The organism is Mesorhizobium sp. B4-1-3 (assembly GCF_006439355.1).
GTDB lineage: Bacteria > Pseudomonadota > Alphaproteobacteria > Rhizobiales > Rhizobiaceae > Mesorhizobium.
The window spans coordinates 393,738-450,639 of the sequence record NZ_VFTG01000001.1; the positions used below are offsets into that span (position 1 = coordinate 393,738).

Below are 56,902 nucleotides of genomic sequence, written 5' to 3' on the forward strand. Positions count from 1 at the left end.
ACTGATAAGTGAAATCCTGGTCCCCTTACGTCCTGTTGGTCGTCATTGCCATAGCGCTCGACCAGTGGATCAAGCAACTGGTCGAGAACGGTCTCGCCTTTCAGGAGAAGGTCGACCTCCTGCCCTTCCTGGCGCTGTTCCGCACCTACAACACCGGCATCGCCTTCTCGATGTTCCAGTCCTTCGGCGATACCGGCCTGGTGATCATCGCCGTGCTGGTCGTCGCCTTCGTGCTCTATCTCGCCACGCGCACGCCGGCCGGCCATGTCGTCGCCCGCATCGGCTTTGCGCTCATCATCGGCGGCGCGCTCGGCAATCTCGTCGACCGCGCCGTCTACGGCCACGTCATCGACTACATCCTGTTCCACACGCCCGTCTGGTCCTTCGCGGTGTTCAACCTCGCCGACGCCTTCATCTCGGTCGGCGCAGCGCTTGTCGTCTTCGACGAGCTGATCGGCTGGCGGCGCGAAGCCAAGTCCCAGGATCTCGGCAATTGACCTGATGCGGTTGAAACCGCAGACTTCCCACCAGCCAGAACCGAGGAGAAAAAATGTCAGATATCTTCAAAGCCATCCTCGTTTCGCGCGATGCGGACAAGAAGCAGTCCGTCGATATCGTCGACCTCACCGAGGCCGACCTGATGGAAGGCGACGTTACCGTCGCCGTCGAGGCGACGACGGTGAACTACAAGGACGGGCTCGCCATCACCGGCAAGGCGCCGGTCGTGCGCCGCTGGCCGCTGGTTCCAGGCATCGATTTCGCCGGCACCGTGATCTCCTCCTCGCATGCCGACTGGCGCAAGGGCGATAAGGTCATCCTCAACGGCTGGGGCGTCGGCGAGACGCATTACGGCGCCTATGCCGGCCGCGCCCGCGTCAAGGGCGACTGGCTGGTGCCGTTGCCCGAGGGCATGAGCGCGCATGATGCCATGGCCGTCGGCACGGCGGGCTACACGGCCATGCTTTCCGTCATGGCGCTGGAGCGTCACGGCATCGCGCCCGACCGCGGTCCGGTGGTGGTGACGGGGGCGGCCGGCGGCGTCGGCTCGGTCGCCATCTCGATCCTGTCCAGCCTTGGCTACCATGTCATCGCCTCGACCGGCCGCAACGCCGAGAGCCCCTATCTGATCGACCTCGGCGCGGCCGAGGTGATCTCGCGCGAGGAGCTCAGCCAGCCGGCGAAGCCGCTCGCCAAGGAACGCTGGGCCGGCGGCGTCGACTCGGTCGGCAGCCATACCCTGGCCAATGTGTTGTCGATGACCTCCTATGGCGGCGCGATCGCCGCTTGCGGCCTGGCCGGCGGCATGGACCTGCCGGGAAGCGTCGCGCCCTTCATCCTGCGCGGCGTCTCGCTGCTCGGCATCGATTCGGTGATGGCGCCGAAGGCGGTCCGCCTGGAGGCATGGCGCCGCATCGGCACCGACCTCGACCTGAAGAAGCTGTCGACATTGTCGCGCACGATCGGTTTCGACGGCATCGTCGCCGCCGCGCGCGACATCGTCGAAGGCAAGATCCGGGGCCGCGTCGTCGTCGATATGTAGCCGGAAGTCGGGGTTTCGCCGGCCCGCAGGCCGGAATCCGCGCGATCGCTAAAATTCGAACGATCCCTCCCAATCTTCCATAATCTCTGTCTGGCATGGTCCGCGCATGGTCGCGGACTCCGACATCAGACAGGACAGCAAAGCCGCAGGCGCTGACAGGCTCATCGCCGATGCGCCGAAGCGGCAGGTGCTTGTCGCGCCGCCGCTGGCTCCCGAATTGCCCGCAGCCAGTCACGAAGGCTTGCCGTTCCTGACGATCGTCGCCATCGCCGTCATGGCGGGGCTCGCCCACCTCACCGGAGCGCCCCTCATCGTGACCGCCGGCCTCGCCGCCGCGGCCCTTGCCGGCCTGGCCATGCATCTGCGCAGCCGCCGCAACGAGCGTCGCACCGCGGCACTTCTCGACGAGACCGCCGCCCGCAGCCGGGCCGAGATGGAGACCCTCGCCGACCGCATGTGGGAGATGCAGGAGAGCGAGGAACGCTTCCGCGGCCTGATCGACGCGCTTGGCGACCTCGTCGTCCATCGCGACCGCGACGGCCATATCGTTTATGCCAACAGCGTCTTTGCCTCGCTTGTCGGCGTCGACGCACGCGACCTTGCCGGCAAGACCTTGTCCGAGCTCGGCATCGATGTCGGCATCGTCCCCGACGCCGCCTTCTCCGATCGTGAATGCCTGAGCTCCACCGATGTCGCGATCCGCACCCCGAACGGACCGCGCTGGTTCTCCTGGATCGAATTGTCGGTGCGCGACAAGGACACCGGCTCCGTCTCGCACCGGGCCATCGCCCGTGACATCACCGCCCGCAAGCGCGCCGAGTCCTCGCTGATCACCGCGCGCGAGCGGGCCGAATATGCGAGCCAAGCCAAGTCGCGCTTCCTCGCCACCGTCAGCCATGAGATCCGCACGCCGATGAACGGCATCATGGGCATGGCGAAGCTGCTTGCCGATACCGACCTTTCGCCCGAGCAGCGCACCTATGTAGGCGCCGTTTCCACCTCGGCCAGCGCGCTGCTCGCGCTCATCGAGGACCTGCTCGACTACTCCAAGATCGAGGCCGGCCGCTTCGAGCCCGAGCCGCAGCCGACCTCGCTGCGCGAAATCGCCGACAACATCATCGAGCTGCTGGCCGCGAAGGCCTTCGCCAAGAACATCGGCCTTGGCTGCCATGTCAAGCCCGACGTGCCGCAGATGATCACCGCCGACCCCGGCCGCGTGCGCCAGGTGCTGCTCAACCTGATCGGCAACGCGGTGAAGTTCACGGACGCGGGCGGCGTGCTTCTCACCGTGGCGCGCGCCCGCACCGAAACCACCGACCGCATCTGCTTCACCGTGGCCGACACCGGCCCGGGCCTGCGCGAAGAGGACATGGAGCGCATTTTCGAGGAGTTCGAGCAGTCCGACGGCACCTCGACCAGGGTGCATGGCGGCGCGGGTCTCGGGCTTGCCATTTCCAAGCGGCTGGCCACCGCGATGGGCGGCACGATCTCGGTCTCGAGCCGGCTCGGCGAAGGCTCCGAATTCGTCCTCGAGCTTCCGGCGGTCGCCGCGACCGAGCCGCCGCCGCATCGCCACAACATACTTGCCGACCGGCGGGCGGTGATCGTGTCGAAAAACGCAACCGAAGCCGATGCCATCGCCCGCACGATCCGTGCGCATGGCGGCATCGTCTCGATCGCGGCGACACCAGGCCAGGCCGCCCCCTTCGCTGTCGGCTGCAACGTGCTCCTCATCGACGCCGCGCTCGAAAGCAGCGACGGCAGGCTGCTCAAGCGGCTGCGCGAGTCGGGCTTTGTCGACTGCGAGGCCGTCACCCTGATCGCGCCGACCGATCGCGGCATGCTTGGCGAATTCCGCGCCAGCGGCTACGCCACCTTCCTCGCCAGACCCGTGCGCGGCGAGACCCTGCTGCGGGTGCTGTTGACCAGCCATGGCTCCACGCTCGTCCAGCCGCGGCCGGAGCCGCGCCAGGCTTCCTCGCGCAAGCGCGATCAGGGCCTGTCGGTGCTGATCGCGGAAGACAATGACATCAACGCCATGCTCGCCCGCGCCACGCTGCTCAAGGCCGGGCATCGCGTCAAGATCGTCGGCAACGGCAAGGCCGCGGTCGATGCCGTTACCGATGCCGGCCTCAAGTTCCGCTTCGATGTGGTGCTGATGGACCTGCACATGCCCGTCATGGACGGACTCGACGCGATCGCCGCCATCCGTCGCCATGAGGAGTCGCTCGCCATGCCACCGATCCCGATCATGGTGCTTTCGGCCGACAGCCAGGAAAAGACCCGGCACGCCGTGCTCGCCCATGGCGCCAGCGGTTTCGTGACCAAGCCGCTCGACCCCGAGGCGCTCGTCCAGGCCGTCGAGGGCCAGGTTGCCGCCTGAGGAAATTTTTGCCCTTTGAACGCCTTGGCTTGCTTGGCTTTCGCAGCCACAAGATAGCCGGTTGAAGGTATTGCCCAGCCGACAAAGTATTGCCCGCCACGTCGTATCACGGTACTGTCACAATCCTGTTGCACCTACACCGTATCCCCGTGCCAAGAGGGATGGCTCGAAGGAGAATCACTCGTGCATACAGTCGTGCCTGAATGTGACACTCGGCCGAATGCCGGCGGCGCCCTGCTCGCCGCCCGTAGCGCCGACGCCGTCGCAAGCGGTGCTCCGCTGGGCCGGATCGGCAACCTCGAAGTGCGGCTCGCCCGCAACGAGGCCGAGATCGCCGCCGCCCAGGAAGTCCGCTATCGGGTATTTTATGACGAGCTTGGCGCGAGGAAGGACCTGTTCCAGGCGCAGGACCGTCGCGATGCCGACCGTTTCGATCCGCTCTGCGATCACCTTCTCGTGTTGGACACGTCCCTTCCCGGTCCCGAGCATCGCCGCATCGTCGGCACCTACCGCCTGTTGCGGCAGGAGATCGCCACGGCCGCCGGCGGCTTCTATTCCGAGGGCGAGTTCGAGCTCACCAAGCTGATCGCGCGGCATCCCGGCCAGCGTTTCCTCGAGCTCGGCCGCTCCTGCGTTCTGCCGGAATACCGCTCCAAGCGCACCATCGAGGCGCTCTGGCAGGGCATCTGGGCCTATATCAACCATTACGGCATCGGCGTGATGACCGGCTGCGCCTCTTTCCATGGCATCGTGCCGGCGGCGCATGCCGAGGCGCTGACCTATCTCGCTCATCATTGCCGCACCAATTCCGCCTGGGATGTACGCGCGGTTCCGGGACGCTACTGCTCCATGGACCTGATGCCGATCGAGGCGGTGAACACCAAGGCGGCGATCGCCGCCATGCCGCCGCTGGTCAAGGGCTACCTGCGCGTCGGCGCCCGCATCGGCGACGGCTGCGTCATCGACCACGAATTCTCGACTGTCGACGTCTTCGTCGTCATGCCAGTCAAGGAGATCGGCGCCCGCTACGTCAACTATTATGGCGGTGAAGGGCAGCGCTTCGCGGCGTGAAATCAGTGAGTAGTGAGTAGATGGCAGCATGCCTCGCACCTCTTGTGACTACTGACTACTCGCTAATCCCCCTCTCACTCATGGAATATCCTCCGGCCTTCGCCCCGGCCGACTCCGATAGGCCGGAAACGACCAGCCGAATCTGAGCGCGCCGCCTCGGACCAGGAACGCAGCCGCAAAGCCGAGCAGGCTGGACGCCAGCGTTGGCAGGCCGGCCAGATCGCCGAGGGTGAAGATGGTGGCGCCGGCAAGGGCGGCGGTGACATAGATCTCGGGTCCGAGCAGCACCGAGGGCTCGCCGGCAAGCAGGTCGCGCAGGATGCCGCCGAAGGTTGCCGTCAGCACGCCCATGACGACCGACACGACGGGAGAGCCGGTGATCGCCAGCCCCTTCGCCGCGCCCATCACCGAGAACGCTGCCAGTCCGATGGCGTCGAGCCAGAGCAGCAGCTTGTAGCGGGATTCGAAGCGGTGAGCGCTGAAGAACACCAGCACCGCGACGACGGCGCAGATCAGCACATAGCCGCTGTTGGCGACCCAGAAAACCGGCAGGTTGAGGATGACGTCGCGCAGCGTGCCGCCACCGATGCCGGTGACGCTGGCCAGGAACAGGAAGCCGATGATGTCGAGTTCTTTGCGCGACGCCGCAAGCGCGCCCGTCGCCGCGAAAACGGCGACACCGGCGTAGTCGAGCAGCGCGATGGGATTCATGGGCGAGCGAGTAGTGAATAGCGAGTAGGGAAATAGCACGAAGCCGCGGATAAATATCAGCTCCTACTCACTACTTCCTATTCGCTACTCCCTCTCACGCATCCTTCTCGGCTTGCTCGTTCACCGGGCCCGGCTCGACCTTCGGCTCGGCGGCCGCCTTCGGGCCGCCCTTGGCGACGCCGACCATCGCCGGCCGCAGCACACGCTCGCCGATCGAATAGCCAGGTTGAACCACTTGGACGACGGTGCCGGCCGGAACCTCCGGATTGGGCACCTCGAACATCGCTTGGTGGAAGTTCGGATCGAATTTCTCGCCTTCGGGCGCGAGTTTCTTCACGCCGTGGCGCTCCAGCGCCGAAAGCATGGCGCGTTCGGTGAGATCGACACCTTCGATCAGCGCCTTGAAGCCGGCGTCGCCGCCGGCCTTCGCCTCGGCTGGGATCGCGTCCAGTGCGCGGCGCAGATTGTCGGACACCGACAGCATGTCGCGCGCGAAATTGGCGACGGCATAGGCGCGGGCGTCCTGCACGTCGCGGGCGGTGCGCCGCCGCAGATTTTCCATCTCGGCCGCCGCGCGCAGCGCACGGTCCTTCAGTTCCTCGTTTTCCTTCAGCAGCCGCACCAGCGCTTCGTAGTCGCCGTCGACACCACCTTCCGCACGCTCGCCGGAAGCCTGGGTGGCTTCCATATCTTCGGGCATGCGTTCGTCTTTTGCCTGGTCGCTCATCGCGTTTTCCGTCATTCGGATTGGTCTGGATTTGCGCCCGATATCGAGGTTTGGAGGGCAAAAATCAAGGGGTAAGCGCGGGTCGAGGATGTCCGGCCATCGTTCGAAGTTAATTCAAATTTTACCCTATCGCGCGGCTTTGCTTGCCCTCGAGTGCCGTTGCGGGAACCATAGACGGGCTGGAGGAGTTTCGAAGCCGACACAGGATTTTGGGACATGAGCGGCAATCACGGCAACAGGCGCGCCGAGCTGGCCAACGATATCAGGCGGCAGGCCGGCAGCGAGGCGACGAAGCGCTTTCTGCGCAGCTTGCCGGCATTTCGCTTGGAAAAGGAGATGCCCCGGCGGCTGAGCGACCTGCTGGACCGCCTCGACGAGGCCGAAGCGGAGAATGCGGGCGACGGCTGGCCTTCGATAGCAGCGCGCCGCAATTGACCCGTCTCAGGCCGCCTTCCGGTCGTCGCGCATCAGCGCTTCGCCGTGGCGAATTTCGGTGCCGAGCACTTTCAGGCATTCGCGCATGAAAGCGGCGAGGCCCGGCCAACCCTTGGCTGAAACCAGATTGCCGTCGACATGCGCGCCGGTCGGGGCAACATCGATATAGGTACCGCCGGCAAGCGTCACTTCCGGTTCGCAATAATGCAGCGCCGCCACTTCCTTGCCGCGCACCACGCCGTCGACCGCGATCAGGATCTGCACGCCGTGACAGATGGTGAAGATCGGCTTGCCGGTCTCATGGAAATGCCTGACAAGCGCCTGAACGCGCTTGTCGATGCGGATATATTCCGGTCCGCGCCCGCCTGCAGCGTAGACCGCGTCGTAATCGGCCGGGTTCACCTCGGCGAAGGTCTTGTTGAGGATGTAGTCGTGGCCAAGCTTTTCCGTATAGGTCTGGTGGCCCTCGAAATCGTGCAATGAGGTCTTGAGCACGTCGCCCGCCTTCTTGTCGGGACATACGACATGGACGGTGTGGCCCACCGCGTGCATGGCCTGTTCAAAGACGAAAATCTCATACTCCTCGCTGAACTCGCCAACGAGCATCAGTATTTTCTTACCGGCCATGCTCTTTCCTCCCTTAGCTGGCTATATTTCGAGGTCCGAAATAATGAACCTATCCTAGGGGCAGGTTAACCGAAGGGGAAGTCTGAATCGCCAATGTGGTCTGACCAGAACGATGCGGTGTCCGTTCCGGGTCTATTCTGAGCCGATCCGACCGCCAAAGTACGCAGCGCTGGTCGGACCAGAACGATACCCTTGCCGCTTGCAATACAGGGTCAGCCGGGGCGCTTGCGCCGCCAGGAATATTTCGGTCCCTTGGGTTCCGCCTCCACGGCCGGCTGATAGTACACCGGTAGGCCGCCGGTCTTGCCTTCCTCCAGGCGCTTCAACAACACCGGATTGGAGACCTCGAATTCGTCGAAGCCAAGTCGCAGCATATGCGGAAGCTGGTCGACCAGCACCTGACCGGTGGCGCGCACGGCGCCCTTGAAATGGTATCGGGCCCGCAGCAATTCGCCCTTGGAGAAGGAGCGGCCGTCATTGAAGGCCGGGAAGGCGAGCGCCACCAGCGACAGTCGATCCAACAGGCCGGCTATCTTGTCGAGGTCGTCGCCGGGCTGCAGCAGCACACCGAGACGCTCCTTGGCTGACTGGCGAACGTCTTCATCCAGCCCGAGGAACGCCTGCAGCGGCAGGATGAAACGGCCGTTGCCAGCCAGCGCCTCGGCGCTTTCGGCGTGCGTCCACTCGTCCTCGCGAAAACCGTCCGGGGTCCAGAGGCGGGTCCCCGCTGTCGTCGATCCAGTCATCAAAAATCCTAAAGTTCCAAAGATTCCAAGGCTGAGATTCAGGTCAGGCCGAGCCGAAATCGTGGCTTCCGAGAACCGGAGCGGAGCGTACTTGAAGTACGCGAGCACCGGAAGCGCAGGAAGTCGCCATTTGCAGACCGGCCTCGCCTGAATTCGGCGTATTCTAAAGCGAGGCGTCAGTCAGCGATTTTTCCAAGCCGGAGAGATGGATGCCGCACTCGGTCTTGGCGTGCCCGGCCCAGCGGCCGCTGCGCGCGTCCTCGCCCGGCTGCACCGGCTGAGTGCAGGGAAAGCAGCCGATCGAGAGATAGCCATAGGCGACCAGCGGATTTTCGCGCAGCACATGCGCGCGCATGTAGTCGGCCTGGTCCGACGTCGTCCAGTGCGCCAGCGGGTTGATGCGGATGCGCGAGCCGACCGCCTCGAAGACGGGCAGTGCCGCGCGCGTCGAGGCCTGGAAGCGCTTGCGCCCGGTCAACCAGGCTCGGAACGGCTCGACGCCGCGCGCCAGCGGCTCGACCTTGCGCACGTTGCAGCAGGCGTCGGTGTCGGTCTCGTGCAGCCGGCCGGTCGGGTCAACGCGGTCGAGCGCAGCCTCCTCCGGTTTGATCACCCTTATATCGGTCAGGCCGAAATCGGCCACCAGCGCATCACGATAGCCGAGCGTCTCCTCGAAATGCTTGCCGGTGTCCAGGAAGATGACAGGCAGTGAACGGTCGATCTCCGAAATCATGTGCAGAAGCACCGCCGAATCCGCGCCGAACGACGACACGGCAGCGACCTCGCCGCGAAACAGATCACGCGCCGCGCGCTCGATGATCTCGATCGGCTTCAGATGGCCGTGCAGCGCGTCGAGCCCCGCCGCTTCCGCAGCGACGCCCGTCTCGACCCTGCCGACGCGGTCAAGCGGCCTTGGTTTCGCCAGCATAGAGCGCCTCCTTGAACGGCGCGGGACCGACACGGCGGTAGGCGTCGATAAAACGTTCGTCGGGATTGAGCCGAAGACCGAGATAGGTGTCGACGATCTGCTCGATGGCATCGGTGATCTCTTCCGAGGAGAAGCCGCGGCCGATGATCTCGCCGATCGAGGTGTTCTCGTCGGCGGAGCCGCCAAGCGTCACCTGGTAGAGCTCGGTACCCTTCTTCTCGACGCCGAGAATGCCGATATGGCCGACATGATGGTGGCCGCAGGCATTGATGCAACCGGAGATCTTTAGCTTCAATTCGCCGATCTCGCGCTGCCGCTCCAGCGAAGCGAAGCGGCGCGAGATTTCCTGCGCCACCGGAATGGAGCGCGCCGTGGCCAGCGAGCAATAATCGAGGCCTGGGCAGGAAATGATGTCGCTGATCAGGTTGGAATTGGCGGTCGCAAGACCGATCTCGACCAGCGCGTCATAGACCGCCTTGAGATCGGCGCGCGCCACATGCGGCAGGATCAGGTTCTGCTCGTGGCTGACGCGCAGCTCGTCGAAGGCGTATTTCTCGGCAATGTCGGCGACCGCTTCCATCTGGCTGTCGGTGACGTCGCCGGGCACCTCGCCGATGCCCTTGAGCGAGATCGTCACCGCGGCATAATCGGGATGGCGATGCGTCACGACATTCTGGCCGAGCCATTCCGAAAAGCTCTTGGAATCGAGCCGCGCTTGCTTGACGAGGGCATCGCCTTCCGGTCGGGCCGACAGCGCCGGCGGCGCGAAATAGGCGTTGATGGCCGCGATATCGGCCTCCGGCAGCTTCAGCTCGGTGTCCTTGAGCTGCCGCCATTCGGCCTCGATCTGCCGCACGATTTCGTCGACGCCGGTCTCATGGACGAGAATCTTGATGCGCGCCTTGAACTTGTTGTCGCGGCGGCCGTAGAGGTTGTACACGCGCAGGATCGCCGTGCAGTAGGACAGCAACTCGGCTTCCGGCAGGAAGTCGCGGATCTTCTTGGCGACCATCGGCGTGCGGCCCAGGCCACCGCCGACATAGACGGCAAAGCCCAGCTCGCCGGCCGAGTTCTTCTTCAGATGCAAACCGATGTCATGCGCCTGGATGGCGGCCCGGTCACGCTCGGCGCCTGTCACCGCGATCTTGAACTTGCGCGGCAGGTACGAAAATTCCGGATGCACCGAGGACCATTGCCGCAGGATTTCCGCATAGGGGCGCGGGTCGGCGACCTCGTCGGCGGCCGCTCCGGCGAAATGGTCGGCGGTGACGTTGCGGATGCAATTGCCGCTGGTCTGGATGCAATGCATCTCGACGCTGGCGAGATCGGCCAGGATCGCCGGAACGTCGGCGAGCGCCGGCCAGTGGAACTGCAGGTTCTGGCGCGTGGTGAAGTGGCCGTAGCCCTTGTCGTATTTGCGCGCGATATGGGCGAGCATGCGCAATTGCCGGCTGTTCAGCGTGCCGTAGGGCACCGCGATGCGCAGCATATAGGCATGCAGTTGCAGGTATACGCCGTTCATCAGCCTGAGCGGCCGGAACTGGTCCTCGGTGATCTCGCCGGCAAGCCGGCGCTTCACCTGGTCGCTGAACTCGGCCACTCTGGCCTGAACGAAATCGTGGTCGAACTCGTCGTAACGGTACATGCTTCGTCTTTCCGGGCGCGTCCGCCCGTTGCCTTGCTTGGATTTAAGCGGCTCGTGCCGCTTGCGGGCCCGCTTGCTTGCCGAGGTCGGGGTGGATGGTCGGGCCCGCAGCGCGGATCTTCTCGCGCAGCCGCACCGGCTCGACCAAGCCATCGACAATGGTTACGTCGATCACATTGACGTCCAGGACTTCATTGTTGGCGGCGGCCGCGGCGCCGATCGCTTCCAGCCGGTCCTCCGCCGCCTTGTCATGCGCGACATCGGCATGACCGACGGTCTCCGCCCAGCCGCCATCGGCGTACCAGACGGCGATGCCGTCGGAGAGCCTGTTCGCGGTCAGTACCTTCATGGTTGAACTCCTTCGGCGACGGCTGAAGCCGTGTCCTCATGCTTATGGGCCGCGAGCGGCTCCGATTGTTCGAAATTGGCGCCGGCGATGGCATCGCCGATGATCGTCATCACCGGACCGGTGAGGTCGGCGCGCTCTTCCAGCGACGGCAGGTCGGCGAGCGTGCCGTGGAAGCGGCGACGATTGCCGAGGCTGGCATTCTCGACGACGGCGACGGCGGTGTCCGGCGACAGCCCGGCTTCGATCAGCCGTCCAGCGACTTCCGCCGCGACCGAACGGCCCATATAGACGGCGACCGTCGCGCCGGAGATGGCAAGCTTTGCCCAGTCCGGCAGCGAGTTGCCCTTGAGGTCGTGGCCGGTGGTGAACACCATCGAGGATGAAACACCGCGCAGCGTCAGCGGCAGTTCGAAATCGGCGGCGGCGGCGAAGGCAGCGGTGACGCCCGGAACCACCTCATAGGCGATCCCGGCCTCGCGCAGCGCCGCCATTTCCTCGCCGGCGCGTCCGAACACCAATGGGTCGCCGGACTTCAGCCGCACCACGCGCTTGCCGGCGCGGCCGAGCTCGATGAGCATCGCATTGATCTCTTCCTGGCTCTTGGAATGGCAGCCCTTGCGCTTTCCCACCGGCAGGCGCTCGGCGTCCCGGCGGCCCATGGCGACGATCGCCTCCGGCACCAGCGCGTCATAGACGATGGCATCTGCCTCCATCAGCAGCCGATGCGCGCGCAAGGTCAGAAGATCCTCCGCGCCCGGGCCGGCGCCGACCAACGCGATATGTCCGCCGACCGGAGCATCCTGGGCCAAAAGCTCGAGCGCCGCGCCATGGGCCGCGGCGAGTTCGCCGGCTTCGATGGCCTTGGCCGGCGCGCCGGCGAAGAAATCGCTCCAGAAGCGGCGGCGGCGATTGCCTTTCGGCAGGCTCTCGGCGGCGGCACGGAACGACGCGGCAAGTGCTGCCAGCCGGCCGAGCGACGGCGACAGCATGCGATCGATGCGCCCGCGCAGCATCTGCGCCAGCACTGGTCCGGCGCCTTCGGTGCCGATGGCGACCGCCACCGGCGCCCGATTGACCAGCGCCGGCGTGAAGAAATCGCAAAGCTCGGGCCGATCTACGGCATTGACCGCAATGCCCAGCCGGCGCGCGTCCTCGGCGACGCGGCGATCGAGCGCCTCGTCGCCACTCGCGGCGAACACCAGTGCCGCACCGTGGAGATGCGCGGCCTCATAGGCGGCGTCGATATGAACGGCGCCGGTCGATGCGATGAAATCCGACAGACCGCCGCCGGCATTGTCGGCAATGATGCGCAGCACCGCGCTCGACTGCGAAAGCAGCCTGGCCTTGACAAGCGCTTCCTCGCCATTGCCGACGATGGCTACGGCCTCGCCGTCGACCCGCATGAAGACGGGAAAGGCATCGAGCTTGGTGTTGGTTGGCGACATGGCGGCGAGCAATACTGAAACAGTTTGGCAGTTTTACGCGGACTGGCCAAAAACCAGAAGGCAAGCACTCGCGCGCCGCCGAACGGCAGGCAATCGCTTTTTCGCAGCCGCGAAGAGCAAGAGAAAAAAATTCTACTTTAAGAATGAGACGGTCAGAGCGGCGTGAGGAATCGCCTTGATCCGACGCAATTTTTAGCACCGCATCGGGAAAGCGGCAAAATAGTTTTTTCTAAATTCTACTAACCTAGTAGATTAAAGCCTTACCGCTCGGGACCAGCCTCGTCTGGCGATTGCAGTCGAGGCGTCACCGCGAGATCGGAACAATCATGCTCCGCGGCTCGTTTGCCTAGCGATCATCCTGTCGATCCGGAGTGCCGTCGATCGACAACAATGCAAGCAAGGAGGAAGGTCATGAGCGTCAAGCTGAAGCACGGATTGTGGGTCGTCGTGGCCGATGGCGAGAAGGCACTCTTCCTGCGCAACCAGGGAGACAGCAAGTTCCCGAATCTGGAAGTGGTGCAGGAAATGGAACAGGAAAACCCCGCAACGCGCGAGCAAGGCAGCGACAAGCCGGGCCGCCAGAGCAACGAGGGTCCCCGCAGCGCCGTCGAAGAAACCGATTGGCACCGTCTCGGCAAGGAGCGCTTCGCTGTCGAGATAGCTGACCGGCTCTACAAGCTTGCGCATCGCGGCGCATTCGACGCGGTTGTGCTGATCGCGCCACCGCAGGTGCTTGGCGAGATGCGCCAGAAACTGCACAAGGAAGTCAGCGAGAGGGTGCAGGCCGAAATCCCCAAGACGCTCACCAACCATACCGTTGCCGACATCGAAACCCTTCTGCAGGCGGCATAAATCCGCGGAAGCAAAGCAGCTTCGGGGTCCCAAAACTCTCTCTTTGTCGGCGGTGCGCCGATTTTCCGGTCGGCGCCCTGCTTCAGCGTCGATTTCTGCGCGACGATGGTTGCATCATCGCCGCTCCCTCAACCATATTGCCGGAGGCGACAGCCTCGGCGAGCGCCCATCCGACATGGTGAATTTCGAAAGGCGCTCCATAGACAATGCCGCATGACACGCCCCTTATCGCCACCATCGTCGCCGGTCTGGGGCTTGCATTCATCTTCGGGGCGTTAGCCAACCGTTTCCGCATCCCGCCACTCGTCGGCTATCTTGTCGCCGGCGTCCTGGTCGGCCCGAACACGCCGGGGTTCGTCGCCGACGCCAGCCTCGCCAACGAGCTCGCGGAGATCGGCGTCATCCTTTTGATGTTCGGCGTCGGCCTGCATTTTTCGCTCAAGGACCTTCTGTCCGTCCGTGCCATCGCCGTGCCGGGCGCGATCGTGCAGATCGGCTTGGCCACCCTGCTTGGCGTCGGGCTCGCCTGGCTGCTCGGCTGGTCGCTGGGCGCCGGCCTGGTCTTCGGCCTGGCGCTTTCGGTCGCCTCGACCGTGGTGCTTTTGCGCGCCATGCAGGAGCGGCGGCTGATCGAGACCGAGCGTGGCCGCATCGCCGTCGGCTGGCTGATCGTCGAGGATCTGGCCATGGTGCTGGCGCTGGTGCTGTTGCCCGCGCTCGCCGGCGTGCTTGGCGGCCAGCCGCAGGTCGAAGACCATGCGAGCTTGCTTTCGCTGCCCGCCAGCTACGGCCTATGGGGCGTGGTCGGCGCAACATTCGCCAAGGTCGCCGCCTTCGTCGTCGTCATGCTGGTGGTCGGCCGCAGGGTCATCCCGTGGATCCTGCATTACGTCGCCCACACCGGCTCCCGGGAATTGTTCCGGCTCTCGGTGCTTGCGATCGCGCTCGGCGTCGCCTTCGGCGCGGCGAAGCTGTTCGGCGTCTCGCTGGCGCTCGGTGCCTTCTTCGCCGGCATGATCATGAGCGAATCCGAGCTCAGCCACCGCGCGGCCGAAGAATCGCTGCCGCTGCGCGACGCCTTCTCGGTGCTGTTCTTCGTCTCGGTCGGCATGCTGTTCGACCCCTTCAGCCTGATCAGCAACGGCCTGCCTATCGTCGCCACCCTGGCCATCATCGTCATCGGCAAGTCGATTGCGGCTTTCGTCATCGTGGTCGCCTTCCGCTATCCGATCGCAACCGCGCTGATGATTTCGGCGAGCCTTGCCCAGATCGGCGAATTCTCCTTCATCCTGGCCGATCTCGGCGTCGGGCTGAAATTGCTGCCCGAACAGGGCCGTGACCTGATCCTGGCCGGCGCAATCCTGTCGATCCTGCTCAATCCGCTGATGTTCCTCCTTGTCGACTGGATGAAGCCCTGGCTGGAAAAGCGCGCCGGCAAGACAGCTACTCCCGAGGAGGCAAAGCCGATCGGCCCGGCGACCGAGCCAGGCCAGGTCGCTTCGGTCCAGGCAACGCCAGGAAAGGAAGACGGCCCGCCGCCCCGGACTGCGCTTGCCGGCCATTCCATCCTGATCGGTTATGGTCGCGTCGGCAGTCTTGTAGGCGCGGCGTTGAAAGAAGCCGCCCTGCCCTTCCTGGTGATAGAGGATGCCGACAAGACGTTAGCCAAGCTGCGCGATGACGGCGTCGAGACCGTCGCGGGCAATGCCGCCAATGCGGATGTCTTCGCGGCCGCCAATCCCGAAGGCGCGAAACGGCTGATCCTCGCCATCCCCAATGCCTTCGAGGCAGGGCAGGTCGTGCTCAGGGCCCGCGCGGCCAATCCGGCGATCAACGTCGTTGCCCGTGCTCATTCCGACGCCGAGGTCGAGCACCTGAAAGGGTTGGGCGCCGACACCGTGATCATGGGCGAGCGCGAGATCGCGCGGGGGATCGTCGAGGTGGTGATCGGCAGAACCGCCGATTCAGCCGGGCCGCCCTCCCTGAGGGTCGATCCGCAGCCCGCTTGACGCGCGTCAGGCGACGAAGGCGGAACTGCCGTTCCGCGCAATATCACCAAGGTATTTCGCCGGTGGCTTGCCCAGCGCCTTCTTGAACATGGTGATGAAGGCGGTGACGGATTGATAGCCGAGATCGCCCGACACCTGCTGCACGCTGGCTCCGGCGGACAGTTCCCTGAGCGCGACGATCAGGTTCAGTTGCTGGCGCCAGCGGCCGAAGCTCAAGCCCGTCTCCTTGACGACAAGACGCGCCAGGCTGCTTTCGCTCAGCGCCACGCGATCCGCCCACTGCGCCAGCGTGCCGCGATCGGCGGGGTCGTCGGCAAGAGCTTCGACGATCCGGCGCAGCCGCGGCTCGGCCGAGATCGGCAGGTGCAAGTGCTGCACAGGCATAAGCGGCAGCTCGGCGAGCAGGACGCCTCCCAGGAAACCGCATCGCGCATCGTCCGGCGCGCACTCCGACAGCTCGATGATTACCTCGCGCAGCAGCGGCGAGATCGAAAGCGTGCAGCATCGATCCGGCAGGTTGGCGGCCCCCGGCTCGATATAGACGAAGAAAATCCGCGCGTTGGCCGTCGCGGTGTTGCTGTGGCGCATGCTGCCGGGAATCCACACGCCGCAATGCGGCGGCACCATCCAGAGCCCGTTCGGAACGCGGCAGGTGACGGCGCCGCCGAGCGCGAAGACCAGTTGCCCCTTGCGATGCCAATGCTCGCGCACCTCGGCCCTGGTCTCGGTGACATCGACGCCAACGGCGATCGCCGGCGCGGCCACCTGATCGACGTCGAAATCCAGCCAGGGCCAGCGGAGTGGCTGTCTCATCCTTGACGTCTTTTGGCGATCATTTGGTCTTATCTCTAAATTTTTCGAACACAAAAGTCGATAGTTTAAGCCCTTCCGTCGTAGCCGATCGCGTCTCCCAGGCGTCAATTTCAAAGGTGGACCTATGCTTGCTCTCACTATCTCTTCCACCAGCCCCAACCGGCTGAAGCTCATCGAGGCCGACGGACCAAACTGCAACCCGAATGAAGCATTGGTGAGAGTTCATTCAACATCATTGAATCGTGGCGAGCTGCGCCTGCTCCCCATCCGCCCCGATGGCTGGATACCCGGCCAGGACATCGTCGGCTTTGTCGAACGCGCGGCGGCCGACGGCTCAGGCCCGGCCGCGGGCATGCGCGTCGCGGCCTTGGTCGACCAGGCCGGCTGGGCCGAACATGTCGCCGTTCCGACCGACCGCCTCGCCGTCATACCCGACGCTGTCAGCTTCGCCTCCGCCGCCACGCTGCCGGTGGCGGGCACGACGGCGCTGAGGACCTTGCGCCATGGCGGAAACCTGGCAGGTCAGCGGGTCCTGATCACCGGCGCAAGCGGCGCGGTCGGCCGCTTCCAGATCCAGATCGCCCGAGAGCAAGGCGCTTCGGTGACAGCGATCGCCTCTGCCCGGCATCACGATGATCTTCGCAACCTGGGCGCCGGGCAGGTCGTGGAGTCCATCGACCTAGCCGAGGGACCCTTTTCGCTGATCACCGAGTCGGTCGGCGGCAAAAGCCTCGCCGCCGCGATCGAGCGCGTCGCCCCGGGCGGAACGATCGTCATGTTCGGCTCGAGCAGCGGCGAGCTCACGCCGATCGGATTCCGTCAGTTCGTTCCGGGCCACGAGGGCGCGAAGCTGCAGACTTTCGCCTACTACACGTCCGGTTCGGCCATCGGCGCCGACATCGCCTGGCTGCTTGACTTGGTTGCGGCCGGCAGGCTGGAAACCCGCGTGGCCATGACCGTGCCGTGGGCGGACATCGGCCAGGCCCTGGACGCGCTCAGACAGCGCAGCTTCAGCGGCAAGGCTGTCCTCACTGTGGCTTGACGTCAGCCGCCGCTCACACGTGCTGGCCGCCATTGATGTGGATTTCCGAGCCGGTCACGTACGACGACTGGCCCGAGCACAGGAAGTAGATGATGTCGGCCACTTCCGACGTGGCGCCCAGCCTTCTCAGCGGGATCGTTTCGACTATTCTGTCCGTGCCGGGCGACAGGATCGCGGTGTCGATCTCGCCTGGCGCGATCGCGTTGACGCGGATGCCGTGCGGGCCGAAGTCATGCGCCATCTCGCGCGTCAGCGAGCCGAGCGCCGCCTTCGATGTTGCATAGGCCGTACCGGCGAACGGATGGACGCGCGTCCCGGCGATCGAGGTGACGTTGACGATCGAGCCCCTGGCGGCGGCCAATTCCTTGAACAGACCTCTCGCCAGCATGATCGGCGCGAAGAAATTGACCTGGAACACGTCGCGCCAGACATGCATCGGCGTGTCGATCGAATTCATCCGGCTGCCGTCCTTCAGCTTCGGCGAGATGCCGGCATTGTTGACCAGCGCATGCAGCTGCCCGCCATGCGCTTCCAGCCGGTGGCGGATTTCCGAAATGGCGATGCCGACATCCTCCTGGTCGGCGAGATCGACCTTGATGTGATCCTCGGGGCCGGCCGGCCATGGGCAGTCCTCGGCAAAGGCCTGGCGCGAACAGGTGATGACCCGCCAGCCTTCGCGCGAAAAGCGCTTCACCGTCGCATGGCCGATCCCCCGGCTGGCGCCGGTGAGCACGATGGTTTTTCTGCTGTCGGTCTCGGCCATGGTTCTATCTCCGGCCGGACATGTAGCCGAAGGCGGCAGCCATTGCGAGAGGCGAAGTGCCGCTTCAGCCCCCGCTCAATATGTCGAGGATCGAGGTCTGCCGCCTTTTCTTCGGTCCGCCGACATCGCCGGGCGGCACCGGATGCCCAACCGAGGCGGTGGTGCCGCCATCGCTCGGCATGCCGAAGCCGTCAGCATCGACCGTCTGGGCCGGACGCGCCTGCCGTGCCGGCGCAGGGGCCTGGGCGGCGGGCGCCGGCTGGCCGACGGCGGCCGGCGGCGCCGCAGGCGGCTGCGAGGCGTCCGCCGACGGGATCTCGTCGGGCACGATCGTATCGGACGGCGTCGACTTCCAGGTGCCGGGCAGCGGCCTGACCGGCACGCCTTCATGCGCGGCCACCATGAATTCATGCCAGGCCTGCGCCGGCAAGGCGCCGCCGGTGACCTTCTTCATCGGGCTGCCGTCGTCATTGCCGAACCATACGCCGGTGGTGAGGTTGGCGGTGTAGCCGACGAACCAGGCATCGCGCGAGTTCTGGCTGGTGCCGGTCTTGCCGGCCGAAGGCCAGTTGAATGCCGCCTTCTTGGCAGTGCCGACCTCGACGGTGCCGGTCATCATCGAGTTCATCATGCCGACGATATCGGCCTTGATGACGCGCGGCGCGCTGCCGGTGGTGCCCTCGTAGAGCACCTTGCCGTTGGCAGTGGTGATGCGCTGGATGAAATGGATGTCCGGCTTGTAGCCGCCATTGGCGAAGGGCACATAGGCCGACGTCAATTCCAGCGGCGTCACCTCCGAGGTGCCGAGCGCGATCGAGGTGTTGGCCTGCAGGTCGGACTGGATGCCCATGCGATGCGCGGCCTCGACCACGGCGTCGGGGCCGACTTCCATGGTGAGCTGTGCCGCCACCGAGTTGAGCGACTTGGCCAGAGCCGTCGCCAGCGTGACCTTGCCGTAATATTTGCCACCGTAATTGTCCGGCGTCCATTTGCCGATCCTGATCGGCGCGTCGTTGCGGATGCTGTCGGGCGTGCGGCCGGCTTCCAGCGCCGCCATGTAGACGAAGGGCTTGAAGGCGGAGCCCGGCTGGCGGCGCGCTTCCGAGGCGCGGTCGAACTGGCTCGTCGAATAATCATAGCCGCCGACCATGGCGCGCACTGCGCCGGAATCGTCGATCGACACCAGCGCGCCTTGGCTGACATTGAGCTTCTTGCCGCTCTCGTCGATCAGCCGGCGGATCGACTGTTCGGCGAGCTTCTGCAGGTTGAGGTCGACGGTGGTGTTGATGACGATGTCGCCGCGCACGTCGCCGATCAGGTCCGGAAGCTCGTCCATCACCGTGTCGGCGACGTAGTTTTCTGAGCCGGTCCAATAGGATGGCGCGCGGGTCGCCGGTGCGCTCAGCGCGGTCTTATATTCCTTGTCGCTGATCTTGCCTGTCTCGCGCATGGCCGCGAGCACGAGCTGCGCCCGCTCCTCGGCCGCCTTCGGGTCGCGCGCCGGCGACAGCTTGGACGGCGCCTTGAGCAGGCCCGCCAGCAACGCCGCTTCCGAAAGCGTGACGTCGCGCGCGCTCTTGCCGAAATAGCGCCGCGAGGCCGCCTCGACACCATAGGCGCCCGAACCGAAATAGACCCGGTTGAGGTACATTTCGAGGATCTGGTCCTTGCTGTGCTTGTGCTCGAGCCAGAGCGCCAGCAGCACTTCCTGCACCTTGCGCTCCAGCGTGCGGTCCGGCGTCAGGAACAGGTTCTTGGCCAGCTGCTGCGTCAGCGTCGAGCCGCCTTGCGAGAAATGCCCGCCGACGAGATTGGTGACAATGGCGCGCGACAGGCCGATCGGGTCGATGCCGAAATGCGAATAGAAGCGCCGGTCCTCGATGGCGACCACGGCCTCGGGGATATAGGGCGACATTTCGTGCAGGCCGACGGCCTCGCCGCCCGACGCGCCGCGATTGGCGATAAGCTGCCCATCGACCGAGACGATCTTGATGTTCGGCGCACGGTCCGGGACCGACCACGTCGTCGCCGCTGGCATCTTGGCGCCGTAATAGACGATGATGCCGGCCGCCGCGATGCCGCCCCATATGCAGAGCACGAAGCACCAGTAGACCAGGCGCGTGGCGATGCCGAGCAGCCCGCGCCGGTTGCGATCGCGGCCGCGACTGCGTGATTTCTTTGCGGATCTGCCCTTTGCAGCGGGTTTGCGGGTGCGCGGCACGACGCGATCCTCCTCGCTCACCGAAAAACCATCGGAGGATTTCGCGCGCGGCGATCCCTCGAAGCTCGGTTCGATGCGACTGTCTCTGCGGTTCGCCATGCGCTCTTGCTGTCTGTCCCCGATGCCGATGGCGTTCGGGTTGAAGACTAGATGCGGCGGTTTAAAGGCGGGTTAAAGCAGGGTTTATGCAGGCTTTTGAAAACCCTTACGATTTTCTGAATCTGGCTGTCTTACCAGCATCGCGCAGGCGGCCTGCAGGATGCCATTGCCGGTAGACGGTTGCTCAAAGACCCGCTGCCTTGGCCAGATAGGGCGCCAGCGCCAGGGCATAGCTTGCCGTGAGATGATGGTTGTCGCGCAGCACGACGATGTTGCCGACCACCGCCGGGCAGCTGTCCTTGCCGCATAGCGCATCGTTCATGTCGACCACGCTCACCCCCGCCACGGACTGAGCGGCGAGCGCGTAGATGTTTTCGCGTTCGACCTCGCTGCGCGGATTGACACATTTGCCCGGATCGGTTCTGAGGCAATCGCGCGGATCGAACAGGCTGAACGGTGTGTTGCGGATGGCGACGACGCGCACGCCCGCGCCGGTGAGTTCGCTCCAGACGCTGCGCAATCCTTCGATCATCGCGTCCTGCGCCACGCCGGTATAGTTGCTCTGGCTAGTGATCACGAGATCGGGCTTCAATTTCGCAATTTCGGCGAGAACCTTCTCCCGCCACAGCGCGCATTGCTCATACGGTTTGCCGTCGTCGAGGATGGTGACCCGGGTCACCGGGCAGGCCGCCTTGGTGAAGGTGACGAGCTTCCATTTTCTGTCCTTGGCTATTTTGTCGACTGCCGGCACCCATTGCGCCGCGTGGGAATCGCCCATTACGACGATGGTCCTCGTCCCCGTCGGGTCCCCGAGCTGGCAACCCGTCGCGTCGATGCTCCTCTGCTCCCGATGGCATTTCATCTTGTAGATGACCGGCACGTCGCTGCCGATCTTGCTCAAGGGGGGCAGCGGCTTGACGCCCTGGGGGACGACGGCGTTCGCCAGCAAGGCCGCGGGTCCCGGATAATTCGGCGTCCCGATCAGGCTGGTGTCGATGGGCTGCCGGTCGACGACATAGACGAGTCCGCCGGCCGCCGCCACGCACAACCCCACCGCCAGCGTGCCGTCGATCAGCGGCCGCCATGCCAGCGACGAGCGCGAATGGCGATAGGGCTGTTCGACGAAGCGGTAGGAGAGACCGGAAACAGCCAGGGTGGCGATGATGATGAGAACGCCATCGACCAGGCCGACCGGGCCGCGCTGCGCCACATAGAATATGATCAGCGGCCAATGCCACAGATAGATCGAATAGGAGCGATCGCCGATATAGCGCAGCGCGGCGGTGTCCAGGCCACGGAAGCGGCCCATGCGCACGCTGCCTGCCGCAATGACCAGAGCCGCGCCGAGCGTCGGCAGCAGCGCCTTGAAGCCTGGAAAATCGGTCGACCTTGAAAACAGCGCCGCCGATGCAAGTGCCGCCAGCATGCCGGCGACAGCCATCGCATTCCTTATATGCGCGCTCGGACGGAACCGATCGAGCGTCAGTGCCAGCAATCCCCCAAGGGCCAGCTCCCAGACCCTGGTGTGGGTGACGAAATAGGCCCATGCAGGATCGGCTCGGGTAAGGGCGACGGAAGCCGCGAGCGAGCCCGCCATGACCACGCCGAGCACGAAGGTGAGCATTTGCACGGGTGAATGTCCGCGGCGCCTGGCCCACCATAGCGCCGCGATCATCAGCACCGGCCAGACGATGTAGAACTGCTCCTCGATCGAAAGCGACCAGAAATGCTGGACGGGGCTCGGCGCGTCCTGGGCGCCAAGATAATCCACGGCCTGCTCGGCAAGCCGCCAGTTCTGCACGTAGAGCGCGCTTGCGATCACCTGCCTGGCGGTTTCTTCCCACCATGCGTCCGACACGAACAGCAGCGTTCCCGCAAGCGTGACCAGGAGCGCGACGACCGCCGCCGGCAACAGCCGCCTGACCCGGCGCGTGTAAAAGCCGATAAGCGAGATGCCGTCTTCGCTGAGCGCCATGCGCGCGAGCAGGCCAGTGATGAGGAAGCCGGAGATGACGAAGAAGATGTCGACCCCGACATAGCCGCCGGGAAGCGCTGCCGGCCAGATGTGGAAGATCACCACAAAGGCTACGGCAAGCCCGCGCAGCCCCTGTATCTCCGGCCGAAATCCCCCCGGCGCAATGTCGTCTCGCAAAGCCAGTCTGGTCCCTCACGGCGCCGGCCTGCCCCGGCCAGCATGGTCAATTCTGCTGGATCGAAATCCCCTTGTCGTCGATCTTGAGCTCGACGCCTTTCGGCTTGGTGTGCTCGCGATAGACATAGATGCCGAGCGCGATGATCACCGCGATCAGCACACCGATGATGAGATAGAGCGTGTTCTGCCTCATTGCGTCCCCTTGGTTCGGTCGAGGCCCGCTTTGAAGCCTGCAGGCGGCCTACTGGTCGTCGTCATCGGAGGCCGGACGCCAGCTCGTCGGATCGACCTTCCTTTGCGTGTCGCTGTCGGTGTAGACCCACCAGCCGCCGTCGCGATACTGGCCGATGGACTCGTTGACGACGCCGTCGCCGTCCTTCCACAGGATGGTGACTTTCGAGCCGTCCTTCGGCGCGCTTTCTATCGGTTTACGCTCTGCCATCTCACTCCCTCCACGAACCGGCCCCCCAATAGACCGGCTCCAACGTCCTTTCGACGCGCCGCCTTCCGTCAGCTATGCGCGAAGATGTCTTCCTCCGCCCAGCCCATCAGGTCGAGCTTGGCGCGCGTCGGCAGGAAACGGAAGCAGGCGTCCGCCTCCTTGGTGCGGTTTTCGCGCGCCAGGCGCGCCGCAAGAACCTCGCGTAGGCGGTGCAGGTAAAGCACGTCGGAGGCGGCATAGTCGAGCTGCTCGGGCGAGAGCGTTTCCGCCGCCCAGTCGGAGGATTGCTGCGCCTTGGACAGGCCGATGCCGAGCAATTCGTTGCAGAGATCCTTCAGCCCATGCCGGTCGGTATAGGTGCGGGTGAGCCGCGACGCGATCTTGGTGCAGAACACCGGCTCCGCCATCACGCCAAAGGCGTGGTAGAGCACGGCGATGTCGAAACGGCCGTAATGGAACAGCTTGGTGATCGCGCGGTTCCTGAGCAGGCTGACAAGGTTCGGCGCCTTCTTCTGGCCGGGTGCGATCTGGATGACGTCGGCGCTGCCGTCGCCGGGCGAGATCTGCACCACGCAGAGCCGGTCGCGATGCGGGTTGAGCCCCAGCGTTTCCGTGTCGATGGCCACTGCCCCCACATTGTAGCGGGTGAGGTCCGGCAGATCGTTCTTATGGAAACGGATATCGGTCATTCTCTTCTCCGGATCGCGGCCGCAATGCCGCGCATCGCTTGGGATGCGCCAGTAGACGGCGGCGCGTTGCGCTGGTCATCCGTCCTCGCCGCGATCCGGAGAAAAATCAACAGAAAGTTGAATCTCACGTCTTGCGTGATTTTCGCCTCAGCGGGTCAGCGCGTCGAGGATCCTCGCCCAGGACCGCTGCCCCTTGTGAAAGGAGGTCAACTCGTATTTCTCGTTCGGCGAATGAATGCGGTCGTCGTCGAGGCCGAAGCCGACCAGCAGCGATTCCATGCCGAGATAGGTCTGGAAGTCGCCGACCACGGGGATCGAGCCGCCGCTACCGATGGTCAGCGCCTGCTTTTCCCATTCGTCGGACAGCGCGTCCTTGGCCTTCGCCAGAAACGGCGAGTCGTAGGAAAGCTGGATCGCCGGCGACCCGCCATGCGGATGGAATTCGACCGAGCAGTCGCCGGGAATGCGCTCGCGCACGAAAGCCTGGAAGGCGGCGCGGATCTTCTTCGGGTCCTGCTTGTGGACAAGCCGGAATGACACTTTCGCCGACGCTTCGGCCGCGATCACCGTCTTGAAGCCTTTGCCGGTGTAGCCGCCGATGATGCCGTTGAACTCGGCCGTTGGCCTTGCCCAGGTCATTTCAAGCACCGAGCGACCTTTCTCGCCGGCCGGAATGGAGAGGCCGACCGGTCCGAGGAAGGTTTCGGCCGTCTCGCCCAGCCCTTCCCAGGACTTGAGCACTTGGCTAGGCGTCTCCTCAACGCCGTCATAGAAGCCCGGAATGGTGACGCGGCCATTCTCGTCATGTACGTCGGCGAGGATCTTGGCCAGGATGCGGATCGGATTGGCGGCCGGGCCGCCATAGAGGCCCGAATGCAGGTCGCGGCTGGCCGCCTTGACCGTAACCTCCTCGCCGACCATGCCGCGCAGCGACACGCAGATCGACGGCGTCTCGCGGTTCCACATGCTGGTATCGCAGACCAGCGCGAAATCCGCCCTCAGCTCGGCGGCGTTGGCCTCCAGGAACGGCTTCAGCGACGGCGAGCCGGATTCCTCCTCGCCCTCGAACAGGATGGTGACGCGGCAGGGCAGATTGCCATGCACCTGCTTCCAGGCGCGGCATGCCTCGACGAAGGTCATCAGCTGCCCCTTGTCGTCGGCCGAGCCGCGCCCGGTGATCACCTTGCGGCCAGGCTCGATCTCCTTGATCGACGGCGCGAACGGATCGGCTTCCCACAATTCGATCGGATCGACCGGCTGCACGTCGTAATGGCCATAGAACAAGACGTGCGGCGCGCCCGCCGGTCCCTCGTGATGCGCCACCACCATCGGATGTCCGGGCGTGTCGCGCACGCTCGCGTCGAAGCCGATCAGCTTGAGCTCGGCGACCAGCCACTCCGCCCCCTTGCGGCAGTCGGCGGCAAAGGCCGGATCGGTGGAGATCGACTTGATGCCGAGCAGGCCGAACAGCCGCTCGAGGCTCTGGTCGAGATTCTGGTCGAGACGTTCGAGAACGGGGGAGATTCTGGACATGAGCGGGCCTTTCGATCTTTGCGCCGACCCTAAAGGTCCGGACCGGAAACGAAAAGCCGCGATTGTTGGACCAACGCCAGCATCGCTGTCGCCAAATAAAAGAAGACCGCCGTGGTGGAGGGGGAACCACGGCGGTCTCTACTCGAAACGTTGCGGCAGCCCGGAGAGGGGGGATAGGCTGCCGCAGTTTGCCCGGGATAGGCGGGGGACGGGCCTTACTCCGGACTTCGGCGAAAACTGCCGATGACGTGTATTTGGGTCTGTGAACATGGCGATTCAAGGGCACTAAAATTACACTTTTGTAACATGCCCGTGAGCGGCAAATTTCCGGCCGGACAGGATCTGTCAGGGGTGTTGCCCGAACCGGCGGGTTCCACAGCCTTTGGCATGGACCGCGAAGCCCGGCCGCGCTATCCCTGCCGGCATGAAAAAAGGCGATCACCTCTTCCTCGTCGACGGCTCCGGCTACATTTTCCGCGCCTATCACGCGCTGCCGCCGCTCAACCGCAAATCCGACGGCCTGCCGACCAGCGCCGTGCTCGGCTTCTGCAACATGGTGTGGAAGCTGATGCAGGATGCCCGCAACACCGATGTCGGCGTGGTGCCGACGCATTTCGCCGTCATCTTCGATTATTCGTCGAAAACCTTCCGCAGTGATCTTTACCCCGAATACAAGGCCAACCGCTCTGCGCCGCCGGAGGACCTGATCCCGCAATTCGGCCTGATCCGCCAGGCGACCGCGGCCTTCAATGTCCCTTGCATAGAGACGGAGGGTTTTGAAGCCGACGACATCATCGCCACTTATTGCCGGCTGGCTTGCGAAGCCGGCGCCGATACCACCATCATCTCTTCCGACAAGGATCTGATGCAACTGGTCGGTCCGACCGTCGGCATGTACGACCCGATGAAGGATCGCCAGATCGGCATTCCCGAGGTGATCGAGAAATGGGGCGTGCCGCCGGAAAAGATGATCGACCTGCAGGCGCTCACCGGCGACTCGGTCGACAACGTGCCGGGCGTGCCGGGCATCGGCCCGAAGACCGCGGCGCAATTGCTCGAACAGTTCGGCGACCTCGACGGGCTGCTGGCGCGCGCTTCCGAGATCAAGCAGGAGAAACGGCGCGAGACCATCATCGCCAATGCCGACAAGGCGCGCATCTCGCGCCAACTGGTGACGCTCAAGAATGACGTGCCGCTGAAGGAAGGCCTGGATGACCTTGTCCTGCATGCGCCGGACGGCCCGAAGCTGATCGGCTTCCTGAAGACGATGGAGTTCACCACGCTGACCCGTCGCGTCGCCGAAGCGACCGGAACGGACATTGGCGACGTCCAGGCCACCGCCGTGACCATCGAGCGCGCCGATACCGCGCATGGTCCCGATGTCGGCGCGGGCGCGCCGCCGGCGCCACGACCGGCCGCCGCGCGGAACGGCGCCGCAAAGCCGGCTGCGCCGGTCAGGGGCGAGGACGCGCCGCCGCAAGGCGATACCCCATCGCTCCTCTCGGCGCTCCGGCTGGAACAGGCGTCGGCGCGCAAGATCGACCCTTCGGCCTATGCGCCCATCCGCGATATGGCCGCGCTCGAGGCGTGGATAGCCGAAGCCCGCGACGCCGGCATCCTTGCTTTCGACGCCGAGACCACCTCGTCCGACCCGATGCAGGCCGATCTCATCGGCCTGTCCATGGCACTCGCGCCGGGCCGCGCCGTCTACGTGCCGCTCGCCCACAAGAGCGGCAACGGCGACCTGCTTGGCGGCGGCCTTGTGGAGAACCAGATCCCGGTCCGCAAGGCGCTGGCGCTGCTGAAGCCGCTGCTTGAGGACCGATCGGTCCTTAAGATCGTGCAGGACATGAAATACGATATCGTCGTGATGAGCCGGCACGGTATCGAGGTCGCTCCGTTCGACGACACGATGCTGATCTCCTACGTGCTCGATGCAGGCACCTCAGGCGGGCACGACCTCGCCTCGCTGTCGGAGAAGTGGCTCGGCCACGCGCCGGCGACGAAAAAGGAACTTGCCGGATCGGGCAAGAGCGCCATCGGCTTCGACCAGGTCGATATCGAGCGTGCGACCGCTTATGCCGGCGAACAGGCCGACCTGGCGCTGCGGCTTTGGCAGGTGCTGAAGCCGAGGCTGGCCGCGAAGGGCCTGGTTTCCGTGTATGAACGGCTGGAACGGCCGCTGGTGCCGGTGCTGGCCCGCATGGAGCAGCGCGGCATCTCCGTCGACCGCCAGATCCTGTCGAGGCTGTCCGGCGAATTGGCGCAGGGCGCCGCCCGCGTGGAGGAAGAGATCTACGGGATCGTCGGCGAGCGCATCAACATCGGCTCGCCGAAGCAGCTCGGCGACATCCTGTTCGGCAAGATGGGCCTGCCGGGCGGCTCGAAGACCAAGACCGGCCAGTGGTCAACCACGGCGCAGCTTCTGGAAGACCTTGCCGCCGAGGGCCATGAGCTGCCGCGCAAGATCGTCGACTGGCGCCAGCTCACCAAACTGAAATCGACCTATACCGACGCGCTGCCCGGCTTCATCAACCCCGGCACCAACCGTGTCCACACCTCCTACGCGCTGGCGGCGACGACGACCGGGCGGCTGTCGTCTTCCGATCCCAATCTGCAGAACATACCGGTGCGCACGGCCGAAGGGCGCAAGATCAGGACCGCCTTTATCGCCGAAAAGGGCCACAAGCTGATCTCAGCCGACTACAGCCAGATCGAGTTGCGGGTGCTCGCCCACGTCGCCGAGATCCCGCAGCTCAAGCAGGCCTTCGCCGACGGCGCCGACATTCACGCCATCACTGCGTCGGAAATGTTCAACGTGCCGGTCGAGGGCATGCCTTCGGAAGTACGCCGGCGCGCCAAGGCTATCAATTTCGGCATCATCTACGGCATCTCGGCCTTCGGCCTTGCCAACCAGCTATCGATCCCGCGCGACGAGGCGAGCGCCTATATCAAGCGCTATTTCGAACGCTTCCCAGGCATCCGCGACTATATCGAGGAAACCAAGGCCTATGCGCGGGAGAACGGCTTCGTCGAAACCATCTTCGGCCGCCGCATTCACTATCCGGAGATAAGGTCGTCCAATCCTTCGATCCGCGCCTTCAATGAGCGCGCCTCGATCAACGCCAGGCTCCAGGGCACCGCCGCCGACATCATCCGCCGCGCCATGGTGCATGTGGAGGAGGCGCTGGAGAAGGCGAAGTTGTCAGCCCGCATGCTGTTGCAGGTGCATGACGAGCTGATCTTCGAAACGGTGGAAGCGGAGGTCGAGGCGACGATCCCCGTGGTGCGCAAGGTGATGGAGAACGCGCCGATGCCGGCCGTCTCGATGTCGGTGCCGCTGCATGTCGACGCCCGCGCCGCCAATAACTGGGACGAGGCGCATTAGGCGCTACCCCACGCTGTAAGAGCGTCGAGATTCAGGTCAGGTCGAGTCGAAAATGGTGGATCCCGAGAACCGGAGCGGAGCGTACTTAAAGTACGTGAGCACCGGAAGCGCAGGAAGCCGCCATTTGCAGGCCGGCCTCACCTGAATATCGGCGTTCTTACGCCGCTTCAGCCCGGCACTTTGCGCACACGCCGCGAAACTCGATCACCGCCTTCTTGGCCGCGAATCCCGTCGAGCGCACCCATTCGTCCAGCCGGTGGTCGACATCATGGTCCGACATCTCTGCGACCTGGCCGCAATTGTCGCAAATGGCGAAGGCCGTCATCGAATGGCTATGGTCGTGCGGCTCGGCGCAGGCGACGAAGGAATTGAGGCTTTCGAGCCGATGCACGAAGCCGGACTTCACCAGCGTATCGAGCGCCCGGTAGACCTGCAGCGGCGCGCGGAAGCCGCGCTCGCGCAGCTGGTCGAGCAGCGTATAGGCGCTGAGCGGTCCGCTTGACGCCTCGAGCTTCTCGAGCACGCAGAGCTGGTTCTTGGTCAGCGCATCTCTTGCCGTCATCTTGTTCGCCCAATCGACATCCGCACGCGATCTCGCATGCGCACGACATCAATTTCCCTGAGATAGCGACGAACGAATGATTTTGCCACCGTTTCCGCAGCGCCTCCCTTCAGGCACGGGGCGGACGGAAATGGCTCAACGGCCAATCGCTACTTGCGCGGCGGTCCCTTGCGTTCCGCCGAAGCCGCCCAGAGGTTGATGTCGGACTCGCGCGCGTAAGTGTCGATCTCGGCGAGCTCGGCATCGGAGAACTCGAGCGCCTTGAGCGCGCCGACGCAGTCCTCGACCTGTTCCGGCCGACTGGCGCCGATCAGCGCCGTGGTCACCCTGCCCTTGCGCAGCACCCAGGCCAGCGCCATCTGCGCCAGCGTCTGGCCGCGCCGGCCGGCGATGGCGTTGAGCGCCCGGATGTTGGCGATTGACTGGTCGTTGATGAAAGCCGGGCGCAGCGACTTGCCCTGGCTGGCGCGGCTGCCTTCGGGGATGCCGCCGAGATATTTGTCGGTCAGCATGCCCTGCGCCAGCGGCGAGAACACGATCGAGCCGATGCCCAGCCCTTCCAGCGCGTCGAGCAGTCCGTCCTCCTCGACCCAGCGGTTGAGCATCGAATAACTTGGCTGGTGGATCAGGCAGGGCGTGCCGAGTCGCCTCAATATATCAGCCGCTTCCCGCGTGCGCTGCGAATTGTAGGACGAGATGCCGGCATAGAGCGCCTTGCCCGAGCGCACCGCATGGTCGAGCGCGCCCATGGTTTCCTCGAGCGGCGTCTCCGGATCAAAACGGTGCGAATAGAAGATATCGACATAGTCGAGCCCCAAGCGCTTGAGGCTCTGGTCGAGGCTCGCCAGCACGTATTTGCGGCTGCCCCATTCGCCATATGGGCCGGCCCACATCTCATAACCGGCCTTGGTCGAGATGATCAGCTCGTCGCGATAGGCGGCGAAATCGGTGCGCAGGATCTCGCCGAACGCGGTTTCCGCCGAGCCCGGCGGCGGGCCGTAATTGTTGGCGAGGTCGAAATGCGTGATGCCGAGGTCGAAGGCCTTGCGCACGATCGCCTGCTTGGTTCGGTGTGGCGTGTCGTTGCCGAAATTGTGCCATAGCCCGAGCGAGATCGCCGGCAGCTTCAGGCCGGAGCGCCCGCAGCGGTTATAGATCATTGTCTCGTAGCGGTTCTCGGCGGCGACATAGGGCATGGGAATCCTCTGGATCGAACAGCGCGGCGATCGCCGCAAACCTGAGTTGAATCGATGCTTGCCCCTAATCTTTTACCCTCTCCTCGCTGAAACGGGGAGAGGGGGTTGCCACCTAAGCGCGTCGCGATCTTTCAGATCGCTCCCTGCGCTTTGGGCTTTTGATCTGCGCATGTCTTTGCCCCGAAACCGGTTCCCACTTTCGGGAGACATGCTTTAGTTTCTCTTGGCCAGCAGCGCCTTCGCGTCCTTGACGCCGAGTGCGGCCGGCCGTTCGCAGCTCGTCTGCATGGCGACATATTTGCCGCTTTCGCCGGAACGCAGGATGCCGGTCATCACATCGACGGCGTGCAGCGCCAATTCCATCGAGCAGCGGTGCGGCCGCCCTTCGGCGATCGCGATCGCCATGTCGGCCAGGCCGGCGGTGCGATAGTTCGCCATCATGCCCTGGCCGTGCATCTCGTTCGGCACGCCGAACGGATGGTTCCATTTCGGCAGCTTCTTCACCGGCTTGGTGGCATTGGTGAAGCGCACCTCGCCGCCGAAGAAGTTCGGATCCGGCACGAAGACCGTGCCCAATTCGCCATAGAGCTCCATCGGCGCGTGACCATGGCTCCAGACGTCCCAGGAGGTGTTAAGCGTGATCACCGCGCCATTGGCGAATTCCAGCAGCGCATGGATCGTGGTCGGCGTGTTGACCGGGATCTTCTGGCCCGCGCGCGGCTTCGACGAGATCGTCCGCTCCTTGGCCGGCGTCGTCGCGAAGGCCGCCACCTGTTTTACCGGTCCGATCAGCTGGATCAGGTTGGTGACATAATACGGTCCGATATCGAGCACCGGACCGGCGCCCGGCTGGAAGAAGAAATCCGGATTGGGGTGCCAGTGCTCCATGCCATGGCCCATCACATGGCAGGTGCCGCTGGTGATCGCGCCGAGCTTGCCGCTGTCGATGAGATCGCGCACCAGCTGGTGCGCGCCGCCGAGGAACGTGTCCGGCGCCGAACCGATGCGCAGGCCCTTCTTCTCGGCCCGCTTCTTCAGGTCCAGTCCTTCCTCGATCGACAGCACGAACGGCTTTTCCGAATAGACATGCTTGCCGGCGTCGAGCACCGCCTTCGACACTTCATAGTGCACCGCCGGGATCGTCAGGTTGACGATGATATCGATCTCTTCGTCCCTGAGCAGGTCGTTGACCGTCTCGGCGCGCAGCTTGAACTCCTTCGCCCGCGCCTTCGCGGCCTCCATGTTGATGTCCGCGCAGGCGCGCATCTTGATGCCGCGAAACAGCGGCGCCAGCGAGAAATATGCCTTCGAGATGTTGCCGCAGCCGATGACGCCGACGCCAAGCTTCTTTGCCATTTTCGATTACTCCTGCCAGCTCTTGGCTGTCGCGATCGAGCGGCGGGCATAGCGCTCGATGTCATTGGGGTTGTCCTGTTCCATGATGAAATACTGAGCCGCGCTCTTGGCGTGCAATGTCTTGAACAGGCCCGCCCAGTCGACCGTGCCGTGGCCGACGTCGGACCAGCCGTCCTCGTCCAGCCCCTCGCCCGGCTTGGCGATATCCTTGACGTGGACGGCGCTGATGCGCTTGCCGTGTTTTTCGATCCAGGGCAGCGGATCGGCGCCGCCGCGGATCACCCAGGCCACGTCCATTTCCCAGCCGATGTCGGGTGCTGCCGACAGGATGTGGTCCTGCGGCAGCGAGCCGTCGGCAAGCGCCTTGAACTCGAAATCATGGTTGTGCCAGGCAAAACCGTAGCCGGCCTTCTTCGCCACCTCGCCGACCTTGGCCAAGCGCTCGCCGAAGCCGCGCCAGCCGGCGGCGTCGGACGGGCGCTGATCGGGCATCAGATAGGGGCAGACCAACAGCGTGATGCCGAGCGCGTCGGCGATTTTGCGCGTGCGGTCGAAATCGTTTTCCAGCGCGTCGATCGAGAAATGCCCGGTCGGCATCGCCAACCCGTTCCTGTCGAGCTCGGCGCGGAATGCCTTCGGGTCGTCATAGACGCCGCCGAAGCCCTCGACTTGGGCATAGCCGAGTTGCCCGAGCATTTTCACCACGTTGTTCCATGGCTGGAAATTGCGGGCGCTGTAGAGTTGGAATGACCAGTTCATCTGTCCTGTCCGTTCATTGGTCTTGGGAGGTTAAAGGCGGTTGCCGGTTTGAGCGTCGAAGAGCGAGGCGCGCATCGGATCGAAGCCGACGCTGACCGCATTCCCATTCTTCGGCGTGCGTTCGGAAGTGACGCGCAGGGTAAAGTTCTGCTGGCCGAGCTTCAGCCATACCAGCGTGTCGGAACCCATCGGCTCGACGACCTCGACATTGGCCGTCGCGGTGAAGGGCCAGCCCGTGCCGCTGTTGAAGGCGACGTGCTCGGGCCGGATGCCGAACACAGCGGGGCCCGGCGAGGGCTCCTTCTCGAAGGCATAGGTCGCAAGCGGAATGCGCAGGTGTTCGACGGCAAAGTGCCAGTCGCCGCCATCCTTCTCCAGCCTGCCGTCGATGAAATTCATCGCCGGCGAGCCGAGGAAACCGGCGACGAAGCGATTGACGGGGCGATTGTAGATCGTCTGCGGCGCGTCGAGCTGCTGGATTACGCCGCCCTTCATCACCGCAATGCGGTCGGCCAGCGTCATCGCCTCGATCTGGTCGTGGGTGACGTAGATCATGGTGTTCTGAAGCCTGCGGTGCAGAAGCTTGATCTCGACGCGCAGCTCCGAACGCAGCTTGGCATCGAGATTGGAAAGCGGCTCGTCGAACAGGAAGACGTCGACGTCGCGCACCAGCGCGCGCCCGATCGCCACACGCTGGCGCTGGCCGCCGGACAGCGCCGAGGGCTTCCTCTGCAGCAACGGCTCGATCTGCAGGATCTCGGCGGCGCGCGCGATGCGTTTGGCGATCTCGTCCTTCGGCACGCCGGCGACGCGCAGGCCGAAAGAGAGGTTCCTCTCCACCGTCATCTGCGGATAGAGCGCATAGGACTGGAACACCATGCCGATGCCGCGGTCCTTCGGCTCTTCCCAGGTGACGTTCTTGCCTTTGATGAAGATGCGGCCTTCCGAAATGTCCAGCAGGCCGGCGATGCAGTTGAGCAAGGTCGACTTGCCGCAGCCGGACGGGCCGAGCAGCACGATGAACTCGCCATTGGCAACATCCAGGTTGAGCGTCTGCAGCACCGAGACGGCGCCGAAATTGAGCGACAGGTCCTGGATCGAAACGCTGGGATTGGCGATTTCAGCTGCCATCATCATCCTTTCACCGCGCCGGCGGCGATACCGCGCACGAAGAGCTTGCCGGAAACGAAATAGACGATGAGCGGAACGAGGCCGGTGAGGATGGTCGCCGCCATGTTGACGTTGTATTCCTTCACGCCCTGCACCGAGTTGACGATGTTGTTGAGCTGCACCGTCATCGGATAGGTGTCGGGGCGCGTGTAGACGACGCCGAACAGGAAGTCGTTCCAGATGCCGGTCACCTGCAGGATGATGGCGACGACGAAGATCGGCAGCGACATCGGCAGCATGATGCGCAGATAGATGCCCCAGAAGCCGGCGCCGTCGACGCGCGCGGCGCGGAACAGCTCCTCCGGCATCGAGGTGAAATAGTTGCGGAAGAGCAGCGTCAGGATCGGCATGCCGAAGATCGAATGCACGATCACCAGCCCGGTCAGCGTGCCGTATATGCCGATCTCGCGCAGGATGATGACGATCGGATAGATCATCACCTGATAGGGGATGAAGGCGCCAACGATCAGGATGATGAAGAAAGTGTCGGCGCCCTTGAAGCGCCAGTTGGCCAAGGCATAGCCGTTCACCGAGGCGATCGCGATCGACAGGATCACCGACGGCACGGTGATGCGCACCGAATTCCAGAAGCCGCGTGAGAGCCCGTCGCAGTTGAGGCCGGTACAGGCGGTCGCCCAGGCTTTCACCCAGGGTTCGAAGGTGATCTCCACCGGTGGCGAGAAGATGTTGCCGAGCCGGATTTCCGGCATGCCTTTCAGCGACGTGACGATCATCACGTAGAGCGGCAAGAGGTAATAGAGCGCCACGACGATCAGCGTGCCGTAGAGGAAGATGTTGCGGCGCGACAGCACATGCCGCGGCTTCGGTCCGCTCGGGCCGGCGGCATTGCGCTTGAGCGCTTGCGCACCGGTGGACGGGGAGGCGCCGTCAGCCACGCTTCTTGCCTCCAAATTCGAGATAGGCCCATGGCACGATGACGATCACCACCGACAACAGCATCATGGTCGAGGCGGCGAAGCCCTGGCCGAGATTCTGTGCGAAGAACATGTAGTCGTAGACATATTTGGCGGGCACTTCCGAGGCGATGCCAGGGCCGCCGCTGGTCTGCGCCACGACCAGGTCATAGACCTTGACGATGCCGGCCGCGATGATCACCAGCGTGGTGATGAAGACCGGCCGCATCATCGGGATGACGATGAAGAGATAGGTCTTCCACATAGGTATCCCGTCCACCCTTGCCGCCTTCCAGATGTCTTCGTCGATGCCGCGCAGGCCGGCGAGCATCAGGCACATGATGAGCCCCGTGCCCTGCCAGAGCGCCGCGATCGAAATGCCGTAGATGACGAGGCTGGAATTGTAGAGCGGGTCGAAGCTGAAGCTCGTCCAGCCGAGGTCGCGCACGACGCGCTGCACGCCGAAATCCGGATTGAGCAGCCATTGCCAGACCAGCCCGGTGACGATGAAGGACAGCGCGAAGGGATAGAGGAAGATGGTGCGGAACGTGTCCTCGAAGCGGATCTTCTGGTCGAGAAGGGCTGCAAGCAGGAAGCCGATGACCAGCGAGAACACCAGCGAGATTGCACCATAGATCAAGAGGTTCTCGATCGAGACCAGCCAGCGCGAGGTCGACCAGAGCCGGTGATACTGGTCGAGCCCGACGAAGTTGAGCCGCGGCAAAAGCTTCGAATTGGTGAAGGAATAGAGCACCGTCCAGGCCGTGCCGCCGACGAACACCACAAGCGCCGTCAGGATCATCGGGATCGATGCGACCTTGGCATTCAGGTTGCGGAAAAGCTTACTGGGGCGTTTGCTGCTGCTCATCTCGGCCGGCTGGGCAATGAGGACATCGAGCTCCCGACCCCGATAGGCTGGGGTCGGAAGCCGGCGGGGGCGCCGGTCGTCAATCCGCCGAGGCGATGATGTCGGCGAAGCGCTTCTGCGCCTCTTCGAGCGTCATGTCGGGCTTGGCGAAGAACTCGGAGAACAGGTCCTCCTTCTGCTTCTGGCTGTCCTGCGAGAGCAACTGGTCCGTCCATGGAATGACTGCGCCCTTGGCGAGGATGGCAAGACCCTTCTTCATGCAGTCGTTCGCCGTGTTGAGGTCGACGTCGCCGCGCACCGGCAGCGAGCCCTTTTTGAGGTTGAAGGCGACCTGGGTCTTGGGATCGAGCAGCGTCTCGGCCAGCACCTCCTGCGCCTTGGACTTGTCGGCGTCCTTGAGCAGAGGGAAGTAGAAGGCGTCGCCGCCGGTGGCGATGACTTCGTTGAGCCCGAGGCCAGGCAGACAGGTATAATCCTTGCCGGCGGTCTTGCCGGCGACCTGGAACTCGCCTTGCGCCCAGTCGCCCATGATCTGGCCGCCGGCCTTGCCGGTGATGACCAGGTTGGTCGCCTGGTTCCAGTCCTGCACATTGGTGTTCTTGGCCATCTTGCGGGCATCGTCCGCAGCCTTGAACACCTTGGCGATCTCCGGACCGGCGGCGAATTTGGCGTCCTTGTCCTTGTACACCTTGAGGAAGGTGTCGGTGCCGCCGACCGCAGCCATCAGCACGTCGAAGGCGCCGGAGGCCTGCCAGGGCTGCCCGCCGACCGCGAGCGGGATGATGCCGGCCTTTTCCAGCGCCGGAGCGGCGGCCACGAATTCATTCCAGTCCTTCGGCAACGGCACGCCGGCCTTCTGGAAAGCCTCGTTCGACAGCCACAGCCATTGCCAGGAATGGATGTTGACCGGCACGCAGTAGATCTTGCCGTCGATGGTGCAGCTGTCGAGCAGGCTCTTCGGCCGCACGATCTCCGTCCATTTGTTCTTAGTGGCGATATCGGTGAGGTCGCGCATCAGCCCGGCCTGCACCAGTTCCTCGGCCTGGCGGCCATGGTTGAACTGGGTGGCCCCCATTGGATCGCCGCCGGTGATGCGGCTGATCATGATCGGCCGCGCCGTGCCGCCAGAGCCGGCAATTGCACCGTCCACCCAGTGATTGCCCGTAGCGTCGAAGGCCTTGGCAAGCTCGGCCACTGCCGCCGCCTCGCCGCCCGAAGTCCACCAATGGGTGACTTCCAGGTCGGTCGCGGCCGCCGGACCGGCGAAGTTGAGCGCAACCGTCGTAGCAAAGGCGGCAGTCAGGAATTTGTATCGCATTTCGGCTTCCTCCCAGAATCTGAAACGTTACAGATTTTCGATACGGCAAATGATCCGCATAGGCAACCCCTCGCCTCAGGGCAGATTCAGATTTTTTCGAGCCGCGAACAAAATCTTTCGCCCGACGGAGCAATACCGAAGATCGATCGGCCGATTGGTGGCAAAATCGGACCAAAACCGATATTTCTTTGTGATTCCAGTGACTTTTGGCTCTTCCGGATATCCGGAGTATCAAGGATGCAGCCACTTCGATCGACCTCGAAGGTTGGCAACCTGTAACGTTTCAGTATATTGAGTCCCGCCGCGGGCTGAGGGTCGCGCAATTGTCAACACCGCACGATTGCCGGTAAGCCCCGCGGCTGCTATGCGCCTGACGGGCAGGACGAATGGATAGACGGGTAACGAAGAAGGGCGACGACGAAACGTCGGGCAAGGAGAGGCCGACGTTGAAGACGCTTGCCTTCATGACCGGGCTTGGCGTCACGACGGTCTCGCGCGCGCTGAAGGATGCACCCGAGATCGGCGCCGAGACCAGGCGTCGCGTCCAGCTCGTCGCCAAGCAGATCGGCTATCGTCCGAACCGCGCCGGCGTGCGCTTGAGGACCGGCAAGACCAACGTAATCTCGCTTGTGCTGAACACCGAGCACGAGCTGATGAGCTTCGTCTCGGACATCATCTACGGCGTCACCGAGGTGATCGCCGGCACGCCCTACCATCTGATCGTCACGCCCTATTCGCGCTCGCAGGATCCGCTCGACCCGGTGCGCTATCTGGTAGAGACGGGCTCGGCCGATGGCGTCATCATTTCGCGCACCCAGCCCAACGATCCGCGGGCGCGCTACATGTTGGAGCACGGCATTCCCTTCGCCACGCATGGCCGCACGGACATGGGCCTGGTGCATCCCTATCACGACTTCGACAATTACGCGTTTGCCGGCGAAGCTGTCCGCGCGCTCGCCGGCAAGGGCCGCAACCGGCTGGCGCTTGTGACGCCGCCGGTCGGCCTGACCTATTATGGCCATACGGTGAACGGCTTTGCCGACGCGCTGAGCGACACGGGCGCCAGCGAGGTGCCGTTCAACACCGTCTCCATCGACCAGTCGATCGAGCAGATCAGGATGAGGACCGCGCAACTGATGCGGCGCAAGGACCGGCCGGACGGCTTCGTCAGCAGCGCCGCCGCGGCGACGCTTGCCGTGGTGGCCGGCATCGAGGATGCTGGGCTGAAGCTCGGCCGCGACGTCGACGTGGTGTCGAAACAATCCTCGGAGCTGCTGCATCTGTTCCGGCGGGAACTGCTCGTCGTCAACGAGAATTTCCGCGTTGCCGGCTCCGAGCTCGCCCGCGCCGTGCTCGGCTGGATCGGCGGCGCCGATCCAGGCACGCTGCAGTCGCTCAGCACGCCGAGCGAGGTCCTGCCTTATCGGGGTTAGTGTCCTGCGCCGCTGCCCCACGGGCCGTGGAAGGCACCCTCTTCGCCAATCCGCTCAAACCCATGCGCGCCGAAGAAATCGCGTTGCGCCTGGATCAGGTTCGACGTCCCGCGTCCCTGCCTATAGCTATCGAAATAGGCGAGCGCCGAGGACAGCGCCGGCACCGGCGAGCCGGCCTCGGAGGCGCGCGCCACGATGCGCCTGAGCGACGGATGCGCCTCCTTCATCATGGCGATGAAGGCCGGCGCCATCAGGAGGTTGGTGGAGGCGCTGCCGGAACCGAAAGCCTCGGCCATCGTGTCCAGCATCTGCGAGCGGATGATGCAGCCGGCGCGCCAGATCTTGGCGATGGTCGGCATCGGCAGGTTCCAGTTGAATTCCTTCGAGGCGCCGCTCATCACCGCGAAGCCTTGCGCGTAAGCCGCGATCTTGCCGGCGAATAAGGCGAGCTCCAGATCCTTGAGCAGCGCAGCCTTGTCGCCGGAGATCTTCTCGACGCCGATACCGCCAAAGGCCTTTTCCGCCGCCTGCCGCTCGTCCTTGATCGACGACAACACGCGCGCCGCGACCGCCGCCTCGATCGCCGTTGCCGGAATGCCGAGCTGCTGCGCCTCAATGACCGACCATTTGCCGGTGCCCTTCTGCCCGGCGCGGTCGAGGATGATGTCGACCACCGGCTTGCCGGTCTTCGGGTCGTCAGCGGCCAGCACCTTGGCGGTGATCTCGATCAGGTAGGAGTTGAGGCGGCCCCTGTTCCATTCCTCGAAGACCTTGCCGATCTCCTTGGGTGCCATGCCGAGACCGTCGCGCAGGATGCCGTAGATCTCGGCGATCATCTGCATGTCGGCATATTCGATGCCGTTGTGGATGGTTTTCACGAAATGACCGGCGCCGTCATGCCCGAGCCAGGCGGCGCAAGGCTCGTCCTTGAACTTGGCCGAAATCGCCGTCAGCACTTTCTCGACGCGCTTCCAGGAGTCTTCGGTGCCGCCCACCATGATCGAGGGCCCATGGCGCGCGCCTTCCTCGCCGCCCGAAACGCCCATGCCGATGAAGGTCAGGCCAGAGCCCGACAGCTCCGAGAAGCGGCGCATCGTGTCGCGGAAATTGGCGTTGCCGGCATCGATCACAATGTCGTTGTCGGACAGCACGCCGCGAAGTGCCGCGATCTGCTCGTCGACCGGCTTGCCAGCCAACACCATGATGATGATCGGCCGCGGCGGCCGGATGGCCGCGGCGAGTTCCTCTAGGCTGTAGCAGGGAACGACCATGTCCTTCAGCGAACCGGCGCTCTCGACGAAGGCGTCGGTGCGCGACGGCGTGCGGTTGAAAACGGCGATGCGATGCCCGTGCTCGGCGATGTTGAGCGCAAGGTTGGAACCCATCGTGCCAAGGCCGATCAGGCCGATTTCGGCTTTTTCCATCGTTTCTTCCCTGCTTTCGAGTGCTTGTTGTGGCCGCGTTTGGGGGCGAAGCCGATTGTTTCGCACGATGAATGACGGGCCTTGGCGGCGCCGTCAACCGCAGGCCGTATTCTACATGGACTGGATCTCAATCGGACCGGATGTCGATCGGCGCCTCGATTTTGACCACCTCGAAATCCGAAACGAGGATATCGAGCCTTGCGTTCCAGCGCCCGGGGATTGGAATGACGAGATCGTCGACGCGCCAGGTGCCATCACCGGGTTTCGTCGCCGGTCGCTTGATCGGCTCGATGCCGGAATCCGGCTTCGACAGCACCAGCGTCACCGCCTTGGCGTCGAGCGGGCCGAAATCGCCGGTCATGATCATCATCGAAGCGGCGACCTCGCCGGCATGGCCTGGCGTGATGCTGAGATCGGCCATCGCCTTCAGCGCGTGGATGTGGATCGACACCGGCTGCGCGGCGGCGATCGCCAGCGCGCGCGGCGGCGGGGTGAAGCGCCAGCCGGCGGCGACGCCGAAGACGGCCAGCACGATGACCACCTCGATGCCGATCGAGCGCACCAGCCGCCGCTGCACTTCGGTGTCGCCGGCCTCTGCGGGCGCCGTCAGCGTCCAGCGATTGATAGCGGCAAGTGTGAACAGGAAAAGCAGCAGCGCCAGCTTCAAGAGCAGCAGCCGGCCATAGGACGTGTTGATCAACGCCGCGGGTTGCTCAACCTGGATGATCGCCAGCACGATGCCGCTGGCGGCAAGCAGGATGACAACCGACAGGATCGCGCGGGAAAAGCGGCGCAGAAAGACTTTTGCTTCGGCCGGCTCTCGCCGCAACGCCAGGCCGAGCGGCGCCAGCGAACCGACCCAGAAGGCGATTGCGGTGCCATGCACGAACACCAGCGGCCGCGTCAGCCATTGCGGTTCAGCGGCGCTGGCGTGGCCGCTCGCGGCAAGGGCGCCACCGACGCCGAGCAGTGCCGCGCCGGCCGACAGCTTGCGAAGAGCCGACGGCCCGGCAAGCGAAAGCAGCGCGAGGCCAAGCGCGATCAGGCCAATCAGCACCGTCCAGACGTAGCTTGTCTCCAGCGCGGTTTTCCACACAGCCGCCGTCGCAAACCGGGCGAGTGGGGCGCCGAGCCCATCCAGCCCCTGCAGCCCAAGCGAGACCGGCGCCGCGATCAGGCCGAAAAGCAGAGCTGCCGCGACAAAGCGCTGACCACGGCGCCGGCCCCCGGCCAGCCAGGCGAGCGCGAACGCGCCGCCGACGCCAAGGAAGAAGCCGGCATAGAGAAACAGCCTGGCTATCCAGATCGCCGCGCGCAGCGTCCGATCGACGGCTTCGCCCGCCACCGGCGCGGCACTTGGCGCGCCGATGGAAAACAGCGCCGAACCGCCGACGGGATGGCCGTCGACCGACACCACCCGCCAACTGAGCACATGCGTGCCGGATTTGAGCGTTTCGGGATTGTCGATCTCGACCGCCTGGTCGTTGAGACGGAAGGATGTCAGCGCAAGCTGCGAGCCGTCCGGCCGCACCAGCGTGAGCACCAGCGGCGAGACGGGTTCGCTGAAGGTCAGTGAAAACCGCGCCGGGCTTTGCATCAGCACGGCGCCATCCGACGGGTCGGTAGCGACCAGCGCCGCATGGGCGAAGGCGCGGCCGGGCATGGCCAGTAGCGCCATCGCCATCAGCGCCGCGACCAGCCAGGCAAGCGGGCCGGCATGCGTGCGGTTCACCGAGGAAGGCAGTGCTGCGTTCATGTCGTCATAACAGGAAATGGTGGCGCGCCCCGACGGAGCACGCCAACAGGAGATCATTTCTTCGGCAGCAATTTGATGCCGGGCGCCGGAGTTTCCAACGCGTCCTCATCCTGGCCTGCCGCCGGGATCTCGATCCAGCGCGTGGCGGCGTCGCCGCATTCCTGCACCACCGGGAAATAGAGCATCTGGCCGGCCGGCAGATCGGTCGCCAGCGAGGCGCGGAAAACGAACTCGTCATAGAATTCGTCGGGCAGATTGCCGCCGCTCCAGTCCACTTCCTTGACGCCGGTGGTCAGCGTCTCGCCATAGAGCTGATAGGATTTCTCGTACTTGCCCTTCTTGGTCTGCAGCGTCCAGCCGGGCTTCGGCATCGGCTTCACCGAAATCACGCCTTCGGGGATCTGGACGCGCACGGCGGTCGTCGCCTTACCCTCGCAGCCATGCGGCACGCGAAAGACCGCCTTGTAGGTCGAGCCGACAGCCGCTTCCTGCGTTTCGAGCGTGATATGAGCGAGCGCGGCATTGGTCCCGAGCGCGCAAAGCACGCCCACCGCCAAAAGATATTTCTTCATGAATTATCCCTCCGATTTCGAACTGGCGGATTACTCGGCGTGATCCATGTCCATGTCGCCGGTCTCGCCCATGCCTTCGACGGCAAACTCGACCTTGACGCTGCCAGCCTTCTCGAACGTCAGCGTCGCCGGGAATTTCTCGCCCTGCTTCGGCTGCCGCTTCAGGCCGACGAACATCAGGTGATAGGCGCCGGGCTTCAGCGCGACCTTGCCGCCGGCCGGAATCTCCAGCCCGCCGCTGACCGGCCGCATGGTCATGACGCCATCCTTGACGCCCATCTCATGCAGTTCGGCCTTGTCGGAGATATCGGAGGAAATCGACAGCAGCCGGTCCGGCGCGCTGCCCTTGTTGACCACGGTGAAATAGCCGCCAGCCACCTTGGCGCCGGGCGGGGTCGCCCGCGACCAGGGGTGCTCGATATCGAGATCGCCGACCTTGAACTCATGCGCGAGGGCGGCGGGAACGCAAGCGAGGAGGAGAAGAAGGCCAAGCACGGCAAGGTCGATACGCTGCCGGAGGTGGAAGGGCGGCGCGCCGCGAAAAGCGAAGGCCTGCGCCCTGGAAAGACGATTGGACATGGTTGCTCCATGAGTACGGGATCGCGCCGGAATGCGGCCGCGAACAGTCTGATCTTTGGATGAATAGGCTCGCGGAAGGTTCCGCGGATCAGACCATTGCCGGCGGCGCGCGCGGATTGGCCGGAGAGCGGTCGCGAGCGAAGTCCTGGTGCCGGAAGGCCGGAAGCTGGAAGGCGACCGCCTCGAAAAGCCGGGTTCCGGCCAGTGTGCCTGCTTCCGGCGGCGGCAGATGCGCCGGCGAAACCATGCTGCAGCCGAACGAGCAACAGGCCGGCATATGCTGCTGGTGAGGATCCCCGCCGGGGAACTTTACGGCGCCTTCATGCGTGCAGATGACGTTGCCGAAGGCGTCGAGCTGCAACGGCACACCGAAGGCGAAAGCGCCGAGAGAAGACTGAAGCAACAGAAGCAGCGCCGCGATGAACGCGGCCGGCATGCTCCATCGTCTCAGCCGGATATCCAACGCAAAGCCTCTCCCGGAAACTTGATAGACCGTAACGAACTTGATTGAGCGTAACACGGGCGACGCGGCCGGAAAATCGGCAAAACCGCGCTGCGGCAACACGGCACGATCGGTCGGTTTTTATGCCGGCTGCGCCTGCCGCCCTTCGGGAATTGAGCTCAAGAGAGTCTGACGCGCCGACTTCAGGTGCCTGCGGCAGGCGGCGTCCACCTTGCCGGGATCGCGCGATTTCAGCGCCGCGATATAGGCGAGGTGCTCCTGCACCGCGACCTCGTTGCGCTGGCGCTCCTCTGCCTTGTTCCACTGATAGTGGTAGTGGAAGATCATCGCGATCACATCGTAGAAGTCGACGATGAAGCGGTTGTGCGAGGCGCGGTGGATCAGCCGGTGGAAGCGCTCGTCGAGCTCCGAGAACGCGGTGAAGCGCGTGGCGATTTCGCTGGCCAGCCGGCGATGCTCGATCTCCAGCCGGTCGAGATCGGCCCACACCGCGCTATCCTCCGGCAGCGCGGCGAAAGCCGCCGCCGAGCGCAGCTCGAACATCTCGCGGATCTCGGTCAGCTCCAGCGCGAAGGCGCGGGTGAAACCCTTCAGCACCCAGTGGCTGTTGCGCCGCTTCTCGATCAGCCCGAATCGCGAGAAGCGGATCAGGAACTCGCGCACGCTGGTGGTGCCGACGCCGATCTCGCGCGCCAGCTCCAGCTCGTTGATCTGCATGCCGGCCTCGGCGCCCTCGGCAAGCAGGCGCCGCATGAAGGAGCGCTCGATGATCTCGGCCAGCGAATCGGTTTCCTCCTCGGGGAAGAAATCCTCCGGCCGCGGCGCCCTGAGCACCGTCTTGTTGCGCTTGTCCCAGGCGATCAGCCCGGTCTCTGCCATGCGCGAAAGGATGCTGCGCACCGTGGTGCGGCTGACGCCGAGCAGCGTGCCGAGCTCAGGCTCCGACGGCAGGCTCTTGGACTCGTCGAGCAGCCTGAGACAGCGGTTGTAGGCATCCTTGTAGACGTTGTTGCTCTTCGACATGCCCCGTATCCCCAACGCTTGCGGCGGCTTGCCGGAAGCGCGATATGATCGGTGTTCCTAGCGCAAGCCTCCGAAAAGCGGAACGCTTTTCGACGGCTTGCCAAAAGGGCAATCGCGCGCGTCCGAGCGACCCGCATGGCCCGAGCGCTAAAAAACGATTGACGCAAAAATGTTTTTTCCCGATAAAAGACATTACCTTTAAACGGGCGCGAGTCAATCCGCCCGCATTCCCAGGATCACTCAGGACAGCCGCCCGTGACCGTTGCCAACACCATCCTTCTCTCACCTTCCGACAATGTCGCGGTTGCCAATGGCCGCATCGAGATCGGAACGCCATTGCCGGGCGGCGCCACCGCGATTGCCGTGATCGAGCCGGGCCACAAGGTGGCGATCAAGCCGGTCGCGGCGGGTGAAGCGGTGGTGAAATATGCGCAGGCGATCGGCCGCGCCACGCAAGACATCGCGCCGGGCGAGCATGTCCACTCGCACAATCTGGTGTTCGAGAGCGGCCGCCTGCCGGTGGTGCCGCCGAGCGAGGCCGAGCACGCCACCGAGGCCGACCGCAAGCGCACCTTCATGGGCTATCGCCGCGCCGACGGCCGTGCCGGGACGCGCAACTTCATCGGCATCATCGCCAGCGTCAATTGTTCGGCCACCGTCTGCCACGCCATCGCCGACGAGGCCAACCGCAGGATTCTGCCGAAATATCCCGGCATCGACGGCTTCGTGCCGATCGTGCACGGCCAGGGCTGCGGCATGAGCGGCACAGGTGACGGCATGATGGTTCTGCACCGCACGCTTGCGGGCTATGCGCGCCATCCGAATTTCGGTGGCGTGATGATGGTCGGGCTGGGCTGCGAGGTCAACCAACTCACCCTTTACGGCCAGAAGGGCGTGGCGGCGGGAAAACGCCATTTCAACATCCAGGAGGCCGGCGGCTCGCGCAAATCGGTCGAGAAGGCGATGGGCGTGCTCACCGAGATCGCCGAGGAAGTCGGTCACCTCAAGCGCGAGCCCATCCCGGTCAGCGAGATCGTGGTCGGCCTGCAATGCGGTGGCTCGGACGGCATGTCCGGCATCACCGCCAATCCGGCGCTAGGCGCCGCCGTCGATATCCTGGCCGGCTGCGGCGGCATCGGCATCTTGTCGGAGACGACCGAGATCTATGGGGCCGAGCATTTGCTCGCCTACCGCGCCGCCTCGCCCGAGATCGCCGCCAAGCTCGACGGCTTCGTGAAATGGTGGGAGGACCATACCGCCAAGCACGGCGCCTCGATCGACAACAACCCCTCGCCCGGCAACAAGCGCGGCGGCCTGACCACCATCCTGGAAAAATCTCTGGGCGCCGTCGCCAAGGGCGGCCAGACACCACTCAACGGCGTCTTCGGCTATGCCGAGAAGGTGACCGGCAGCGGCCTGGTGTTCATGGACACGCCCGGCTACGACCCGGTCTCGGCCACCGGCCAGGTGGCCGGCGGCGCCAACGTCATCGTCTTCACCACCGGCCGCGGTTCCTGCTTCGGCTGCCGGCCGACGCCGTCGATCAAGGTCGCCACCAATTCGACCATGTACCACCAGATGGAAGAGGACATGGACGTCAATTGCGGCGTCATCGCCTCGGGCGAGAAAACCATCGCCGGCATGGGCCGCGAGATCTTCGATCTGATCATCGAAACAGCATCGGGCCGCAAGACCAAGAGCGAGGCGTTCGGCTACGGCGACAACGAGTTCGTGCCCTGGCACCTCGGCGCGACGCTTTAGCCCGAAGGCCGTTATCGCGGCGGACAGCGCTGCCAACTGCAAGGACGCCGGCCTTCACAGTCTCGCGACATCAATATGGAATGAATATTCTATGTTGACAGCGTAGTGAAATTATCGTTCCATACCGACAAGAAGGAACGGAAGCGCCAATGTGCCGCCAGGGAGGAGCCGCAGACCCGGGCAAAACCTTCTCCGGCATCACACAAACGGCAACAGACACCGCTTGCATCGATCATGGCGATGCATTATCAAAAAAAGGCATCTGTTTTTTATTGATAAAGTTCTGTTTGGGCTGCGCCTATCCAGATGGAGCTTCCGAAACCTTCACCAGGCGACCTTAGGGAGGAACCTAATGAAATTCGTGACCAGCCTTCTCAACCGCCGTGCTTTCGTGGCCTTGGCCGCCGCGTCGATGCTTGCCGGCGCGATGCATTCCGCGCCCGCCTCGGCGGCCGACGTGACCATTCCGATCATCGTCAAGGACACCACCTCCTTCTACTGGCAGATCGTTCTGGCCGGCGCGCGCAAGGCCGGCAAGGATCTCGGCATCAACGTGCCGGAGCTCGGCGCCCAAGCCGAAACCGACGTCAACGGCCAGATCTCGATCCTCGAGAACGCCGTCGCCAGCAACCCGGCGGCAATCGTCATCTCGCCGACCGAGTTCAAGGCGCTCGGCAAGCCGATCGACGAGGCGGCTTCCAAGGTCAAGGTCATCGGCATCGACTCCGGCGCCGACTCCAAGGCCTTCACCTCCTTCCTCACCACCGACAACGTCCAGGGCGGCCGCGTCGCGGCTGACGGCCTCGCCGCCGCGATCGGTGCCGCCAATGGCGGCAAGGTGGAAGGCAAGGTCGCGCTGATCACCGCTCTTCCCGGCGCCGGCTCGCTCGAGCAGCGCAAGCAAGGCTTCATCGAGCAGATCAAGGCCAAGTATCCGGGCCTCCAGCTCGTCGCCGACAAATATGCCGACGGTCAGGCCACCACAGGCTTGAACATCGCGACCGACCTGATCACCGCCAATCCGGACCTCAAGGGCATCTTCGCCTCGAACCTGATCATGGCGCAGGGCGTCGGCCAGGCGATCGCCGAAAACAATCTCGGCGGCAAGGTGGCGCTGATCGGCTTCGACAGCGACGAGAAGCTGATCAAGTTCCTGAATGACGGCGTCATCTCCGGCCTGGTCGTCCAGGATCCGTACCGGATGGGCTATGACGGCATCAAGACCGCCTTGGCCGCCTCGAAGGGCGAGAAGGTCGAAGCCAATGTCGACACCGGCGCCAACCTCGTCACCAAGGACAACATGAAGGATCCGAAGATCGACGCGCTGCTCAACCCGAAGCTCAATTGAGCAGCGTCGCGACAACCTTTCCGGGGCGGCATCGCCCCGGAAACATCCATCAGGCGATTTGGAAATTCGCCGGCCTGATTTAGAGCATGATCCCGAAAAGTGGGAACCGGTTTTTCGGAAAAGATCATGCTCCAACAAGGAATTAGATCAGATGACGATTCAACGAAACGTCATCCTGATTTAGGCTCCGACTTCAAGATGCGCGTCAGACGCATCGCTGCATACCCAATGGTTGAGACCAATCTGGGAGGATTGTCATGACGTCGACGGCGCAGGAACTGCACCCCGCCCCCATGCTGGCCCCGGGCAGGACGATCCTCGAGCTCAACGGCCTGGAAAAGCGCTATCCCGGCACGCATGCGCTGAAGCCCGTGCACCTTGCCTTCAAGGCGGGCGAGATCCACGCCATCGTCGGCGAGAACGGCGCCGGCAAGTCGACCCTGATAAAACTTCTGACCGGCGTCATGCCGCGTACTTCCGGCGAGGTCGTCTGGGAAGGTCAGCCCGTAGCTCTGGCCACTCCGCACGAGGCGATGGCGCTGGGCATCAACGCCGTGCACCAGGAGGTGGTGCTCTGCCGCCACCTCACCGTCGCCGCCAACATGTTCCTCGGCGAGGAGGAGTCCCGCTTCGGCCTGCTGCAGCAGCGCGCCATGGTCAAGGACGCGCAGAAGATCATCGACGGTCTGGGCTTCGACCTGCCGGCGCATGTCGTGCTCGGCGATCTCACCATCGGCCAGCAGCAGCTGATCGCCGCCGCTCGCGCCACGGTGCGCGGCACGAAATTCCTGATCTTCGACGAGCCGACCGCCTACCTCACCCGAAAGGAGGCCGACCAGCTCTTCAAGCTGATCCGAAGGCTGAAGAGCGAAGGCGTCACCATCATCTATATCAGCCACCGCATGGAGGAGGTGTTCGAGCTTGCCGATCGCGTTTCCGTGCTGCGCGACGGCACTTTGGTCGGCACCCGCAACATCGCCGAGACGAACGAGCCCGAGCTGGTCAAGCTGATGATCAACCGCTCGATCGAGCAGATCTATCACAAGGAGCATTTCACCCCTGGCGCCACGATCGTCGAGACCAAGAACCTCTCGGGCAAGGGCTTCGAGAATGTCTCGGTGACCGTCCGCGCCGGCGAGATCGTCGGCCTCTACGGCCTGATCGGCGCCGGCCGCAGCGAGTTCGTCACCACGCTCTATGGCCGTCACAAGAAGTCAGCCGGCCAGATCCTGTGGGAGGGCAAGGAGGTCCAGGTCAATTCCGAGCACGACGCCATAAGGCTCGGCATGGCGCTGGCCCCGGAAAGCCGCCGCGACCAAGGCCTGTGTCTCAACCTGTCGGTCGGCATGAACCTCAACCTGCCGATCTACAAGCGCATTTCCAGCAACGCGCTCATCTCGGGCGCCAAGGAGAAAGCCGAGGCCGATCGCCAGATCGCCGACCTGCGCATCAAGACGCCGACGCGCAGCGCGCTCGCCTCCAGCCTCTCCGGCGGCAACCAGCAGAAGATCGTCATCGGCAAATGGCTGGCGCATGGCGCCAAGCTGTTCATCTTTGATGAGCCGACGGTGGGCGTCGACGTCGGCACCAAGGCCGAGATCTACCGCCTGTTCTCGACGCTGTTGTCGAAGGGTGCCGGCATTATCCTGATCTCGTCCTACCTGCCGGAAGTCTATGAGCTTGCCGACACGCTGCACGTGTTCCGGCGCGGCAAGCTGGTCGCGACGCATGGATTCCGCACCGCAAGCCACGAGGACATCCTGGGTCAGGCTCTGGCCGAGAAACAAGAAAAAACGGGAGGACAAAAATGAGCACCGAGGCGATCCCCGCCGAAAGACCCAAGCGCAATTTCAACGCCCTCTTCGGCCTGACGCTGCTTGGCCTGCTGCTGCTGATGTGGATCGTGCTGGCTGTCGCCACGCCCTCCTTCGCGACGGCGCTCAACATCACCAACCTTCTGCGCCAGGGCTCGCTGATCGCCATCCTCGCCGTCGGCCAGACTTTCGTCATCATTACCGGCGGCATCGACCTTTCGGTCGGCGCGGTGGTCGGCTTCACCACGGTGATCGTGGCGCTGTTGATCAATGCCGGCTGGCCGATCTGGGTGGCGGTGCTGCTCACGCTTCTGGTCGGGGTCGCCATCGGCCTCTTCCATGGCTTCGGCATCGTCAAGATGGGCCTGCCGCCCTTCATCATCACCCTGGCCACCATGACCTCGCTGCGCGGCATCGGCCTTCTGATGACCAACGGCAACTCGATCTCGATCAACAGCGATCCGTTCCAGGCGTTCTCGCGCGGCTCGCTGTTCGGCATCCCCTATCTGTTCTGGATGGTGATCCTGGTCGCCATCCCGTCCTACATCTTCCTGCACCACACGCGCTGGGGCCGCTACCTGTTCTCGGTCGGCTCCAACGCCGAGGCCGCGCGCCTGTCCGGCGTCAACGTGCCGCGCACCATCCTCATGGCCTATATCCTGTCCGGCCTGCTCGCCGCCTTCGTCGGCGTGCTGCTCGCCTCGCGCATCGGCATCGGCAACCCGACGCAGGGCGACACCTATGAACTGCAGGCCATCGCCTCGTCGGTGATCGGCGGCACTTCGCTGTTCGGCGCCATCGGCTCCGTGCACGGGCCGCTGATCGGCTCCTTCATCCTGTCGACGATCAACAACGGCGCCAACCTGCTCAACGTCAACACCTTCTGGCAGCGCGTCATCACCGGCCTTCTGATCATCGTCATCGTTTACTTCGACGGCTTGCGCCGCCGGGGCAAATGACTCCTCCCTGAAACTAACGCGCCGGCCCCGCATGCCGAGGCCGGCGCGCCTTTTTGAACACTGGATCTGCCATGAAAGCCGTCGTCTGCCGCTCGCCCGGCGAGCTTGTCCTCGAAGACCGCCCCGACCCCGGCGCGCCACCGCCCGGCTGGGCCCGTGTCGCTGTCAGCCATGTCGGCATCTGCGGCACCGACTATCACATCTTCGAAGGCAAGCATCCCTTCCTCGCCTATCCGCGCATCATGGGCCACGAGGTCTCGGGCACGGTCGTCGAGAGAGGCGAAGGCGTCGATCTCGCCGCTGGCGAGCCGGTCATCATCAACCCCTATCTTTCATGCGGCAAATGCATCGCCTGCCGGCACGGCAAGCCGAATTGCTGCGTCAAGATCGAGGTGCTCGGCGTCCACCGCGACGGCGCCATGTGCGACGAGATCCTGGTGCCGGCGCAAAATCTCTACCCTGCGAACGGCCTCTCGCTGGCCGACGCCGCGGCGGTAGAATTCCTGGCCATCGGCGCGCACGCGGTGCGCCGATCCCTTGGACTTCCCGGCCAGCGCACGCTGGTCATCGGCGCCGGCCCGATCGGACTGGGCACGGCGATCTTCGCCCGCATCGCGGGGCTCGACGCCAGCCTGCTCGACATGAGCAGCGAGCGCCTCGGCTTCGCCGAAAAGGAGCTTGGCTTTGCCGCGCTCGACACCTCGAAGGCGACAGCCGACGAACTGGTGCGGCAGGCGACCGGCGGCGAAGGGTTCGACCTCGTCTTCGACGCGACCGGCAACACGCAATCGGTGCAGACGGCCTTCGCCCATGTCGCGCATGGCGGCATGCTGGTGCTGGTCAGTGTCGTCAAGGACGACATCACCTTCTCCGATCCCGAATTCCACAAACGCGAGATGACTTTGGTCGGCAGCCGCAACGCGCTCAAGGCCGACTTCGAGCATGTCGCGGCCTCCATCCGCAACGGCGCCGTGCCGTTGGGCAAACTCGTCACCCATCGCACGACGCTCGCCGAAACGCCGCGCGATCTGGCGCGATGGACGCATGAGAAATCAGGGCTGATCAAGGCGGTCATCGAAGTCGGCTGAGCGCGGCTAGTCGCCGGCCGACAGCCTCAACTCCACCCGCTCCGCCGGGAACCGCGACTCCGCGAATTGGATCGGCTCACCGTCGAGCGTGACGTTGACGGCGATGGTGACCAGCACGATCGCGCCGGGCTGCAGATCGAGCGCGGCGAGGTCGTCGGCGTCGGCATGGCGCGCCGACAGCACGGTTGAATGCCTGAGATAATCGTTGATGCCGAAGCGCTTCAGCGAGGCCGTGATCGATCCCGTTTCGGCCATGGCATGCTCAATGCCCGCGAAGCGTTTGGCGTCGAACCAGGTCGTCGCGCGTGACACCGCATGACCGTCGGCCTCGCCGCGCGTCTCCAGGCGGATGACGGCCTCGCCCTTCGCTATATGCAGCGCCTCGGCGATGCGCCGGCTGGCCGGCTCCGTCGACGACGACAGGAGCGCGAGATGCCGCTCGCTCGTCTGACCCTGCAGCCCGGTCGAGAAGCGCGTGCGCGCGCCAATCGGATAGGACAGCCGCTTGCGCGACAGGACGAAGGTGCCGCGTCCCTGTTCGGCCTTCAGCACCCCTTCCTGAACAAGTGCTGCAATGGCGCTGCGCACGGTATGGCGATTGACGCCGTAGCGCTCGGCCAGCGCGATTTCGGGCGGCAGCGCCGTATTCTCGGCGAAATCGCCGCTCGCGATCCCCTGCAATATCTTATCGGCGATCTGCCGCCAGAGCGACACGCCGTTACGCCTTTCGATGCTGCTCGCCAGTCCAACCATTCATCGCCCCATTTCTTCGCCCCAGCGGGCAATTTTCCGCGCCTGTCATCCACCCGTCATGGACTCCCGTTAGGAGGTAGGTATAATTTGTATAGTTGTCTATATCAATAGACGAATTTCCAGATGCAAGGAGCGATGCGATGCGAGGACAGGAAGCACGCGAGCAAGCGGGGCGGAAAGCCTTGATGGCAACGCTGGCGCACGCTGGAGCCGATGATATCGCGCGTCTGTGGAACGAGTCGGGCCTGCCCTCCGAAGCCGAGCTCTTGCGCGGACCCGAAACCGGATTGGTGACGGTGCGCGGGCGGATCGGCGGCGGCGGCGCTCCTTTCAATGTCGGCGAGGCGACCGTCACCCGCGCCACGGTGCGGCTGCCGTCCGGCCAGGTCGGCCATTCCTGTGCGCTCGGCCGCGACAAGGACAAGGCCAGGCTCGCCGCGATCGCCGATGCGCTGTGGCAGGACCCGGCGCAGCGTGAAGCAGTCGAAACGAAGCTCGCCGCGCCTTTGCGCGCGGCTCTCGATGCGGCGCGCGAGACCCGGCGTGTCGAGACGGCGGCAACGAAAGTGGATTTCTTCACCATGGTGCGCGGAGAGGACTGATGGACATCGCCACGCAATCGATCGACGGCGGCTTCGCCGAGCCGGTCTTCAACGCCCAGACGGTGTTCCGCGCCATCATGGACGCGATGGCCCGCCCCGGCACGGTCCAGAACCTGCCGCAGCTTGCCCGTCCGCCGGCGCCGCTGTCGGCGACCGCCGGCGCCGTGGCGCTTTCGCTCTGCGACAACGACACGCCGGTCTGGCTCGACCCGCCGCTGCAGGCGGAGGCTTCGGTCAAGGCCTGGCTCGGCTTCCACACCGGCGCGCCTTTGGCCAACACGCCCGCCGACGCGCATTTCGCCTTGATCGCCAATCCCAAGGAGATGGCGGCGCTCGACGGTTTTGCGCAAGGCACGCAGGAATATCCCGATCGCTCGACGACGCTGATCCTCCTGGTCGACGATCTTGCCTCGGGTCCGTCGCTGCTGCTCGAAGGTCCGGGCATCGAAAGGACGTCGATGATCGCGCCTCCGGGCATGCCGCGTCATTTCGTCGAGCAGTGCAAGCAGAACAACCAGCGTTTCCCGCGCGGCGTCGACATCATCCTGGCGGCGCCCGGCAGCCTTTCCTGCTTGCCGCGCACCACCCGCATCAAGTTGATGGAGGCATGACATGTATGTCGCGGTAAAGGGCGGCGAGGCCGCCATTGCCAATGCGCACCGCCTGCTTGCCGATCGCCGTCGCGGCGACCGATCGGTGCCGGCGCTGCGCCTCGACCAGATCGTGGAGCAGCTGGCGCTCGGTGTCGACCGCGTGATGAGCGAAGGCTCGCTCTACGATCGCGAGCTTGCCGCACTCGCCATCGCCCAGGCGCGCGGCGACATGATCGAGGCGATCTTCCTGGTACGCGCCTACCGCACCACGCTGCCGCGCTTCGGCTACACCAATCCGGTCGATACCGGCGCCATGCAGATCGAGCGGCGCATATCGGCCACCTACAAGGACCTGCCGGGCGGCCAGGTGCTCGGCCCGACCTTCGACTACACGCACCGCTTGCTCGATCCGGAGCTTGCCGCCGGCGCCGAGGTCGAGACACCGGCGCAGCGGCCGGCCGAGCCGGAGGCCATGCCGCGCGTCTCGGCGATCCTTGCCCATGAAGGCCTGATCGAGGCCGACGGCGAGATGCCGCTTGACCACGTACCGGGCGACATCACCCGCGAGCCGCTGCAGTTCCCGATGGCGCGTGACATCCGCTTGCAGGCGCTGTCGCGCGGCGACGAAGGTTTTCTGCTGGCGCTCGGCTATTCGACGCAGCGCGGCTACGCCCGTAACCATCCCTTCGTGGGCGAGGTGCGCATCGGCGAGGTCGAGCTTGAACTGGACGTGCCGGAACTGCCCTTCGCCGTGCCGCTCGGCTCGATCCGCGTCACCGAATGCCAGATGGTCAACCAGTTCAAGGGATCGGCCAAGGCGCCGCCGCAGTTCACCCGCGGCTACGGTCTGGTCTTCGGTCAAAGCGAGCGCAAGGCGATGGCCATGGCGCTGTGCGACCGGGCGCTGCGCGCCGGCGAGCTCGGCGAGGATGTCGTCGCCGCGGCGCAGGACGAGGAATTCGTCATTTCGCATTCCGACAATGTCCAGGCCACCGGCTTCGTCGAGCACCTGAAGCTGCCGCACTATGTCGACTTCCAGGCCGAGCTCGGCCTCGTGCGCCGCATGCGCGCCGAATACGAGGCGCGGGAAAACGAGGACAAGGCTGAAGAGAAAAGGGAGGCCGCGGAATGAACGCGCAATCGAACGACATCGCCACCTACAACTTCGCCTATCTCGATGAGCAGACCAAAAGGATGATCCGCCGCGCCATCCTGAAGGGCATCGCCATTCCCGGCTACCAGGTGCCGTTCGCCTCGCGCGAGATGCCGATGCCCTATGGCTGGGGCACCGGCGGCGTCCAGGTCACCGCCTCGATCATCGGCCCGGACGACGTGCTGAAGGTCATCGACCAGGGCGCCGACGACACCACCAACGCCGTCTCGATCCGGGCCTTCTTCAAGAAGGTCGCCAAGGTCGCCGTCACCACAGAGACGGCGAAGGCTTCGATCATCCAGACCCGCCACCGCATCCCCGAGCATCCGCTCAACGCAGGCCAGGTGTTGGTCTTCCAGGTGCCGATCCCCGAGCCGCTGCGCTTCCTCGAGCCGCGCGAGACCGAGACGCGAAAAATGCATGCGCTGGAGGAATATGGCCTCATGCATGTGAAGCTCTACGAGGACATTGCCAAGCACGGCCGCATCGCCACCACTTACGCCTATCCGGTCAAGGTCGAGGGCCGCTACGTGACGGATCCCTCGCCGACGCCGAAATTCGATAATCCCAAGATGCATCGTTCGCCGGCTTTGCAATTGTTCGGCGCCGGCCGCGAGAAGCGCATCTATGCGGTGCCGCCTTTCACCGACGTCGTCAGCCTCGATTTCGAGGACCATCCCTTCGAGGTGCAGACCTTCGACCAGCCATGCGCGCTGTGCGGCGCCGAGAATGTCTATCTCGACGAGGTCATCCTCGACGACCATGGCGGCCACATGTTCGTCTGCTCGGACACCGACCACTGCGAGAAGCGGCGAGCCGACGGCCATCACGGCCACCTTGCTCCCGAGACCCACCTTGCCTCTGAGGAAACGGAGCCGGCCGAATGACCGACGAACCGCTGCTGCGCGTCTCGGCGCTGTCCAAATTCTACGGCTCGCGCGTCGGCTGCGAGAACGTCACCTTCGACCTTTGGCCGGGCGAAGTCCTGGCGGTGGTCGGCGAGTCCGGCTCCGGCAAGACGACGCTGCTCAACTGCGTGTCGACCCGGCTGCTGCCCTCCTCCGGCACCGCCAGCTACCGCATGCGCGACGGCCAATGGCGCGAGCTCTACCGGATGAGCGAGGCCGAGCGCCGCTTCCTGATGCGCACCGACTGGGGCTTCGTCCACCAGAACCCGGCCGACGGGCTGCGCATGACGGTCTCGGCCGGCGCCAATGTCGGCGAAAGGCTGATGGCGGTCGGCGACCGCCACTACGGCAGGATCCGCGCCACCGCCGTCGACTGGCTGTCGCGCGTCGAGATCGACGAGGACCGCATCGACGACGAGCCGCGCGCCTTTTCCGGCGGCATGCGCCAGCGCCTGCAGATCGCCCGCAACCTGGTGACCGGACCGCGGCTCGTCTTCATGGATGAGCCGACCGGCGGCCTCGACGTCTCGGTGCAGGCCCGCCTGCTCGATCTGTTGCGCGGACTGGTCACCGATCTCGGGCTGGCGGCCATCGTCGTCACCCACGACCTCGCCGTGGCGCGGCTTCTGTCGCAGCGCATGATGGTGATGAAGGACGGCCGCGTCGTCGAAAGCGGCCTCACCGACCGCGTGCTCGACGATCCGCGCGCGCCGTATACGCAACTCCTCGTTTCTTCCATCCTGCAGGTGTGATGATGGCTACGCCTCTCGTCGTTTCCGATGTCGCCAAAAGCTTCACCATGCATCTGCGCGACGGCGTCACGCTGCCGGTGGTGACGGGTGTCTCCTTCTCGATCCGCGCCGGCGAATGCGCGGTGCTCGGCGGTCCGTCGGGCGCCGGAAAAAGCTCGATCCTGAAGATGCTCTACGGCAACTACGCCGTCGATGAAGGCCAGATCATCGTCCAGCACGGCGGCGGGTTGATCGACCTCGCCTCCGCCAGCCCGCGCACAGTGCTTTCCGTGCGCCGCCACACCATCGGCTATGTCAGCCAGTTCCTGCGCACCGTGCCGCGCGTCTCGGCGCTCGACGTGGTCGCCGAGCCGCTGGTCGAGCGTGGCGAGGATCGCGAGACGGCGCGAGCGAAGGCTCGCTCCCTGCTTGCGCAGCTCAACCTGCCGGAAAAGCTCTGGGCGCTTCCGCCGGCGACCTTCTCGGGCGGTGAGCAGCAGCGCGTCAACATCGCGCGCGGCTTCATCACCGAGCATCCGATCCTTTTGCTCGACGAACCGACCGCCTCGCTCGACGCGAAGAACCGCGATGTCGTGGTCGAGCTCATCGCCGCCAAGAAAGCGGCGGGAGTTGCCCTGCTCGGCATCTTCCATGACCTCGACGTGCGTGAGGCGGTCGCCGACCGCGTCATCGACGTCACCGCCTTCGCCGCCGGAAAGATCGCCGCATGAAGAAGCTTTCGGAGGCGCCGCTGATCCATCCGACGGCGCAGGTCGAAAACTCGACGCTCGGCCGCTGGACCGAAATCGCCGAGCGCAGCCGCGTCGCCGAATGCGAGCTCGGCGACTATTCCTACATGATGCAGGACTGCGCCGTCTGGTGCGCCACCATCGGCAAATTCTCCAACATCGCGGCAAGCGTCCGCCTCAACGCCACCAACCACCCGACATGGCGGCCGACGCTGCACCACTTCACCTACCGCGCCTCCGACTATTGGAACGATGCCGAGCACGAGAGCGAATTCTTCGCCCAGCGCCGCGCCAAGCGCGTCATCATCGGCCACGACACCTGGCTCGGCCATGGCTCGACCGTGCTGCCCGGCGTGACCGTCGGCGACGGTGCGGCGGTCGGCGCGGGCGCGGTGGTGACGAAGGATGTCGCGCCCTACACCATCGTCGGCGGCGTGCCG

Annotated in this window: 53 protein-coding genes (1 of these 53 running past the window's edge); 22 read left to right on the top strand and 31 right to left on the bottom strand. The window is 64.6% G+C overall.

The genetic code is table 11. The features are described from left to right. Window positions 1–8 precede the first annotated feature (8 nt). The 4 genes from lspA (at window position 9) to FJW06_RS01945 (ending at window position 4,994) form a co-directional block, all read left to right on the top strand. On the top strand, window positions 9–497 hold the full coding sequence (gene lspA, locus FJW06_RS01930; RefSeq protein WP_140747143.1) for a signal peptidase II: 489 nt from the start codon (window positions 9–11) through the stop codon (window positions 495–497). Between the two features lie 53 nt (window positions 498–550). Further along, window positions 551–1,540 (top strand): MDR family oxidoreductase, encoded by a 990-nt coding sequence (locus tag FJW06_RS01935; protein ID WP_140747146.1) that lies wholly within the window; start codon window positions 551–553, stop codon window positions 1,538–1,540. 106 nt (window positions 1,541–1,646) lie between these two features. Next, window positions 1,647–3,923: a PAS domain-containing hybrid sensor histidine kinase/response regulator gene (locus FJW06_RS01940; RefSeq protein ID WP_140747149.1), complete on the top strand. Its 2,277-nt coding sequence runs from the start codon at window positions 1,647–1,649 to the stop codon at window positions 3,921–3,923. Window positions 3,924–4,106: 183 nt separating this feature from the next. Continuing rightward, the gene (locus FJW06_RS01945; protein WP_140747152.1) at window positions 4,107–4,994 is read left to right on the top strand and encodes a GNAT family N-acetyltransferase; all 888 of its coding nucleotides are present in this window, start codon (window positions 4,107–4,109) and stop codon (window positions 4,992–4,994) included. 78 nt (window positions 4,995–5,072) lie between these two features. Here the strand turns inward: FJW06_RS01945 and FJW06_RS01950 are convergent, their stop codons facing one another. Further along, a complete protein-coding gene (locus FJW06_RS01950) occupies window positions 5,073–5,705 on the bottom strand; it encodes a trimeric intracellular cation channel family protein (RefSeq protein WP_140747155.1) in 633 nt (210 codons plus the stop codon). Between the two features lie 94 nt (window positions 5,706–5,799). After that, window positions 5,800–6,432, bottom strand: coding sequence for a nucleotide exchange factor GrpE (gene grpE, locus FJW06_RS01955; protein WP_140747158.1), 633 nt, complete (start codon window positions 6,430–6,432; stop codon window positions 5,800–5,802). 216 nt (window positions 6,433–6,648) lie between these two features. Between grpE and FJW06_RS01960 the strand changes: the two genes are divergently transcribed. Next, complete coding sequence (locus FJW06_RS01960; RefSeq protein WP_140747161.1) at window positions 6,649–6,867, top strand: hypothetical protein; 219 nt, start codon at window positions 6,649–6,651, stop codon at window positions 6,865–6,867. Between the two features lie 6 nt (window positions 6,868–6,873). On the opposite strand, the gene FJW06_RS01965 is transcribed toward FJW06_RS01960, so the two are convergent. From FJW06_RS01965 to cysG, 6 genes are all read right to left on the bottom strand, one after another. Beyond that, on the bottom strand, window positions 6,874–7,494 hold the full coding sequence (locus FJW06_RS01965) for a DJ-1/PfpI family protein (protein ID WP_140747164.1): 621 nt from the start codon (window positions 7,492–7,494) through the stop codon (window positions 6,874–6,876). 212 nt (window positions 7,495–7,706) lie between these two features. Beyond that, window positions 7,707–8,240, bottom strand: a complete 534-nt coding sequence (locus FJW06_RS01970; RefSeq protein ID WP_140747167.1) for a DUF934 domain-containing protein — start codon at window positions 8,238–8,240, stop codon at window positions 7,707–7,709. A gap of 163 nt (window positions 8,241–8,403) precedes the next feature. Beyond that, complete coding sequence (locus FJW06_RS01975; RefSeq protein WP_140747170.1) at window positions 8,404–9,168, bottom strand: phosphoadenylyl-sulfate reductase; 765 nt, start codon at window positions 9,166–9,168, stop codon at window positions 8,404–8,406. Then, window positions 9,143–10,813 (bottom strand): nitrite/sulfite reductase, encoded by a 1,671-nt coding sequence (locus FJW06_RS01980; RefSeq protein ID WP_140747173.1) that lies wholly within the window; start codon window positions 10,811–10,813, stop codon window positions 9,143–9,145. Before FJW06_RS01980 ends, FJW06_RS01975 begins: the two co-directional genes overlap by 26 nt. 43 nt (window positions 10,814–10,856) lie before the next feature. Next, the gene (locus FJW06_RS01985) at window positions 10,857–11,162 is read right to left on the bottom strand and encodes a DUF2849 domain-containing protein (RefSeq protein ID WP_140747176.1); all 306 of its coding nucleotides are present in this window, start codon (window positions 11,160–11,162) and stop codon (window positions 10,857–10,859) included. Continuing rightward, window positions 11,159–12,607, bottom strand: coding sequence for a siroheme synthase CysG (gene cysG, locus FJW06_RS01990; RefSeq protein ID WP_140747179.1), 1,449 nt, complete (start codon window positions 12,605–12,607; stop codon window positions 11,159–11,161). The genes FJW06_RS01985 and cysG overlap by 4 nt, the downstream gene beginning before the upstream one ends. A 411-nt stretch (window positions 12,608–13,018) precedes the next feature. On the opposite strand from cysG, the gene FJW06_RS01995 reads away from it, so the two are divergent. Continuing rightward, window positions 13,019–13,459, top strand: a complete 441-nt coding sequence (locus FJW06_RS01995) for a host attachment family protein (protein WP_246674496.1) — start codon at window positions 13,019–13,021, stop codon at window positions 13,457–13,459. Window positions 13,460–13,665: 206 nt separating this feature from the next. Then, window positions 13,666–15,468 carry a YbaL family putative K(+) efflux transporter gene (gene ybaL / locus FJW06_RS02000; protein ID WP_140747185.1) on the top strand — a complete coding sequence of 601 codons (1,803 nt, stop codon included), beginning with the start codon at window positions 13,666–13,668 and terminating at the stop codon, window positions 15,466–15,468. A gap of 6 nt (window positions 15,469–15,474) precedes the next feature. On the opposite strand, the gene FJW06_RS02005 is transcribed toward ybaL, so the two are convergent. Continuing rightward, the gene (locus FJW06_RS02005) at window positions 15,475–16,281 is read right to left on the bottom strand and encodes a helix-turn-helix transcriptional regulator (protein ID WP_140747188.1); all 807 of its coding nucleotides are present in this window, start codon (window positions 16,279–16,281) and stop codon (window positions 15,475–15,477) included. Between the two features lie 124 nt (window positions 16,282–16,405). On the opposite strand from FJW06_RS02005, the gene FJW06_RS02010 reads away from it, so the two are divergent. Next, window positions 16,406–17,323, top strand: coding sequence for a zinc-binding dehydrogenase (locus FJW06_RS02010; protein WP_140747191.1), 918 nt, complete (start codon window positions 16,406–16,408; stop codon window positions 17,321–17,323). Between the two features lie 13 nt (window positions 17,324–17,336). On the opposite strand, the gene FJW06_RS02015 is transcribed toward FJW06_RS02010, so the two are convergent. The 7 genes from FJW06_RS02015 to FJW06_RS02045 all read right to left on the bottom strand — a co-directional run bounded on the left by FJW06_RS02015 (window position 17,337) and on the right by FJW06_RS02045 (window position 25,222). Beyond that, window positions 17,337–18,086, bottom strand: coding sequence for an SDR family oxidoreductase (locus FJW06_RS02015; protein WP_140747195.1), 750 nt, complete (start codon window positions 18,084–18,086; stop codon window positions 17,337–17,339). A 64-nt stretch (window positions 18,087–18,150) separates the two neighbouring features. Continuing rightward, entirely contained in the window at window positions 18,151–20,406 is a 2,256-nt protein-coding gene (locus FJW06_RS02020; RefSeq protein WP_140747198.1) for a transglycosylase domain-containing protein, read from the bottom strand. Between the two features lie 184 nt (window positions 20,407–20,590). Continuing rightward, window positions 20,591–22,558 (bottom strand): acyltransferase family protein, encoded by a 1,968-nt coding sequence (locus FJW06_RS02025; protein ID WP_181178107.1) that lies wholly within the window; start codon window positions 22,556–22,558, stop codon window positions 20,591–20,593. 46 nt (window positions 22,559–22,604) lie between these two features. Further along, window positions 22,605–22,751 carry a hypothetical protein gene (locus tag FJW06_RS02030; RefSeq protein WP_040987330.1) on the bottom strand — a complete coding sequence of 49 codons (147 nt, stop codon included), beginning with the start codon at window positions 22,749–22,751 and terminating at the stop codon, window positions 22,605–22,607. A 48-nt stretch (window positions 22,752–22,799) separates the two neighbouring features. Next, complete coding sequence (locus FJW06_RS02035) at window positions 22,800–23,000, bottom strand: hypothetical protein (protein ID WP_140747203.1); 201 nt, start codon at window positions 22,998–23,000, stop codon at window positions 22,800–22,802. A 68-nt stretch (window positions 23,001–23,068) separates the two neighbouring features. Continuing rightward, window positions 23,069–23,689: a ribonuclease D gene (locus tag FJW06_RS02040; RefSeq protein ID WP_140747205.1), complete on the bottom strand. Its 621-nt coding sequence runs from the start codon at window positions 23,687–23,689 to the stop codon at window positions 23,069–23,071. 147 nt (window positions 23,690–23,836) lie between these two features. Continuing rightward, a complete protein-coding gene (locus FJW06_RS02045; RefSeq protein WP_140747207.1) occupies window positions 23,837–25,222 on the bottom strand; it encodes a M20/M25/M40 family metallo-hydrolase in 1,386 nt (461 codons plus the stop codon). 424 nt (window positions 25,223–25,646) lie between these two features. Here FJW06_RS02045 and polA point away from each other — a divergent pair, with 424 nt between their 5' ends. Next, a complete protein-coding gene (polA, locus tag FJW06_RS02050; RefSeq protein ID WP_181178119.1) occupies window positions 25,647–28,610 on the top strand; it encodes a DNA polymerase I in 2,964 nt (987 codons plus the stop codon). A gap of 157 nt (window positions 28,611–28,767) precedes the next feature. Here polA and FJW06_RS02055 read toward each other — a convergent pair whose 3' ends face one another. The 8 genes from FJW06_RS02055 to FJW06_RS02090 form a co-directional block, all read right to left on the bottom strand. Continuing rightward, window positions 28,768–29,172: a Fur family transcriptional regulator gene (locus tag FJW06_RS02055; RefSeq protein ID WP_140747211.1), complete on the bottom strand. Its 405-nt coding sequence runs from the start codon at window positions 29,170–29,172 to the stop codon at window positions 28,768–28,770. Between the two features lie 149 nt (window positions 29,173–29,321). Then, window positions 29,322–30,368 (bottom strand): L-glyceraldehyde 3-phosphate reductase, encoded by a 1,047-nt coding sequence (mgrA, locus tag FJW06_RS02060; protein WP_140747213.1) that lies wholly within the window; start codon window positions 30,366–30,368, stop codon window positions 29,322–29,324. 213 nt (window positions 30,369–30,581) lie between these two features. Continuing rightward, window positions 30,582–31,724, bottom strand: a complete 1,143-nt coding sequence (locus FJW06_RS02065; protein WP_140747215.1) for a Gfo/Idh/MocA family oxidoreductase — start codon at window positions 31,722–31,724, stop codon at window positions 30,582–30,584. A gap of 6 nt (window positions 31,725–31,730) precedes the next feature. Then, on the bottom strand, window positions 31,731–32,483 hold the full coding sequence (locus FJW06_RS02070; RefSeq protein WP_140747216.1) for a sugar phosphate isomerase/epimerase: 753 nt from the start codon (window positions 32,481–32,483) through the stop codon (window positions 31,731–31,733). Between the two features lie 30 nt (window positions 32,484–32,513). After that, window positions 32,514–33,614, bottom strand: coding sequence for a sn-glycerol-3-phosphate ABC transporter ATP-binding protein UgpC (ugpC, locus tag FJW06_RS02075; protein WP_140747697.1), 1,101 nt, complete (start codon window positions 33,612–33,614; stop codon window positions 32,514–32,516). A gap of 2 nt (window positions 33,615–33,616) precedes the next feature. After that, entirely contained in the window at window positions 33,617–34,549 is a 933-nt protein-coding gene (locus FJW06_RS02080) for a carbohydrate ABC transporter permease (protein WP_140747218.1), read from the bottom strand. Further along, window positions 34,542–35,435, bottom strand: coding sequence for a sugar ABC transporter permease (locus FJW06_RS02085; RefSeq protein ID WP_140747220.1), 894 nt, complete (start codon window positions 35,433–35,435; stop codon window positions 34,542–34,544). Before FJW06_RS02085 ends, FJW06_RS02080 begins: the two co-directional genes overlap by 8 nt. A gap of 79 nt (window positions 35,436–35,514) precedes the next feature. Continuing rightward, window positions 35,515–36,753 carry an ABC transporter substrate-binding protein gene (locus FJW06_RS02090; protein ID WP_140747222.1) on the bottom strand — a complete coding sequence of 413 codons (1,239 nt, stop codon included), beginning with the start codon at window positions 36,751–36,753 and terminating at the stop codon, window positions 35,515–35,517. 386 nt (window positions 36,754–37,139) lie between these two features. On the opposite strand from FJW06_RS02090, the gene FJW06_RS02095 reads away from it, so the two are divergent. After that, entirely contained in the window at window positions 37,140–38,186 is a 1,047-nt protein-coding gene (locus FJW06_RS02095) for a LacI family DNA-binding transcriptional regulator (protein WP_140747224.1), read from the top strand. Here the strand turns inward: FJW06_RS02095 and gndA are convergent. The 6 genes from gndA to FJW06_RS02125 form a co-directional block, all read right to left on the bottom strand. Then, a complete protein-coding gene (gndA, locus tag FJW06_RS02100) occupies window positions 38,183–39,610 on the bottom strand; it encodes an NADP-dependent phosphogluconate dehydrogenase (RefSeq protein WP_140747226.1) in 1,428 nt (475 codons plus the stop codon). The two genes, FJW06_RS02095 and gndA, sit on opposite strands and share 4 nt — an antisense overlap. Window positions 39,611–39,737: 127 nt before the next feature. After that, entirely contained in the window at window positions 39,738–41,366 is a 1,629-nt protein-coding gene (locus FJW06_RS02105; RefSeq protein WP_140747228.1) for a copper resistance CopC/CopD family protein, read from the bottom strand. A gap of 53 nt (window positions 41,367–41,419) precedes the next feature. Then, on the bottom strand, window positions 41,420–41,938 hold the full coding sequence (locus tag FJW06_RS02110; RefSeq protein WP_140747230.1) for a YcnI family protein: 519 nt from the start codon (window positions 41,936–41,938) through the stop codon (window positions 41,420–41,422). A 30-nt stretch (window positions 41,939–41,968) separates the two neighbouring features. Continuing rightward, a complete protein-coding gene (locus FJW06_RS02115) occupies window positions 41,969–42,517 on the bottom strand; it encodes a copper chaperone PCu(A)C (protein WP_140747233.1) in 549 nt (182 codons plus the stop codon). An 88-nt stretch (window positions 42,518–42,605) separates the two neighbouring features. Further along, window positions 42,606–42,953, bottom strand: a complete 348-nt coding sequence (locus FJW06_RS02120) for a hypothetical protein (RefSeq protein ID WP_140747700.1) — start codon at window positions 42,951–42,953, stop codon at window positions 42,606–42,608. 147 nt (window positions 42,954–43,100) lie between these two features. Then, the gene (locus tag FJW06_RS02125) at window positions 43,101–44,003 is read right to left on the bottom strand and encodes a GntR family transcriptional regulator (RefSeq protein ID WP_140747236.1); all 903 of its coding nucleotides are present in this window, start codon (window positions 44,001–44,003) and stop codon (window positions 43,101–43,103) included. Between the two features lie 255 nt (window positions 44,004–44,258). Between FJW06_RS02125 and FJW06_RS02130 the strand changes: the two genes are divergently transcribed. From FJW06_RS02130 to FJW06_RS02150, 5 genes are all read left to right on the top strand, one after another. Further along, a complete protein-coding gene (locus tag FJW06_RS02130; RefSeq protein ID WP_140747239.1) occupies window positions 44,259–45,764 on the top strand; it encodes an altronate dehydratase family protein in 1,506 nt (501 codons plus the stop codon). Window positions 45,765–46,116: 352 nt separating this feature from the next. Then, a complete protein-coding gene (locus FJW06_RS02135; protein WP_127884627.1) occupies window positions 46,117–47,112 on the top strand; it encodes an ABC transporter substrate-binding protein in 996 nt (331 codons plus the stop codon). Between the two features lie 257 nt (window positions 47,113–47,369). Continuing rightward, window positions 47,370–48,923, top strand: coding sequence for a sugar ABC transporter ATP-binding protein (locus FJW06_RS02140; protein WP_140747242.1), 1,554 nt, complete (start codon window positions 47,370–47,372; stop codon window positions 48,921–48,923). After that, window positions 48,920–49,885: an ABC transporter permease gene (locus tag FJW06_RS02145; RefSeq protein WP_140747245.1), complete on the top strand. Its 966-nt coding sequence runs from the start codon at window positions 48,920–48,922 to the stop codon at window positions 49,883–49,885. The genes FJW06_RS02140 and FJW06_RS02145 overlap by 4 nt, the downstream gene beginning before the upstream one ends. A 71-nt stretch (window positions 49,886–49,956) precedes the next feature. Beyond that, window positions 49,957–50,973: a zinc-binding alcohol dehydrogenase family protein gene (locus FJW06_RS02150; RefSeq protein WP_140747248.1), complete on the top strand. Its 1,017-nt coding sequence runs from the start codon at window positions 49,957–49,959 to the stop codon at window positions 50,971–50,973. Window positions 50,974–50,979: 6 nt separating this feature from the next. Here the strand turns inward: FJW06_RS02150 and phnF are convergent, their stop codons facing one another. Beyond that, on the bottom strand, window positions 50,980–51,726 hold the full coding sequence (phnF, locus tag FJW06_RS02155) for a phosphonate metabolism transcriptional regulator PhnF (protein ID WP_140747251.1): 747 nt from the start codon (window positions 51,724–51,726) through the stop codon (window positions 50,980–50,982). A gap of 140 nt (window positions 51,727–51,866) precedes the next feature. Here phnF and phnG point away from each other — a divergent pair, with 140 nt between their 5' ends. The 7 genes in view from phnG to FJW06_RS02190 are tightly spaced (at most 2 nt apart) and all read left to right on the top strand, a layout consistent with a single transcriptional unit that may run on beyond the window. Next, a complete protein-coding gene (gene phnG / locus FJW06_RS02160) occupies window positions 51,867–52,328 on the top strand; it encodes a phosphonate C-P lyase system protein PhnG (protein ID WP_140747254.1) in 462 nt (153 codons plus the stop codon). After that, window positions 52,328–52,939 (top strand): phosphonate C-P lyase system protein PhnH, encoded by a 612-nt coding sequence (phnH, locus tag FJW06_RS02165; protein ID WP_140747257.1) that lies wholly within the window; start codon window positions 52,328–52,330, stop codon window positions 52,937–52,939. The genes phnG and phnH overlap by 1 nt, the downstream gene beginning before the upstream one ends. 1 nt (window position 52,940) lies before the next feature. Next, on the top strand, window positions 52,941–54,053 hold the full coding sequence (locus FJW06_RS02170) for a carbon-phosphorus lyase complex subunit PhnI (protein WP_140747260.1): 1,113 nt from the start codon (window positions 52,941–52,943) through the stop codon (window positions 54,051–54,053). Next, window positions 54,050–54,961 carry an alpha-D-ribose 1-methylphosphonate 5-phosphate C-P-lyase PhnJ gene (locus FJW06_RS02175; protein ID WP_140747263.1) on the top strand — a complete coding sequence of 304 codons (912 nt, stop codon included), beginning with the start codon at window positions 54,050–54,052 and terminating at the stop codon, window positions 54,959–54,961. The genes FJW06_RS02170 and FJW06_RS02175 overlap by 4 nt, the downstream gene beginning before the upstream one ends. After that, a complete protein-coding gene (gene phnK, locus FJW06_RS02180; RefSeq protein WP_140747265.1) occupies window positions 54,958–55,734 on the top strand; it encodes a phosphonate C-P lyase system protein PhnK in 777 nt (258 codons plus the stop codon). The genes FJW06_RS02175 and phnK overlap by 4 nt, the downstream gene beginning before the upstream one ends. A gap of 2 nt (window positions 55,735–55,736) precedes the next feature. Further along, window positions 55,737–56,444: a phosphonate C-P lyase system protein PhnL gene (gene phnL / locus FJW06_RS02185; protein ID WP_140747702.1), complete on the top strand. Its 708-nt coding sequence runs from the start codon at window positions 55,737–55,739 to the stop codon at window positions 56,442–56,444. Further along, window positions 56,441–56,902, top strand: partial view of a DapH/DapD/GlmU-related protein gene (locus FJW06_RS02190; protein ID WP_140747268.1) — the 5' portion only. It continues 153 nt past the right edge of the window; only the first 462 of its 615 coding nucleotides appear in the window; it begins with the start codon at window positions 56,441–56,443; the stop codon falls past the right edge of the window. The genes phnL and FJW06_RS02190 overlap by 4 nt, the downstream gene beginning before the upstream one ends.

Bases quoted from the DNA above. Each gene is read 5' to 3' on its own strand.
- FJW06_RS01985 (WP_140747176.1), bottom strand. From the start codon at position 11,162: ATGAAGGTACTGACCGCGAACAGGCTCTCCGACGGCATCGCCGTCTGG.
- FJW06_RS02140 (WP_140747242.1), top strand. From the start codon at position 47,370: ATGACGTCGACGGCGCAGGAACTGCACCCCGCCCCCATGCTGGCCCCG.
- phnL (WP_140747702.1), top strand. From the start codon at position 55,737: ATGGCTACGCCTCTCGTCGTTTCCGATGTCGCCAAAAGCTTCACCATG.
- FJW06_RS02040 (WP_140747205.1), bottom strand. From the start codon at position 23,689: ATGACCGATATCCGTTTCCATAAGAACGATCTGCCGGACCTCACCCGC.
- FJW06_RS02135 (WP_127884627.1), top strand. From the start codon at position 46,117: ATGAAATTCGTGACCAGCCTTCTCAACCGCCGTGCTTTCGTGGCCTTG.
- cysG (WP_140747179.1), bottom strand. From the start codon at position 12,607: ATGTCGCCAACCAACACCAAGCTCGATGCCTTTCCCGTCTTCATGCGG.
- FJW06_RS02055 (WP_140747211.1), bottom strand. From the start codon at position 29,172: ATGACGGCAAGAGATGCGCTGACCAAGAACCAGCTCTGCGTGCTCGAG.
- FJW06_RS02085 (WP_140747220.1), bottom strand. From the start codon at position 35,435: ATGAGCAGCAGCAAACGCCCCAGTAAGCTTTTCCGCAACCTGAATGCC.
- FJW06_RS01995 (WP_246674496.1), top strand. From the start codon at position 13,019: ATGAGCGTCAAGCTGAAGCACGGATTGTGGGTCGTCGTGGCCGATGGC.
- ybaL (WP_140747185.1), top strand. From the start codon at position 13,666: ATGCCGCATGACACGCCCCTTATCGCCACCATCGTCGCCGGTCTGGGG.
- FJW06_RS01980 (WP_140747173.1), bottom strand. From the start codon at position 10,813: ATGTACCGTTACGACGAGTTCGACCACGATTTCGTTCAGGCCAGAGTG.
- mgrA (WP_140747213.1), bottom strand. From the start codon at position 30,368: ATGCCCTATGTCGCCGCCGAGAACCGCTACGAGACAATGATCTATAAC.
- FJW06_RS02065 (WP_140747215.1), bottom strand. From the start codon at position 31,724: ATGGCAAAGAAGCTTGGCGTCGGCGTCATCGGCTGCGGCAACATCTCG.
- FJW06_RS02090 (WP_140747222.1), bottom strand. From the start codon at position 36,753: ATGCGATACAAATTCCTGACTGCCGCCTTTGCTACGACGGTTGCGCTC.
- FJW06_RS02145 (WP_140747245.1), top strand. From the start codon at position 48,920: ATGAGCACCGAGGCGATCCCCGCCGAAAGACCCAAGCGCAATTTCAAC.
- FJW06_RS02110 (WP_140747230.1), bottom strand. From the start codon at position 41,938: ATGAAGAAATATCTTTTGGCGGTGGGCGTGCTTTGCGCGCTCGGGACC.
- FJW06_RS02170 (WP_140747260.1), top strand. From the start codon at position 52,941: ATGTATGTCGCGGTAAAGGGCGGCGAGGCCGCCATTGCCAATGCGCAC.
- FJW06_RS02150 (WP_140747248.1), top strand. From the start codon at position 49,957: ATGAAAGCCGTCGTCTGCCGCTCGCCCGGCGAGCTTGTCCTCGAAGAC.
- FJW06_RS02020 (WP_140747198.1), bottom strand. From the start codon at position 20,406: ATGGCGAACCGCAGAGACAGTCGCATCGAACCGAGCTTCGAGGGATCG.
- phnK (WP_140747265.1), top strand. From the start codon at position 54,958: ATGACCGACGAACCGCTGCTGCGCGTCTCGGCGCTGTCCAAATTCTAC.
- FJW06_RS02045 (WP_140747207.1), bottom strand. From the start codon at position 25,222: ATGTCCAGAATCTCCCCCGTTCTCGAACGTCTCGACCAGAATCTCGAC.
- gndA (WP_140747226.1), bottom strand. From the start codon at position 39,610: ATGGAAAAAGCCGAAATCGGCCTGATCGGCCTTGGCACGATGGGTTCC.
- FJW06_RS01975 (WP_140747170.1), bottom strand. From the start codon at position 9,168: ATGCTGGCGAAACCAAGGCCGCTTGACCGCGTCGGCAGGGTCGAGACG.
- FJW06_RS02005 (WP_140747188.1), bottom strand. From the start codon at position 16,281: ATGAGACAGCCACTCCGCTGGCCCTGGCTGGATTTCGACGTCGATCAG.
- FJW06_RS01960 (WP_140747161.1), top strand. From the start codon at position 6,649: ATGAGCGGCAATCACGGCAACAGGCGCGCCGAGCTGGCCAACGATATC.
- FJW06_RS02070 (WP_140747216.1), bottom strand. From the start codon at position 32,483: ATGAACTGGTCATTCCAACTCTACAGCGCCCGCAATTTCCAGCCATGG.
- FJW06_RS02105 (WP_140747228.1), bottom strand. From the start codon at position 41,366: ATGAACGCAGCACTGCCTTCCTCGGTGAACCGCACGCATGCCGGCCCG.
- FJW06_RS02030 (WP_040987330.1), bottom strand. From the start codon at position 22,751: ATGAGGCAGAACACGCTCTATCTCATCATCGGTGTGCTGATCGCGGTG.
- grpE (WP_140747158.1), bottom strand. From the start codon at position 6,432: ATGAGCGACCAGGCAAAAGACGAACGCATGCCCGAAGATATGGAAGCC.
- FJW06_RS02120 (WP_140747700.1), bottom strand. From the start codon at position 42,953: ATGCCGGCCGCGTTCATCGCGGCGCTGCTTCTGTTGCTTCAGTCTTCT.
- FJW06_RS02095 (WP_140747224.1), top strand. From the start codon at position 37,140: ATGGATAGACGGGTAACGAAGAAGGGCGACGACGAAACGTCGGGCAAG.
- FJW06_RS01950 (WP_140747155.1), bottom strand. From the start codon at position 5,705: ATGAATCCCATCGCGCTGCTCGACTACGCCGGTGTCGCCGTTTTCGCG.
- FJW06_RS01935 (WP_140747146.1), top strand. From the start codon at position 551: ATGTCAGATATCTTCAAAGCCATCCTCGTTTCGCGCGATGCGGACAAG.
- FJW06_RS01940 (WP_140747149.1), top strand. From the start codon at position 1,647: ATGGTCGCGGACTCCGACATCAGACAGGACAGCAAAGCCGCAGGCGCT.
- FJW06_RS02175 (WP_140747263.1), top strand. From the start codon at position 54,050: ATGAACGCGCAATCGAACGACATCGCCACCTACAACTTCGCCTATCTC.
- FJW06_RS02010 (WP_140747191.1), top strand. From the start codon at position 16,406: ATGCTTGCTCTCACTATCTCTTCCACCAGCCCCAACCGGCTGAAGCTC.
- ugpC (WP_140747697.1), bottom strand. From the start codon at position 33,614: ATGGCAGCTGAAATCGCCAATCCCAGCGTTTCGATCCAGGACCTGTCG.
- FJW06_RS02015 (WP_140747195.1), bottom strand. From the start codon at position 18,086: ATGGCCGAGACCGACAGCAGAAAAACCATCGTGCTCACCGGCGCCAGC.
- FJW06_RS01965 (WP_140747164.1), bottom strand. From the start codon at position 7,494: ATGGCCGGTAAGAAAATACTGATGCTCGTTGGCGAGTTCAGCGAGGAG.
- FJW06_RS02035 (WP_140747203.1), bottom strand. From the start codon at position 23,000: ATGGCAGAGCGTAAACCGATAGAAAGCGCGCCGAAGGACGGCTCGAAA.
- phnH (WP_140747257.1), top strand. From the start codon at position 52,328: ATGGACATCGCCACGCAATCGATCGACGGCGGCTTCGCCGAGCCGGTC.
- FJW06_RS01970 (WP_140747167.1), bottom strand. From the start codon at position 8,240: ATGACTGGATCGACGACAGCGGGGACCCGCCTCTGGACCCCGGACGGT.
- phnF (WP_140747251.1), bottom strand. From the start codon at position 51,726: ATGGTTGGACTGGCGAGCAGCATCGAAAGGCGTAACGGCGTGTCGCTC.
- FJW06_RS02125 (WP_140747236.1), bottom strand. From the start codon at position 44,003: ATGTCGAAGAGCAACAACGTCTACAAGGATGCCTACAACCGCTGTCTC.
- phnG (WP_140747254.1), top strand. From the start codon at position 51,867: ATGCGAGGACAGGAAGCACGCGAGCAAGCGGGGCGGAAAGCCTTGATG.
- polA (WP_181178119.1), top strand. From the start codon at position 25,647: ATGAAAAAAGGCGATCACCTCTTCCTCGTCGACGGCTCCGGCTACATT.
- FJW06_RS02115 (WP_140747233.1), bottom strand. From the start codon at position 42,517: ATGTCCAATCGTCTTTCCAGGGCGCAGGCCTTCGCTTTTCGCGGCGCG.